Raw genomic sequence first — 57,671 nt, 5'->3', positions numbered from 1 at the left:
AAATTATGTTTTTGAATTCTTTCAAGTGCATCGGGAATATTTCTTAATCGCATATTAAAATAGATAACTATTTTTAATTATTTTTTTATGAATGACAATTGATATCATGTTGTCCACGAATTTCAAAGTGCTCATCAACAATTCCGCTCTCAATTTCTTCAATGGTAAATGTAGTGTGATGAATGTGTTTTAAATTGTGTAAGTCAACAGGAATTTCCATTTCGTGAACAATGTTTAATTGACTTGCTTGAACTTGTTCAACATTAATAATTTCAATTTGTCTTGCAATATCAAGATTTTCTTCTAAATTAACAACAGGTTCTGGTTGTATTTCCATTTGTTGTTCAACATAAACTGGTTCTTCAACCGGTGCTTCGTAGTAAGTTGGCTCAAAAACAGGTTCTTCATAAACTGGCTCTGGCTCAACATAAATTTCAGGCTCAGGCTCTACAAAAACAGGTTCTTCTGGTTCTACATATTCTTCAGTTGTTTGAACTTGTAGATCTAATGGTTCTTCAAAAACAGGTTCTGCTTCCATTGGTGCAACACTTACTGGTTCAGGTTGTTCAACAGGAGGATTGTCAAATTCGTTTTCTAATTCAGGGTTATCTTCAACTTCTGTTCCTCAGTGAACAATTTTAACGCTTTTTCCATCTCGAAGATCAGCGGTGAAAATCATAATTAAAGTGATTATGTTTCAAATTACAGAAAGACCAAGAATTACTCCACCTGTGATTGTCAAAATTTGGACATCTCTTGCAATTTCGTCTTGGGCTGTTGATCCTAAATACATCATTTGGGAAATGAAAATCATTAAAAGACCAACGAGAGTAAAGGTAAATCTAATAATTGCTAGACTTATTCTACCCAAATACCAAAAACCAAATCCAAACAAACCAAGAAAGAGCTCATTGTAAAATGCGTCACTTTGCAATAAGCCATCTTTCCTTTTTTTGTCTAAATATGCCATTTTTACTCCTTTTTTTTAAAAAATTAGGTATTTTATATTTCTTGAAAGAATCTAAAAATTAATTTTATCTATCGATTTAAAATTATACATGAAAATAAAAAAAACCAATAAAAAAATAAAATTTTTTTAATAAACTATCTTACTTTTTTTGAAAGTCAACTAGAGTATAATATAAAACATTTCCGCCAAGATTTTCTTCAAAAATTAGCTTTTCAACAAGAGGAACGCTAACACCTGCAACGCCGCTTCGGTAGTTTGTAGTAATTCTTGCATATTCTTGTAGTGGGAATTTTTCAGTTTTTTGGCCGATAAATTTAGGGTAAATTTGAAGTCACGGACTTAAAGTTGCTTCTAAATTAAGCATTTTTTGGTTTTTAAGCTCTTTTTTAATAGTTATATTAAAAATAAAATTATCTTGATTTAAAAGGAAAACTTGATAATTTTTAGTTTCAATATTTGTCTCTGGATCAATTTCGCTCGGCGATTTTACAATCGCAATGTCAATAAATTTATTTGAACTGGGTTGATAAAAACTGTTTTTTAAGGCTTCATTTCTGAGACCGATATTTAGTTCATCATTTTGTTGCTGAAATTGGTCAATTTTTGCCAGCCCACGAACAAAAACAGCAGAATTTAAATTTTTTAAAAGCCAAAGTCAATTGTTTTCAAACAATTCATTAACACTAAATTTAGCTTTTTCAAACAAAACAGGATTTGAATTGCCTCTTCCACCAAAACCACCGATTATTGAATCACTTGGTGAGTTGTTTATTGTGTTATAAAAGCTTAAATTAAAGGCTAAATCGTTCAAATAGTTGTCAGAATCAATCGTTGAAATTCGGTTTATTAGTTGCTCTTTTGAGTCAGCATTTTCATAAATTTTATCTAAAAGTTGATTGATAATACTGTTTTCTAAAAAAGGCTCAGCTTTTTCTTCCTGAAGTACATCATTTTTTGCAAATTTTTCGTATTTAGCTTGATAGTTAGTTGGCTGATTTGATGGCTGAGCACAACTAGCTAAAAAACCAGCTGATAAAAATGTCAATAAGTTAACAGAAAATAGTAATTTTTTATTTTTTTTCATCTTTTTCCTTAAAAAACATTTGCGCAGGCAAATTATAACGGAATTTTTTTACAAAATCATTTTCAAAATCATGATAAGCTTCCTGAGAGGCATGATAAAGTGCTTGGTGGAAAATTTCGGTAAGAACTTTGGCCGAAATTTTATTTTTTGTTTTAGGAAAATGATATACAAAAGGATTTAGACTTACCTTTGGCTCTGAGCCTGAATTATCAACTCTTAAATTTATTAGTGTGTTTTGCTTTAATATATAAAGATCTTTATAATTACTTACAAATCTTGATGTGTCACCTTCAGAAATTGACTCAAGATATTTATTTGCATAATAAAAAGGCTCTGTAAGATCTTCTTGGTCTTTAACAAGTTGTTTAAATTCATCACTATGAGCAACTTTTATACTACCATCTTCGTTAAATTGATCAGGAAATGAGTATCATTTATAAAAATCAAGTCTAAGTTTGTCAAGTCTTTCAAGAATAAAAAGTCAGTTTGTATCAACAAAGTTTTTATATTCTTCAATTGCGGCTTCAAAATCTGGACCATCAGTATTATTTAATTTTTCTTGAATTTTTTTTCATTCAGACTCTAATTTTTCAATGTTTTCTTTTGCATAGTAGCTATTAAAAAATTGGACTTTTTTGTTTTCATTATTTGGTCAAATAGTTTGAAAAATAAACTCAAAAACACGGCGATTATTGAATTCTTCAGCTGTTTCATTTTTTATTTTAATGTCCAATTTTTCATCAATAAATTTAGAATAATTGTCCATAAAAGTTGAGTTTTTCTTTGGTGATTCTTCAGGTTTTGGGCTAATATCACTACCTTTTTCCAAATCTATTGAATATAAACTGTATTTGTGAAATTTATAAGGGGAATTAAATGTAGAAATATCAGTAGTAATATTTGAGAAAAAATTAGAGCTAGTTAGATCATTTTTTTCATTAAATAGCTGATTTTTTACAGTGTTGTCAAGATTTCCAAGATCATTTTTATACTTTTCTTCAAGTTCGGCAAGCTCTAAATTAAGATCGGAAATTTCTTGACTTGATTTATTTTGATCAGAATTAGTATCTAGGTCTTGGAAATTTGTGACACTAACATTTCGTCGCGTTCTAAATGTTCCACGATTTCGATTGTTTTGTATGTTTTGTAGAAAAGCTTTTTGCGAAGGTGTACATAAATCTAAACGTTCAAGACTACAAAAATTCCCTCCTCCATCTTCGTCATCTTCATCTTCAGAATCAAGTGATTGACCGCTTGAGCGTTTAAATCTGGCAATTTTGTCTTCTAATTCGGCCTTTTTTCCTCTAAAATCATCGGTTAGATTTTCGCGCGCGGTTTCGAGTTTATCTTTAAAATACTTTTGTTCTTCAGATTTTACTCAATTTTCAATGGCATTTGCAAAAGAAAAATTATCAGCAATTTGATCTTCAAGCACAAACATATTAAAGTCAAGTTTTGTTTTTAATTCATTATTAGTTTCAAAAACAGTAAATCTAATAAATTTATTTTTGTCAAAAATCAAATAATAAACGCTATTCTTATCAAATTGATCAGCTTCTCTATCAATTTTAATAAAATCGAAATTCTTATTTGAAATTTTGATTTTGGTATCTTTTAGCAAATTTATTTTTTCTTCATTAGCATTTTTAACAAATCGACCGGTATAAGGGTTGAAAATAAAAGATAATTTGTCAATATTTTCAAGTAAAAATAGTCAATTTTTTGATAAATATGAATGAATTGTAAATCGCGAATTTTCGCGTGTTTCGGTGTATTGATCTTTGAAAAATCTAAAATATGGTCTTGAAAAAATAAGAGAATATTTTAATTCGCTAGTTAATTTTGGTAAATTTAGATTAATTTGGTTTGAAATATAGTCATCTTTTTGAAGCTCGTTATTAGAAAAAACTGAATTAACAAATTCCTGAAATTTAAGATTTGTAAGCAATGATTTATTCTCAGGCTTTGGTTGAGATTCATAAAAATTATAAATTCCGCTGCAAGAAATAAACAAAAAAGAGGTTGGCAATGTAGCTAAAAATAGTAATTTTTTCTTTAACATTATTTAGTAGTCCCCGTATTTAGTATATATTTTTGGTACATTTTTTGCAAATTTTCAGTTTTTTGACCACAGTAGTAAATTTTCCCCTTGTTTATTAGTGTTAAACTATCAATTAAAGAATCAATTTCTTGCAAATTATGACTTGAAAGGAAAATTGTTTTTCCCTGTTTGTGTAAAATTCTAATAATTGCTAAAAATTCACTTCGCGCTGAAGGATCTAAGTTTGAAAAAGGCTCGTCAAATATTATTAGTTCTGGATCATGAATTAAAGACTGAACAAGCATAATTTTTCTTTTTTGGCCCGAAGAAAAATTAAATGGCTTTAATTTTGCTAAATCTTCAATTTTTAAAAGTTTTAAATAATAATCAATTTTTTGCTTTACTAACTTAGAGTTCATTTTTGACATTAGTCCAAATTCATACAAAAATTCGTATGAATTTAGCTCAGGCGGAAAAATTGAATTTTCGGGAACATAGCCAATAAATTTTTTTGCCTCTGGCAATTTATTTGAAAAATTATTAATAAGAATTGTTCCTGTAAAATTCTGGTATGCATCGACAATACACTTAATAACAGTTGTTTTTCCCGCTCCGTTTTCGCCAATAAAGGCATGAATTGTGTTTTTTTTAACCTTAAAAGTGACATTTTTTGCACCTTTTTCGGATTTAGGGTAGATTTTTGTTAAATTTTTAACATCCAAAACTCAATTTGACATTATTTATAATCCTTTCTAGTATAAATTCGAAAGATGAAATAAACTAAAACTATTGAAATAAATGCTCAAATTATCGGGTAAAAATTTTTAATTACAACGTGATGATTAGATTTTATTTCCATAATTTGTAAAACTGGTTGGAATAAATAATTGTTGCTTTTTGCTAAATTAAACCTTTTTATCACTCTATTATCAACTAGTCTTTGTTCGGCACTAAATGATGAAAATCCACCGATTTGATAATTTTGTTGGTCAATTTTGACAAAAAATGGCGCTGGATCAAAAGTATTTTTGTCATTTTTTAATAAATTATCAAGAACAAAACTATTTTGTTTATTAAAATAAAGTCAATAAATCAATGAGGTAGCCAAATATATTTTTTTCTGAACTTGGTTTTCAATTTGTGTTATGTCAGGATTTTTTGCAAGAACAACGCTTTGTTCATCAACTAAATCTAAAAGTTCTTTGTCAGTTGAAATTGCCGCAGAAATTTTTTCAAGAATATCTTTTTGGGTATTTTCTTCTGTAAAGCCTTCAAAAAATGTGCGTGCGTATTTGCTAAAAACCTCAGATGAAACAACTTGTTTTATTAAATTTCACTTTAATTTACCAACAAGATCAGATGTAAGTCCAAAAGTTTGGGCGTCCTGAGGAAGCATTTTATCAAAATTGGAAGCATCTTCGTTAGCATAAATTATTTCTCGATTTTCAAGATCTTCAAAATGTGAATCATTTTTAAGAGCCCCAGGAACTAAAATTACTTCTTGGTTATTTGAAAGTTTGTATCTTTGAAGACTTGGAACTGTTGAGAGAAGGTAATTTTTTTCTTTGGATTCTAAATTGTTTGCATAAATGTAATTTTTAAGAAAACTGTCCTGATTTCCGGCAGCATTTTCGATTGCATCACGGTCTTTTGGTTCAAAAATATTAATTAATTGATAAGGAATTAATAAATAAGAAGCCACTTGCCAGATTTGGGCTGCAGCTGAAGAATCATTTCATGCTTGTTGAATGTAATTTATTTGTCGATCGGTAAAATTAGGGTTATCAACTTGTTTTGGAATTATAAAAAAACGGTCTTGTTTGTCGTTTAAGTAAAATTTTTCGACATCAGCAATTGTTTTTGAATCATAACCATTGTGTTCTAAATTAAGAATTTCGGCAAATCTATTAATACTTGAGGTTGAGTTAAAAGCTGTTGTTGAGCCAATTAAAATAAAAGGCGCAAATGAAAAAATAGCGATAGCAAGCGATGATTTTGAACTAAATTTGTGACTAACAATTACAGTAATTCCGCCAAAAATAGTAAATGAAAAAAATGGCGATAAAAAACCAAATAATAAAGGTGTATTAACTTGGTCAAAAAATGAATAATTAATTAAATAAAATCCTATTAATAAAAAGTCAATAAAAACTGACCAAATAAGTCCAAAAAATGTTAAAAACAAGATTTTTGTCGCAATAAAATATTGACGAGAATATGGTTTTGTGAAAGTTATTATATCAAGACTTTGAGTTGCTAAATCTTTAAAAATAGATAAAAACATGTAGGATGATATAATTATTGTTAATGAAAGATTTATAAAAAGTGTAATAAATGAAAAAAGACTAAAATTTGTCTCTGTAGCGTAAAATTTTGTAATTAAGGACAACATTACTGTCGTTAAAAAAGAAAGAATAATAAAAACATATACTGCTTTCTTTTTAAAACTTAATTTAAATAAAAATTTAAAATATTGATTTGATCTAAAAATGTTTGTTCTGACTTGTAGCAAAACGAACCTCTTCTACTTTTCTACTAATTTATAGTATAATAAAATAGTGAAAATTTAAAATTAGAGTCTAAGCTCGACTGTGTTAAATACTAAGTAATTATACCACAAACTGTTAAAAAATATTTTTTTACAAAAGGATAAAATATGATTATAGGACTTATCGGAGTTACAAATACTAGCATAAATTTAATTTATAACTTGATTTTGGCAAAAACAGATGTTGATTTTTTACTAATTGACGAAAATTTTATAAAAACAACTCAAATTATTAAGGAATTAAATCTAATAATAAAACAGGGCGGATACAAAAATAAAGTATTTATGGAAAATTATGACTCTTTAGAAAAAGCCAATATTTTGATAATTGATCCAGCCCAAAATTTAGTTCCTGGAATGAGTCTAGTTGATCTTGCGCTTGAAAATTCGGAGAAAATTTATAAAATTGGTTATTTAGTTCGACATTCTAATTTTAACGGAATTGCTTTTGTCTTAGGTTATAACAATTCAATTTTATGTAAAATTTTTAGTTTTGCTAGCGGACTTATTGGCAAAAAAGTATTTGGAATTGGTCCTAATTTAGAAAACATGCATGCAAATTTATTTGTTAATGATTTAAATTTAAACATTGCAAAAGATAATGAATTTTTAGTATTAGGCGACCATGGTCATTCATTTTTGCTTGACTCAAACATTGAAAAAAATGAGACTACCATTGATAAAATCAGCAAAATTGATGATTATGTGGCCCAAACAAACAATGAAATACTTGAAAATTTAATCAGAAAGACGCCACACAGCAGAGTTTTAGGACTAATTTTGTCCAAAATTTTACTTGATATTTTAAATCAAGGACAAAATTTCCACCTTTTAAATTGTTGAGTTGAGTCTTTTTATAATATTAGGGATGATTTTTTTTCTTTGCCTGTAAAAATTGATATTTTTGGGCAAGTTAAAACAAAGGATATCAAATTAACTCAAGCAGATCGTGAAAAATTAGTTAAATTTATTTGGGAAAAAAATAAACTTTTAGACCTAACAAATAAATTTTTGAGTCAATAAGATTTATTTATTTGTATTTTATGCAAAATATTTTATAATTTAATTAATTTTTTTAAAATCGGAGGTCTATAATGTCAAAATTTCGCTCATATAAATTTAAAGGAATTGGTGCTTCTAGCGGTATATCGATAGCAAAAGTTTTTAAACTTACTGAACAAAAAATTGAAATTAGCGATGCAAAAATAACAGATATTGATGCTGAAATCAAAATTTTTCAAGACGGAGTACGAAAATCTGTCGAACAAATTGAAAAAATTAAAAAATTAGCAACTAAACTTAATCAAGATGAACTTGAAATTCTTGATGCTCATATTTTAATTGCAACTGATCCGGTTTTGGAAGATGATACAATAAATATGATAAAAAGTGGATATTCAGCTGCATATTCCTTAAAAGAAACAGCCAAAAATCATACTAATTTTTTACTTGAAACTGGTGATGAATATTTAATGGGCAGAGCGGTTGATATTAAAGATGCTTCACAAAGAATAATAAAAAACATCCTAAATTTGGAAATAATTGATCTTAGCGCGATTGATGAAGATGTAATTATTGTTGCTGATGATTTAAAACCTTCTGATACTGCTCAATTAAATGAATATGTCAAAGGTTTTGCCACAAATATTGGTTCAAAAACATCTCACTCAGCAATAATGGCCCGAAGTCTGGAAATTCCGGCAATTTTAGGTATTGGTGATATCCTTGAAAAAGCTGAAGCTGGTGATATTTTAGCAATTAACGGTGATCTTGGACAAGGAATTCTTAACCCAAGTGAAAGTGAAATTAAAGAATTTGAAATTTTAAAACAAGAATACGAAAATGAAAAAGCAAAACTTCAAGACTATTTAAATAAAGAATCAAAAAGTGCTGACGGAAAAAAAGTTGTAATTGCTGCAAATATTGGTTCAATTGATGATTCATATGCTGCCAAAAAAGTAAATGCTGATGAAATTGGTCTTTTCCGCTCTGAATTTTTATATATGGATAACCAAAATTGGCCAACTGAAGATGAGCAGTTTTTTAGTTATAAAGCCGTACTTGAAACTCAAAATCCTAAAAAAGTTGTTGTCAGAACGCTTGATATCGGTGGTGATAAAACCTTAAAATACTTTGATTTTGCAAAAGAAATGAATCCTTTTTTAGGATATCGTGCAATTCGATTGTCACTTGACAAAACCGATATTTTTAAAACTCAACTTCGCGCATTAGTTCGGGCATCTGAATTTGGAAATTTAGCAATTATGTTTCCAATGGTTGCAACTCTTGATGAATTTTTTGCCGCAAAAGCAATTTTTGAGCAAGTTTATCAAGAAGTTAGTCAAGAAAATCCAAAAGTTGCAAAACGTGAAGATATAAAAATTGGTATTATGATTGAAATTCCAATTTCAGCAATTCATGCTGATCAATTCGCAAAATATGTTGACTTTTTCTCAATTGGAACTAACGATTTAATCCAATATTCCTTTGCCGCTGATAGAATGAATGAAAAAGTTGCCTATTTATACCAAACTTTAAACCCTGGACTTTTAAAATTAATCAAAATGGCAATTGATGCAGCTCATAAACACGGAAAATGAATTGGAATGTGCGGTGAAATGGCCGGTGATATCAATGCTGTTCCACTTTTATTAGGTCTTGGTCTTGATGAATTTTCAGTTTCAACAAGTAGTGTTTTAAAAGTAAAGAAACTAATTTCCGACCTAAATTACGAACAAATGGTAAAAATTGCAAATGAAGCCTTGCAATTTGATACCGAAGGTGAAGTAGTAAAATATCTTGAATCTTTAAATTTAATAAGACATAAATAATTTCCAATATTATTCAATTAAAATAAAAAGGTGAAATTTCACCTTTTTATTTTAATTTTAAAAAAATTTTTTGCCTTATCTTATGTACTACAAAAAATTAATCAAGAGAATCTTCAATAATTTCTTTTTCTGAGTTTGAAATAAATGATCTAAGCATAATAAGATAAATTATATTAATGAAAGGAATAAAAATTGCAACAATAGAAAGTACGAAAATTCGCTTAAACTTTGAAATAAAGTGAGCGTTTTTTAGGTTCATTCGTGCTGGTAGATCTTTTAATTTAAAAGGGGAAATAATTAATAAAATTCAGAAAGCAAATGATAATATAACCCAAAAAATAAGCATTACAGCTGTAGCCGAGACTGATCCTAAAAGTGTTGAAACTGCTTTTTCAATATTTTTTTGGTCGGTGCTGGCCTGACCTACAGCACCAAAAAATCCAGCAATAAATACAATAAGTGTTATAAGACCTAAAGCAAATTTAACTATACGAATAATTAATAATATTTTTGCTCATGATTTAGTTGATCTTAATAATTGAGCGGCATCATTTTGATAAGCCATCTATATCCTCCTGGAAAAATTGTATATTTTATATGAAATTTTATACTAAAAAATTTATTTTGCACTATAATCATACAAGAAATTATTCTAATTATGAAAAATAATGTACAAATAAATAATTATATAAATTATATTATAAAATGAATTGCCAAGACTAAAAAAACAAATAAAAAAGGCGTGATTTTTGGTATTTCTGGTGAAGTTGACTCTGCACTTGCTGCGTTTTTAGGAAAAAAAGCTTTCCCTAATTCGCATTTAGGTCTTATTATGCCTATTCGCGATATTAGCGGCGACAAAACTGATATTGACCAATTAGTCAAAAAATTTGAAATTTCCACTAAGGAAATTAACTTAAGTTCAACTTTACAAAACTTAAAAGACTTGTTTAGTCTTAAAAACCAACTGGCAAAAATCATAAAAAATACAACTACTATTTAAACTCAATGTAAATAGAAAACTCGTTTTTACTTACATTGAGCCTAAAAAAATATATGAAGTTTTGAAAGAACAATAACTAAAAGCCCTAAATTTGTAGATTTCTAAACGGTTAAATTTAAGGCATTCCATCATATTTAAAAATATAATGGATAATTTGCACTGGCTGATTTTTTTATGGCAAAAACATAACTAATTCCCCCTTAATTCAATACAAAATTTATTAATTTATTCTTAAGTGAATTTTATTATAACATAATTTTATTTTAGACCAAGCATTTTTTTTTTTTTTTATAAAGGGTTAATTTTAAACTAATAAAAATTAAGACTTTGCCTCAAAAAAGACGGATTTACGGGTATTTTTGAATATTTTTATTCACTAAAATGTGAATTTTTGCCATCAAACCGGCAAACTCAGGAGAAATTTTTGTGCTTATAGTTTCAATTTATAACCTAATAAAATATAAGCAAAACAAGACTATTTTAGTTTAAATTTTGTATTTTTTTTGCTTGGATTAGTTAGAATAAAATTCAGACAGGCTAACTAACCTGTCTGAATTTCTAATATTTATTTAACTTTAGAGGGTTTTATGAAACAAGTTTTTTTATATTGATTTTAAATTTACCTATTTTCTAAAAATTTTAAAACTTTTTCAAATAAATAATCAACATTAAAACCTTTTAATTCATAAACAATGTCTCCTGGTGCTGACTCGCCAAAGCCACTAGCAAAATGTCCAGAAAATTTTTGGACAGTAGCTAATTTAAATCATAAAGGATCATTTGAAGCTTCAAGGGCAAAAATAGGCAACTTTTCTAATTCTAATTTTTTAATCAGTAGTGGATTTTCAACTAAATTTTGTAAAATTGGAACTGAAATCAAATTAGCAAAAATTTGATTTTGTGCTAATTTATCAATTAGTTTTTTGGCCAGCTGAACCTCTGAGCCAGAGGCGAGTATATTTATTTTAGCTGATTCAGTTTTGTAAATATAGTAAGCTGAGTCAATTTTTCCAAGATTTTTGTTGTAAGATTCTAAGGGTTGTCTTGTTGAGATAATTGCAGTTGGTTGTTTTTTTGAATTTAGGGCGTAGTTAAAGGCAAAAATTGTTTCAAATTCATCACAAGGGCGAATTACTAAAAAATTTGGAATTGATCTTAGCATTGCCAGTTGCTCAACAGGCTGATGGGTCGGTCCATCGCCGCCGACTTGATATGAGTCATGCGAAAAAATGTAAATTGGCGACAGATTCATTAAGCCCGCAAGACGCAAAGCGGCTTTTGCATAGTCACTAAAAACTAAAAAAGTCGAGCAAATTGTATAAAAATTAGCATAAAGTGAAATTCCGTTGTTAATTGCAGCCATTGCAAACTCACGAATTCCGTAGTTAATTAGTTTTTGGCCGCTAAATTTAGTTTTAGTTGCAACCCCTAGGTCAGCAGACCCACCTAAAATAAGTAAGTCACTTTTGTCAATTTTTTGGATAATTTGCTCAACATAATCCCGAATTGCTAAGTTATTTTTAGCAAAAGTCAGTCCTTCTAGATTAAAAAGTTCTTTGTTTTTAAGGAAGTTTTCAAATCGTTGGCCAAGAAGTGGATATTTTTGTTTGTAAACAGTAAAATTTTTTTCTCACTCAAGATATTTTTTATTTTTTGGCTCTAATAAATCAGCCCCAATTTCATAGGCTTTTTGGTCGTAGTCAAAAGGCTCTAGATTTTCCAGTCCCAAATTAGCCTTAAATTCATAGGTTTTTTTAGCATCAATTGAGCCATGGTGTCCTTTTGTTGAATTGGCAAATTCTGTTCCAAAGGCAATAATAGTTGGAACTTGAATATAAACAGGCCTGTCAGATTTTCTTGCTTTTTCAAGGGCAAAATTGATATTTTCAACTTGATTATCTTTTAAAATAATTGCATCAAAGCCAATTGATTTAAAAAAATTAGCAAAATCAAGATTATTAACTTGACTAGATTTTGTATCAATTTGAATGTTATTAAAATCGTGGATAAGTATTAATTTTGACAGTTTATTTGTTCCGGCAAAACTGAGTGCTTCTAAGGCAACACCTTCTTGAAAATCGCCGTCGCCACATAAGACATAAGTAAAATGGTCAATAATTTTTAAGTCAGGTTGATTAAATTTTTGGGCCAGTCTTGTTTCGGCTAGTGCCATCCCGACAGCCATTGCGACTCCTTGGCCGAGCGGTCCAGTTGAGGCATCAATATATTCTAATTTGTCAACCTCGGGGTGAGAAGGTGTTTTAGAGTGAAGTTGTTTGTGATTTTTAATATCTTCAAGCGAAATTAAGCCCATTAAATGATAAAGTGAGTAAAGTCCCATTGAACCATGTCCAGCTGATAAAACAAAGCGATCGCGATTAATTCACTTTGGATTTAGCGGACTAAAATTTAAATTTTGACCAACTAGGCTATAAAAAATTTCACTTGCACCAAGAGCCATTCCAATGTGACCACCGCCAGCATTATTAATTGCATCAAGGGCGACTGCCCGCATTGTTGCTAAAAAAAGCTTTAAATTAGGCAGTTTTTGCTCGTTTTCCATGGTATTTTTTGATAACTCCGTCGATGATAAAAATCAAATAAACTAAAATGCTAAAGCCTAGAATTACATATTTTCCAACTTTAGGAATTAGTCCAAGAATTCCGGGAATATAGCCAATAAAATAGTCTGTATCGCCTCAGTTTAGACTAATTAAGGATTGTTTTGTGGCTCCGCCAGCGGTAATTAAATCACCAAGTGAGTTAGTCTCGAGCGGTGTTCAATTTCCAAGGGCAAAAAATACCGGAATAAATGTAATAATCAGTCCGCCAACAAAAGGCCCGATAATAGCGCCTCAGATTCCACCTTTTACGTTGCCAAAAACACCAGAAGTTGCCCCTAAAAAGAAATGTGGAACTAGTCCTGGAAGAATTACAGCCGGAATTAGAGCTCCATAGCCAAGTCCTAGCGTAATAAAAAGTCCGATTATTCCTGCTAAAAAAGAGGAAATAAAGCCAATAATAATTGCATTTGGTGCGTAGGGAAAAACTACCGGACAGTCAACAGCGACTTTGGCATTTTTAATCAATTTGTCCGAAAAACCTTTAAACATCGGCACTAATTCGCCAACAAATAATCTAACTCCGGCAAGAATAATTTCAACTCCGGCAGTAAAAGTAAAAGCCGAAATTATCATAGTTACAACTCAGTTTTTTGAAGATAAAATTTCAATTACATTAGCATCGGCAGCTGGATCAAACCTTCCTAATTCATAAAGAATTCCTGCTGGTAAAAAGGCAAAAATGTAAAAAAGAAAAACAGTAAGAGAAATTGAAACTAAGGTGTTTCGAAAAAAATAAAGTGACTGGGGAAATTTAATTTCTTCTGTTGAAAGCAGAGTTTTTTTGGAAATTTTGGCAATTGACTCGCCAATTAGACCTGAAAGAGCATAGCCAAATCCGCCGGTGTGGCCGAGGGCAATTTCATTTGTTCCGGTAATTTGGCGCATATATCTTTGTTGAGCAGCAGGCGAGATTACCATATAAAGGGCTAAAATACTTGCTCCGGCAATTAGTGCCATTGCAAAATCTCCTGAACTATTTTGGAAATCAAAGCCAGAAGTGTACATAATAGCCGCCAGCATTAAAGAAGAATAATAAAGAACATGACCAGAAAGATAGACATATTTTAGTCTTGAAAAAGTTGCAAGAATAATATTTAAAAGCATGGCAATAACCATAATTAGCGATCCTAAAGTTGCAATACTTGGCAAACTCTGGGCGAGGGCGCCTGCAAAAGCATCATTATTTGGAATAACACCGCTTAGATTATAAACTCGTTGGAAAAGTGGTTGGAATGAATTGAGCGAGCTAACTAAAACACCAGCACCGCCACCTAAAATAATAAAGCCAACACTAACTTTAAAAGAACTAACAATAATTTGTGAGACTTTTTTGCGCATTGCAACAGCGCCAATTAGTGTAAAAAGTCCAACAAGCAGTGCTGGTGTGCCGACAAAGTCTTTTAGAAAACCTAAAAGTCAAAGACCGAAATTCATCAGTTATCCTTTCATATTAGTTTAGTTTTAAGGCTATTTTTAATTTAGTCTCAAGTTCTTCTTTTGATAAAATGTTAGTTAAAATTACCATTTTTTCTTTGTCAAAATCAAGACTTGGGGCAACATCAGCACCAATAACTACTAAATCAACCCCGCGAGAATTAAAACTGGAAATATTAGTGTGTTCAACTGAGTCATAATTGACATTTAATTTATCAAGGACAAATTTTACATTCATCTCTAATAACAAAGACGAACCTAATCCTGAGCCACAAACGCATTTAATGTTCATTTTTTATACCTCGGTATTTATTTATAATTTGATAAAATTCTTTAATTGTTCTAGAAGCATAAATTTCTTTTTTGAAATCGGGATTACCAAAAAAGAGGCCAAATTCTTGAATTAAGCCAATATGATCATCAGAATTTGGTGCAGACAAAGTAATAATAATTTTTGCTTTTTTATCTTTTTGGTTATTAAAAGTGATCATTTGATCTAAGACTAAAATTGAAGTTCCAACTTCTAGACAATAATCGCCAACTGGCGCATGCAAAAGTGCGACACCTTCTTCAAGTACATAATAGGCACCGTATTTTGCTGTTTGTTCCATGATTGCTTTTTCAAGATCGTAAGTTGCTTTTTTATTTTCAACTAAGATCCTTACGCCCTCATGAACTGCTTGTTTTCAGTTTGTTATTTTGCAAAATTTAGTCATTTTTTCATTAAAAAGTTCCATTTTTTCCTCCTGTATTAATAAAAGCGAGCGTCATAAACAATGTAAGCGCAAGTAAAAGAACGCCAATAAAGGCAAAAAAGACGATTCACCCTGCTTTTGTTGATGTTTTTGTTTGAATTTCTTTTGGTTTTGGCATTGATTTGATGTAGAAAAATTTATTTGGATTGTTCTTTAAAATAATTGCTTCATTTTTGGACTTTTGCAGTAATTTTTCCAGTTCAATTTCACTTTTGTTTTCAAGCTCCTTCATTTCAAAGTCATATAGCTCAACAAGTTGCTTTTTTAGTTCTTTTTTTCTCATTTATTTCCCCAATGCATTAAATTTGTTAATAAAATTCTGTAATAAAAACGGATAAAACAAAAAATACTTCTTCAAAAATGCTAGTTTTTTATATTTAAAATATGAATTGGCCACTTTAAATTCCTCCTTTTCTAATTTTGTCAGTAAAATTTGCTTTGATTCTTTATATGATTGTGAATAAATTTTTCGATTTAGAAAAAAATCCAAAAATACCACAAAAACAGTTAAAATCAAAAAACACAAACTGACTATTAAATAGCTTAAAAATGCAAATAAAAAACTCAAATGAAAAGTCATAAGAAAACTGGAAAAAAGCAAAATATCAATTTGCAGTGATTTTTTGCTCTTTAGGAGATAAAAATTATAGAAATAAAGCAAATTAACTGTGCCATAAATGTTATTTTCTAAGTAAAAATTAGGAATTTTGATTATTTTTTGAGTAATTCAAATAGGCTTTAAGAAAAAATCTTTAATTAGTAAAATTATGAATTTTTGCTGATATTTATTAATAAAGTCTTGTTTTATGGTTTCAAGATCAAGTTTAATTGGAATTTTTAGCTTAGAATATTTAATTTTTAAATTAACTCTGTAGATGAAAAAAATAAAAAATTGAACAAGCAAAAAAATAATTCAAGCAGCTAAAATGTACCAAGACAGATTTTTAAGCATTATTCTCCTTGTTAAACTTGTTAATTGAGCTAAAATAATCAATTATTTTTTTGGGAACATAAATTTTTTGACTGTTTTGTCTTAGTTTTTTTATAATCTCGCCTTGGCTTCAAATTTCAAATCTAGTTTTGTTGTCAATTTGATTAAAATCAATCCGATCATCAACTAAAATGACAATTTTTGAATTAGAAAATTTCTTATCAAGAAATTTAAAAAGTGACTCAAATTGGCTTTTGGAAAAATAATTTTGCTTTAAAATCTTACCTTTTTTCAAAAAACTAATATTTTCATCAATTATTATTTTGTCAATGCCAACTTGATAACTGATAATATTAGAAACGAAAAAAAGGTTTGATTCATTGACAATAAGACCAGGTAAAACTGAATAATTTAGTTTTGAAAAACGATTTTTTAAGAGCAAATTTGTCATAACTTTTACATCTGCAGAGGCATTTATAATTTCAAGAGCATCAATTGTGAATTTTTCTACCGAAATTAGTTTTTGTTGAGATAGTTTGTCCGGGGTTTTTTCAAATAATCTTTTGAAAATGAAAAAAATCAAAATAAGAAACAACAACCCAACCGTTGAATACAAAACAATATTAATTAAGGGCATTTTTTTGATTTCCTCAAAGTCTAGAGAATTCAGAAAAATTTGCATATGCAAAAATTATGCTACCGCCAATTGCGACATCAACTTTTCATTTTTCAAGCTCAGCTCAATTTTCCTTGCGCAATCCACCGTCAGTGTAAATTTTAATTTTTTTATTTATTGAGCGAATTTGCCCTATTTTTGAAAGAAGTTGCAAATTTAGAGGCTCGCCAACTCCGCCAATTTTATCTATTGTCATTAATAAAATGACGTTTGAACAAGAAATTATTTCGCTAAAGTCTTCAATTTTTTGTTCTGCTTGAATCATTAAGCCAAAATTTATGTTATAAAAAGTCTTATTTAATCTTTCAAAATTAGTTTTTGAAACTTGTTCAGCGGGTAAAAAAATTGTTTTAAAACCTATTTGAGCTAATTTTTCTACTTTTTCAAGCGAATTTTTGCACATTAAATGTGCGTCAAATTCAATATTAGGGAATAACTTTATTAAATAATTTGCAATTTGGTAGTTTAGTCCAAAATTTGGGGCATAAATTTGATCAACAAAATCAATATGAGCGTATTTTAGGCCGTTATTCTGCAATTTTGTTAAAATTTTAATTACTTTAAAAATGTTAAGTGCGCTAATGCTTTGTGAGTATTCCACATTAAACCCCATTCACGATTTTTGTAGTTAATTAAATTCTACTTTTTTTTTTTTTTTTGCAAGCATTTTTAAAATTTTTTTCATTTAAAACGTAAAAAATTAAAAAATCGCTTGTTTTCTACAAAAAACAGGAAATAATGTTTAAATTAGCATATTAATTTTTGGCACTTTCAAAAAAGGTATGACAAAATCAAACAATACAAATTTACGGTGAAAATAAAGGGGTTATAATACAAAAATAGCTAGTAAAAATAAGGATTTTTTTAACTTTTATATTTGTACAATTCTTACATTTCTATGTTACAATTATGTATAATTGGTTAAATTTTTTGGGGGGAAATTATGAAGCAATTTCTTTTACTAAAAAAAGTTAGTTCTAGTTTAGTTTTCCTATCATTATCACCAATAGTTATTATCACGGCTTGTAAAAGTGAAGTGGATAAAAAACCTGATACTTCTAAGAATGAAAATTCTAAGAGTGATTCTGGGAGCGATACTTCTAAGAATGATCCTAAAAACGATACTTCTAAGAGTGAAGATTCTAAAAAAGATCCTAAAAATGAAGCTAAAATTGATGCGGATAATCAAGAACCAATTATTCCAAGCCAGGAAAATAATTCAAATCTAGAAAACACGGAACAAAATATTAATGTTTCTTCTATTTTTGAGGATAAAACCTTTTTAGAAAACAAGCAAGCTAAAATTGATAGTGTTTCTTTAAAAATAGATGGGTCAAAAATTGAATTTAAAAATATAAATTCTGCAAATTTATACCATTTTAACAGTCAAGGTAAATATGTAAAACTACTTTCAGTCGATAATTTAGATTCAGATTTAACAAACTATAAAATCAAATTAGATTCAGAAGATTTGCAAAAAAATGTCTGATTGAATATAAAATCTGTTGAAGATCAAGGCAATTATTATAAATTCATTGGTGAATTTGGCCAAAATTTCATAAATATTTTAAATAACGGTACTGTTAGTTCTACTTTTGATATTTATATTCCTAAAACCAAAAATAATTTAGGTGCAATCACGACTTTTGAACAATTAATTAGTCAAATTCGTGCAAATCCCTCTGGAAATTTTAAATTAGCAAATGATATTTCTGCAGAAAGTACAGAAATAGGTCACAATTCTACATCATATTTAGAAAATGTTTATTTTTCTGGAAGTCTAGAAAGTCTTGAAGGTAAAAATTTTACTATTTACGATTTAGAAAAGCCGCTTTTTGACAATTTAAATAATGCCACAATCCAAAATATTAATTTTAAAGGCCTCAAAGTTAAGTCAATAAATAATTCCCAATTTGCAGTTGGGGCAATTGCAAATTCTTCATCGGGTTCAACAATTAATAACGTTCATCTTTTTGGCGATGTTAAAGGTCCAAAAATCGTAGGCGGAATTGTCGGTGTGCTTGATAATAATTCTATTATTAAAAATTCAAGTTTTCATGGAAATATTTATTCTTCCCAATCTGCAGGTGGTCTTAGCGGTATAGTAACAAGAGGGAGCTCAATTGAGAATTCTTACGGAAATATAAGCATCACCTCTAAACTAATAAATTCCGATAAAATTGGCGGAATTGTTGCTGAATTAGGTGTGAATTCGTCATTAAAAAACATTGTAATTGAAGGAAATGTTTTAAATAGTGGCCTTGACAAATTTGCTAATTCTGGCGGATTAATTGGTTTGGTTTCGACAAACGGGACTCCAGATTCTCCTGATAATGGAAGAGTTGAAAATATTTATGCAAAAATAAATTTTTTTAATGCAAAGCCAATTTTTGGTAACTTTTATAAGTCAAGTTTTTTTGACTATGAAAAAGTGTTTAAAAATATAAACTTTGTTAATAATGCTGATAATGAAAGTTTTGATTGACTCAATATAATTGATGAAAATGCTTTTGATCAGACGGCAAAAAAATGGAAAAATTTAAAAAATTTAAATAATGAAAATATTAAGCTAAAAACTTTAAATTTTTCCTATTTAAACGGATATCAATCTGATTTTAGCATTGCTTATGCAAATTTTGCAAAACTTTTGCCATTTTATGATCGTTATACAATTATGAATTATGCACATAAATTGGATAAAAACTCTAACCTTTACAGAAAAAATTTACTTGGATTTGAATTTTATGACAGTAAAAATTTAGTAAAAAATCTTGCCAGCGAAAAATCAAAGGTAAACAAACTAAGTATTTACTTTGGTGATGGCCAAAAAGAAGATTTCAAAATAGACAGTTTTAAGCAAAATGATAACGGAATCATTGACTTTTCTTTTGAAAATAATGGTGTTAAATTTATTGTTCATCCAAATATTTTAATATCTGATAAAAAAACTGAATTAGTTTCTGGATTGATAAGTCTTTTAAAAAATATCAATTTATCTGATAATTCAATTTTTGATACACAAAATAATTTTGTTGATAGCAGTCCGATAAAAGAACAACTTTTTATTGACCAACATGAGACTAAAGTTAAAAATGACTTGGAAAATATAATTAATTCAGTTTCAAATAATATTGATATTTTTGATCTAAGTGACACTAAATTTACTGAATTTTATAAAAAAGAATTAGAAAAAGAGAAAAATTCTATCTATATTGGTTTAAATTATTTGTACCGTTGATACTCAATTTCGGATTTTAAAGATAAATTATTGTACTCACTAGGAATTTATGGAAAATCAAATGATAGTCTATCTTTATTAAAAGACATTGGAAAATTGGACTTTATTAATCTAAAAGCTAACAAAACTGCAAATGGTTATCGCGATGCTTTTTCAAAATATTTAAAACCAAAATCAGTTGGCGATTTTATTGAATATAACTATAATTTATTTAAGCAAGAAGACCAAACTATCGACAAATATTTTGATTCACTGACAAAAGCTTATATTACAAAAGTCGAAAGTAAATCCGATACATCAGTAAATAAGCCAATGATCGAAAGATTCAAACAAGAAGAACAAGCTAATAAACTTTTGCCACTTTTGACTATAAAAGACCAAAATACTCTTTGATTCATTTTTACAACAAATAGCAATATTTCGGGATTATTTTCCAAATATTTTTCTTCAAGCGAATCATTAAAACCACAAATCAGAGAATTTGCTGAGGCGGCTCAAGGTTACTATGATGTTTTATACCGAATTTTAAATGAAAAATCAAAAAAAACTATGCAAAATCATATAGTTGATGTTTATGATACTTTTGGACCAAAAAATGAACCTGGCGTTAAAGCTTATTCTTTGCCTGTTGGTCATTGATTATCATTAAGAAATAAGGATTATGCTGCTTTTGTTCCGGGTGAAAATAAAAAACTTATGTATTTTGATGGCACAAAAATATTAACAAAATACGCAAAATCGATATTTTCACATGAAAGTACTCATACTTTTGATAATGATATTTTGCTTGACGGATATGGGAAAAGATTTGGTCATCGGGCTGAATCTTTTGCTCGAGGAATGTTTCAGGCACCTTACAGTGACGAACCTGGAGATTTAGCCTTTAATTTTATTGAAAAATACGAAGGTGGTCAGCAACTAGTCCGTAATTCAAGTCCAGAAAGATTTAGCAATTTAGCTGATTTGGAAAAATACTATAAAAATCTTTTTGACATAATTTATCTTTTAGATTTAGCAGAAGCTGAGGCAATAATTGCCAAAAAGCCTTCAAACACTAGTGATTATAGACAAATCAAACTCGGAAGTGGGGGTTTTACAAAAAATGATATTTTATCTTGAGTTGGAAGTTCTGAATTTAATTCGATAAATTCAATTGACGATTTAGTTGACAAAAATATTGTTGGCGCGAATGTTGGAGGAGACTCGGTCAGATCATTTGGACATAATGATTACTATATAGTAAATTTCTTTAGACCATATTTTGGAATACTTGAAAATACAGAAGGAGTCTCTGGTGGACTCAATTTTAGAAGGGTTGCTTTTGAACTTCTTGCTGAAAAAGGTTATTATGATGGAATGATTCCTTATATTTCTGCCAAATCAAATAAACAAACTAATGTGCCAGAAGGACTTGTCAAAGGTAGTGATACTCATGTTTTAAAAATGATTTTCGGTGATAAATACAAATCTTTTAGTGATTTTAAAAAAGATATGTATAGGCAAAGAAAAAATAAACTCAATAAATTAAAGCCATTTAGTTTTGATTTTAGTAATAAAAAGTACGAAATAAATTCTTTTGAAGACTTAAAAACAGTTTTTATTGATAATTTTGATCGAATAACTACAATAAGAGTTGATATTCATGTTCAAATGTATAAGCAAACTGACGAGTATCGCAACTCAATATTTAATGAATAGTTAGAAGTGTTAAACTAAAAGTGATTTATTTTAAATTTGCAATGCAAATTAAAATATTTTTAATAAATTAGTCCCGAGTTTCCCAGTTTGATGTGATAATCTTAAAAAAGTGTCTGATTTTTCGTGCTTTTTAACTTAAAAAGTAAAATTATAAAATATTTAAACTACTTTTTTAGTTAAAACATTGACAAAAATCATAAAAAAACAACTACTATTTAAACTCAATGCAAATAGAAAACTCGTTTTTATTTGCAGCGAGCCTAAAAAACATATGAAGTTTTGAAAGAACAATAACCAAAAGCCCTAAATTTATAGATTTCTAAACGGTCAAATTTAAGGCATACCATCATATTTAAAAATATAATGGATAATTCGCATTTTCTGATTTTATCATGCAAAAAACATAACTAATTGCCCCTTAATTCTGATTTCTAAATTTATTAACTATTCTTAAGTGATGTTTATTATAACATAATTTTATTTTAGGCCAAGCATTTTTTTTTTTTTTTTGCAAGCATTTTTAAAATTTTTTTCATTCTAACTGTAAAAAATTAAAAAATCGCTTGTTTTCTACAAAAAAACAGGAAAATACCCTTTAAATTAGCATATTAATTTTTGGCACTTGCGAAAAAGGTGTGACAAAATGAAACAATGCAAATTTATAGTTGAAAACTAAGGACTTCTAATTCTAAAATAGCTAAAAATAAGGATTTTTTTAAACTTTTCATATTTGTGCAATTCTTATATTTCTATGTTAAAATTATTATAATTATTTAGATTTTTTGGGGGAAAATTATGAAGCAATTTATTTTACTAAAGAAAGTTAGTTCTAGTTTAGTTTTCCTATCATTATCACCAATAGTTATTATCACGGCTTGTAAAAGTGCGGTGGATAAACCTGATACTTCTAAGATTGATGAGGCTAAAAAAGATCCTAAGATTGATACTTCTAAGAGTGAAGATTCTAAAAAAGATCCTAAAAATGAAGGTAAAATTGACGCGGATAATCAAGAGCAAGTTATTCCAAGACAAGAAAATAATTCAAACCAAGAAAACACAGAACAGAATATTAATGTTTCTTCTATTTTTGAGGATAAAACCTTTTTAGAAAACAGGCAAGCTGAAATTGATAGTGTTTCTTTAAAAATAAATGGATCCAAAATTGAATTTAAAAATATAAATTCTGCAAATTTATATCATTTTAACAGTCAAGGCAAATATGTAAAGCTACTTTCAGTTGATAATTTAGATTCTGATTTAAAAAACTATAAAATCAAATTAGACTCAGAAGATTTGCAAAAAAATGTCTGATTGAATGTTAAAACTGTTGAAGATCAAGGCAATTATTATAAATTCGTTGGTGAATTTGGCCAAAATTTCATAAATATTTTAAATAATGGCACTGTTAGTTCTACTTTTGATATTTATATTTCTAAAACCAAAAATGACTTAGGTGCAATCACGACTTTTGAACAATTAATTAGTCAAATTCGTGCAAATCCCTCTGGGAATTTTAAATTAGCAAATGATATTTCTGCAGAAAGTACAGAAATAGGCCACAATTCTAAATCATATTTAGAAAATGTTGATTTTTCTGGGAGGCTAGAAAGTATTGAAGGTAAAAATTTTACTATTTATGATTTAGAAAAACCACTTTTTGACAATTTAAATAACGCTACAATCCAAAATATTAATTTTAAAGATCTCAAAGTCAAGTCAATAAATAATTCCCAATTTGCAGTTGGGGCAATTGCAAATTCTTCATCGGGTTCAACAGTTAATAACGTTCATCTTTTTGGCCATGTTAAAGGCCCAAAAACCGTAGGCGGAATTGTTGGTGTGCTAGATAATAATTCTATTATTAAAAACTCAAGTTTTCATGGAAATATTTATTCTTCCCAATCTGCAGGCGGTCTTAGCGGAATAATAACAAGAGGAAGTTCAATTGAGAATTCTTATGCAAATATAAACATCACCTCTAAACTAATAAATTCCGATAAAATTGGCGGAATTGTTGCTGAATTAGGAGAGAATTCGTCATTAAAAAACATTGTAATTGAAGGAAATGTTTTAAATAGTGGTCTTGATGAATTTGCTAATTCTGGCGGATTAATTGGTTTGGTGTCCACAAACGGAACTCAAAATTCTCCTGATGCCGGAAGTGTAGAAAATATTTATGCAAAGATAAATTTTTTTAATGCGAAGCCAATTTTTGGTAACTTTTATAAGTCAAGTTTTTTTGACTATGAAAAGTCGTTTAAAAATATAAACTTTGTTAATAATGCTGATAATGAAAGTTTTCCTTGACTCAAAATAATTGATGAAAATACTTTTAATCAAGCAGCAAAAAAATGGAAACATTTAAATAATGAAAATATTAAGCTAAAAACTCTAAATTTTTCCTATTTAAAAGGATATCAGTCTGATTTTAGCATAGCTTATGCAAATTTTGCAAAACTTTTACCATTTTATGATCGTTATACAATTATGGATTATGCACATAAAGTTAATAAAAATTCTAGCCTTTACAAAAAAAATTTGCTTGGATTTGAATTTTATGACAATGATAATTTAGTAAAAAATCTTGCCCATGAAAAATCAAAAGTAAACAAACTAAGAATTTACTTTGGCGATGGCCAAAAAGAAGATTACAAAATAGAGAGTTTTAGTGAAAATACTAACGGAATCATTGACTTTTCTTTTGAAGATAACGGTGTTAAATTGATGGTTCATCCAAATATTTTAATATCTGAGAAGAAAAAACAATTAGTCTCTGGTTTAATAGACCTTTTAAAAAATACTGATTTATCTGATAATTCAATTTTTGATACTCAAAATAATTTTGTTGATAGCAGTCCGATAAAAGAACAACTTTTTATTGACAAATATGAGACTGAAGTTAAAAATGATCTCGAAAACATAATTGATTCAATCTCAAATAATATTGATATTTTTGATTTAAATGACAATAAATTTACTGAATTTTATAAAAAAGATTTAGAAAAGGAGAAAAATTCTATCTATATTGGTTTAAATTATTTGTACCGTTGATACTCAATTTCGGATATTAAAGATAAATTATTGTACTCTTTAGGAATTTACGGTAAATCAAATGATAGTCTATCTTTGTTAAAAGACATTGGAAAATTGGACTTTATTAATCTAAAAGCTAACAAAACTGCAAATGGTTATCATGATGCTTTTTCAAAATATTTAAAACCAAAATCAGTTGCCGATTTTATTGAATATAACTATAATTTATTCAAGGAAAAAGACCAAAGTCTCGACAAATATTTTGAATCACTGACAAAAGCATATATAACAAAAGTTGAGAGCAAATCAAATACATCAGTAAATAAGCCAATGATTGAAAGATTTAAACACGAAGATCAAGCTAATAAACTTTTGCCGCTTTTGACTGTAAAAGACGAAAATGCTCTTTGATTTATTTTTACAACAAATAGCAATATTTCAGGACAATTTTCCAAATATGGTTATTCAAATGAATTATTAAAGACACAAGTCAATGAATTTGCCCAGGCAGCTCAGGGCTACTATGATGTTTTATACCGAATTTTAAATGAAAAATCGAAAAAAACTATGGAAAATTACATAGTTGATGTTTATGATAGCTTTGCTTCAAAAAATGATCCTGGTGTTAAGGCTTATTCTCTGCCTCTTGATCATTGATTATCATTAGGAAATAAGAATTATGCCGCTTTTGTTCCTGAAGGAAATAAAAAACTTATGTATTTTGATGGCACAAAAATATTAACAAAAAACGCAAAATCGATATTTTCACATGAAAGTACTCATACTTTTGATAATGATATTTTGCTTGATGGATATGGTAAAAGATTTGGTCATCGCGCTGAATCTTTTGCCCGCGGAATGTTTCAGGCGCCTTACAGTGGCGGTGGTGGAGATTTAGCCTTTAATTTTATTGAAAAATATGAAGGTGGTCAACAATTAGTTCGTAATTCAAGCCCAGAAAGATTTAGTAATTTAGCTGATTTGGAAAAATACTATAGAAATCTTTTTGACTTAATCTATGTTTTAGACTTAGCACAAGCTGAAGCGATAATTGCCAAAAAGTCATTAAACACTAATGATTACAGAAAAATCCAACTTGGAAGTGGCGGTTTTGCAAAAAATGATATTTTGACTAGAGTACAAACTTCTGAATTAAATTCGATAAATTCAATTGATGACTTAGTTGACAAAAATATTGTTGCCGAGGACGTTGGAGGTTCAGGTAGATCATTTGGACATAATAATTACTATACAGTAAATTTCTTTAGACCATATTTTGGAATACTTGAAAATACAGAAGGAGTCTCTGGTGGGCTCAATTTTAGAAGGGTTGCTTTTGAACTTCTTGCCGAAAAAGGTTATTATGGCGGGATGATTCCTTATATTTCTGCCAAATCAAATAAACAAACTAATGTTCCAGAAGGAGTGGTCAAAGGTAGTGATACTCATGTTTTAAAAATGATTTTCGGTGATAAATACAAATCTTTTAGTGATTTTAAAAAAGATATGTATAAACAAAGAAAAGATAAACTCAATAAACTAAAGCCATTTAGTTTTAACCTTAATAGTCAAAAGTACGAAATAAAATCTTTTGATGACTTAAAAAAAGTTTTTATTGATAATTTTGATCTAATAAGTACAATAAGAGTTATTATTCATGTTGAAATGAATAAGCAAACTGATGAGTATCGCCAATCAATATTTGATGAATAATTAGAAGTGTTAAACCAAAACTGATTTATTTTAAATTTGCAGTGCAAATTAAAATATTTTTAATAAATTAGTCCTAAGTTTCCCAGCTTGATGAGATAATCTAAAAAATTGTCCGGTTTTGGGGACTTTTTTAACACTCATGAATGCAAAATCTACTTATTAATCAAATAAAACAAACTAAAAAAGCTAAAATTTTAACCTAAAAGCAAAATTATGAAATTTTTAAACTACTTTTTTAGTTCAAAACACTGACAAAAACATAAAAAAATACAACTACTATTTAAACTAAATGCAAATAGAAAACTCATTTTTATTTACATTGAGCCTAAAAAAATATGTGAAGTTTTGAAAGAGCCATAATTAAAAGCCTTAAATTTATAGATTTCTAAACGGTTAAATTTAAGGCATTGGATCATATTTAAAAATATGACAAAAAATTCGCATTTTCTGATTTTTTAGCCAAAGAACATAAGTAATTCCCCCTTAATTCAATACAAAATTTATTAATTCATTCTTAGTGAGAGTTATTATAACATAATTTTTTCCTAGACCAAACATTTTTTTTTTTTTTTTACAAAAGGTTAATTTAAAATAATAAAATTAAGATTTTAGTCTCAAAAATATCCGTAAATCCGGGTATTTTTGCATATTTACATTGACTAAAAAGTGAATTTTTGCCATCGAGTTGGAGAACTCAGGATTAGTGAATAAATGCTTTTATTTTGTTTGTTTGCTTAGCTTTTTTAATATAAATTCCAAAGCTAGATCAAAAAACTGGTGAAAAATCCCGCCAATTAAGTGTCTAAGTTCCTTATTTTTCTGCTTTTTACATTTTCATTTTGAATGTTGGAACATCTTTTTTAGATTCTTCTTCTTGTTCTTTTTTTAATCTTTCTTTTTCTTTTTTTAATCTTTCAACTAGTAATCTTTTTCGATAAGTTAATTCATCTCTATATGGCTTTTGATTTTGGGTTTGTTTTTGTACTAGTTTGGATATTTCTTCATCAAGTTTATCCTCTAATTTATGATAATAAAAAACTTCAGTTAGGCCATATGCTTGTTGCATTGATTCACGAAATTGCTTAAATGATTCCGTACTTATATCCAAATCATTTTTTTTAAATCAGTCAAGCATAAATTTATAATCAGTGTCTATTAATTGATAAGCTAAATCACGGTTTTCTAACAGCGAATTATAAATAATTATAGCATCTACATTAATAGGAACTATTGGATTTGGAAGTTTTCTATATTCCCGAATAATTTCTAATGAATTTAATCCTTCTTGTATAAATTTATTTTTATTAATTCAATCAAACAAAGGATTATATATTTTTTCTTGGTTATATTTTTTTCGAGCCTTGCTTAAGGCGATTTCAAGATTTTTTAATTCAACAATATCTTTATCTTTTTTTAATTTATCTTTTAGTTCTTCGAATTCTTTAATTTTTTGGGGTTTTTTAGTTTCCTTTCTTGCTCGGTCATAGTCATGTTCTAAATGCCAATCACTAGCATATTCAACTTCAGACTTAGTTTTTCTGGTTTTTGAATCATAAGAGACTTTGGAAATTACAATAAAAGGTTGCTTGTATAATTTTAGGCATTCATAAATGTAGTCAAACATTTTTTTTACTTGATCAAATTGTAGTTCTTTTGAGTCAAGCATTTCTGTCTCTGGGTATTTTTTGGTTAGTTCCTCAAGTTGACTGCCGTGGATATAAAAAATTTGCGAACAGTCTAAATAAAAATCATTTGTAAATAACGCATTAGGTTTGTTTGATTTTGAAATCAAAACTTCACCGTCTATACGTTTTTTTAGTCTTCAATCAGTTAAACGAGCATCACGCGCTTTAATATAATAGTAATAATTGTCTTCGCTATCATGAAAAATAATTACCGGTGTTGAATTGATTCTTTGGCCAAGACTATCAAATACTAGTGTCCTTTTCAATTTAAAAGGAATTAAGTTTGCTCATTTACTATTTTTTATTCGATCTTTAATTGTCATAATTACACCTTTGATTCAAAATTTATTCTTATTAAAAATATATTATAGCAAAAAAGGCTATTTTTTTTCTAAAAATTTTAATTTAACAGAAAAAATTGAGACAAAATTAAAAAACAGTTAGAAATTATTTTCCCTAATCGCTTAAATAATGTAAAATTAGATTAGATTTCTATCTGAGAAAATCCATAAAATTTAAAACACAAAATTATGAACACTCCCGAAAACCACGCCAAAAATGATCAATTAAGAATAAAAATAGATTCATTAGGTTATTTTATGGCTAACATTGGACTGTATTCTGTTTGTTGAAAGAATATTGTCGAAAATGCAATGCAAAAATTGTAATTGGAGATATTATATGAATATTTTATATGATAAAAAGAAGAAAGAATACAAATTAGGAAATAGAAAATTCACAAAAGACGAATTTGTAGAATATATAAAGAATAATATGTTGGAAGCACCCCTTTCAAACGAAGACATATCTTTAGAAATGGATAAACAGAGCCAAGATAAAGAAAACAAAAAAGATATGGAAGATGTGTTTTTGACTTCATATAATAGTTTAATTCCTAGAAATCGTATTATCTTTGGAGCGCCTGGCACTGGTAAAAGTTATACTCTAAATAATGACTTGCAACAGCTCTTAGGAGAAAATAATCAAGATCAATATGAGAGAGTAACTTTTCATCCAGACTATTCATATGCAAACTTTGTTGGCACATATAAGCCTGTAATGGTTGATGATTCTTTCGAAAATCTTACAGTTACTGATAAATATATTCTTTCTGTATTAACAGACACAACTAAGTCAGCTCAAGAAAAGTATGACTTATTGTTTGATAAATTTAAGGTTCGCGGACTTAATAGATTACCGGTATTGTTAGGCTTATACATAGATGGGGACTTTACTATCAGAAGATTAAAAGGTACTGCTGCCACTGATAGTAATGTAGGACGAAATATTGGAATAGATATTAGACAATATGTAAACTTATATAAACCAGAATCTAGAAAAAAAGATATTTCATACCAATACGTTCCTGGTCCATTTATGAGAGTTCTTGTTAAAGCCTTAAAAAATGCGATGACCGATAATCCTAGACCTTTTGTATTGTTAATAGAAGAAATTAATCGAGCAAATGTTGCTGCAGTATTTGGTGATATTTTTCAACTATTGGATAGAGATAGTGATGGTGTAAGTGAATATAAAATTGCAACCACTAATGACATGAGAAGATATTTATCAGAACAACTAGGAGTCGAAGAATCAAAACTCGAGTCTATAAAGATACCAAATAATATGTTTATATGGGCTACTATGAACATTGCTGATCAAGGTGTATTTCCAATGGATACTGCATTTAAAAGAAGATGGGATTTCACATATCTAGGAATTGATGAGAATGATCATGCTCTACATGGAAAATATGTTATGCTTTCTGATAATAAGACACAAAAAGTTGAATGGAACAAATTGAGAAAAGCTATTAATAAATTCCTTGCTGATTGTAAAATAAACGAAGATAAACAATTAGGGCCATATTTTCTTTCTAAAGATATTATAATTCCTGAGCAAGGAGATGAAATTAATAGAGAAAAATTTATTAGTGCATTTAAAAATAAAGTGATTATGTACTTATTTGAGGATGCGGCCAAACAAAAACGGTCAAAACTATTTCAAGGGTGCTCTAATGATAGCACGAGATATTCTCAAATTTGCAAAGAATTTGAACAAAAAGGTGTTGAAATATTCAATACTGATATTGTATCAGGTTGCGATATTGAAAATGTTGAACCTAAAAATGACAACTCAGATAATTAGGGGAGGCTTTTCCTATGATCTCCGAATTTGTAAGGGAGCAAATACGCTATACTCAAAAGGAACTTTATAGCATTTTGAAATGTAATGAAGATGAAGCCATTATATTGATTAGAAAATTAAAAGAATATGGTGTCTTAAAAGCGGTAAAAGCTTCTGATAAACAAAAGAACATGAATGAACTACTAGATGAACATATAGAGATATCTGGTGTTGAAGTAGGCAAGAATGAATATTTTTATGTATTTACTTTTGTTGGAGTTATTGTTATAGCAGGTAGAGTGCTTAAGTGTTATCCAAAGTATCTATTAAGCAATAAGAATCCTACTAATGAGTTAAAACAAATAATAAAAGTTCTTGAAAAATACAATTCTTCCGAACAGATTATAAACATGTTTAATGATAGCAGTGAAAGTAGTTCATTTAATCTTTTGGCAGTAATCTTGTTTTTATTAAATGATTATTATGAAAATGGAATTTACAACAGTACAGAAGAAATTGTTGAATTCAATGGGACAGGAGAAATTCTATGGGATAAAACTATAAATGAATCATTTGCAATTTTATCAAATGAAAAACCATATTATATGGAATTACACACTCGTAAAAGAGTTGCCAATGAATTTGATTATTTTACTCGGCTTCATCAATGCATACTAACAAAGATTTCTAAAGAGTTAAAGAATGCCACTCTTCTTGATTTATTTGAAATCACAGAAGTAGATTTATCTGATGAGAAATTAGATGATTTCGGCGATGAAGATTATATTTTATATAGAATTGAAAAAGAACTAGCTGTGCAGTATAACACGAGAAAACAATTACTTTTAATGACCATATATTCTTATATAGACAAAAAAGGCAGTCTTGATGATATTGATTGCTTATCTTTGTTTGGAACTAATAATTTCAATTTGGTTTGGGAAAAGATTTGTTCACACATTATGAACAATCAATTGGAAAATAGTTTGGGTGCTTTGAATCTTCCAGTGCTTTTAAAAGATGGTTATGATAAAAAGAAAAAATTAATAGATTTAATTGAAAAGCCTTTATGGACTATTACAGGCAAAGAGGCGAAAAATACTTTAATACCAGATTTAGTATCCATCTTTCAAAATGATGGTAATTATGAATTTATTATATTTGACGCAAAGTATTATAACGCACATTTGGAATACGGAATTACACCAAGTGGACAGCCAGGAATAGAATCAATTACAAAACAATATTTATATCAATTAGCTTATCAAAAATTTATAAATGATCATGAGTTTTCAGCAGTTAAGAATTGTTTTCTTCTACCTTCAGAAAATGATTCTATCGAAAATAAAGGTGAAGTAAAACTTGAAATGATGGAAAATATTGGATTGCAAAATGTTCAAGTAAGATTTATTCCTGCAGTAATGGCTTATGATCTATATCTGACAGAAAGAAAAATGGATTTTAATCTTCTAAATCTATAAAAATATGTTAGCAAACTGTAAAATAGAGAATCTGTAAAATTTAAGTGTGTTATGCACGCAAAAGTGCTTGCATTTTGCTTGATTGTAAGTTCAAGCGCAACACAAAATAATGTAAAAATAATTGCGTGGCAGAATTTTTTTGTTTCTATTATTTTTTTAAAATAAAAAAGAAAAAAGCTCCAAATTGGACTAAATAAGTAGAAAAAGTTCAGACAATTAGTTTTTTTCCTATGATTTTGATTGAACCAATTTTGTTAATTTTTTTAACCAGACTTTCAAGTAAAATGATTTTTCATATTGGGTGTAAATCATTATTTGCTCTTTTAGCAAAAATAAAAATACTAGGATATTATTACCCTAGTATTTTAAATTTCTATTAATATTATTAGAAATTTATTAAAAACCATTAACAATTTCTTGATAAACCCCTAGTTTTTTAGTATGCAACCACAGTTCCTTGACAATTATTTTCTCAATTAGAATAACAAACTTTTCAATAAAATTAAAGTCAATTTGCTTTTGCGAATTTATTGGTAAATAAAAAGAAATATTACCAATTTTGCTATTAGAAAAACTTTGATAACTAAAACCACTAACTACTTTTTGAATTATTGCTACAAAAAACAAAAATACTTTTGCTGAAAAATTTTCATAATATTTTGGTTCGAGTAACTTAATATTTTGACTACTAAAAAATTTTTCTTTTTGATAGAAACAGGCAAAATTCACTTGGGAAAAAGTTATTCTATTGCCTAAATTTAAATATTTCTCATTCTCAATTATATACCCCCGCACACCATTATTTGTTGTTTGCCTACCAATATAAGGGGAAGTTCCTTTAATTTGTTCGTCATAAATTTTAACTTTATTTGCGTCCAAACCATAAGCATTTTTAATTTCAAAAATGTCTTTAATTCTAAATTCTTTCCAAACTGTATTGAGGTATAAATTCTCTATTTCCGCTTGAGAAGCGGCTCTCTCTCTCTCTCTCTCTCTCTCGTATCTGTGTAATCAAAATCATTCTGAGCAAATCCCGATGAGATTAAATAGTCTTCAAGTCCTGCTAAGTGAGCGGATTCAAGTTCTTTGATAAATTTTTCTATAAAATCAAAATTAATTTGGTTTTGATGATCAATTGGCAGAAGGAATTTAGTTTCTAAAATACTTTCTTTTGAGGAATTTATTCCCCAACTTAATTTTGCAATGGCTTTTTGAATCGCAATTGCGATAAACATTAATGATTTTTCTTTAATTGTATTTTTTCCTTTGTATTTTAAAACTTTAACATTATTGCCGGTGAAATATTTTTGTTTTTGAAAAAAACTAAAAAAAGTATCTTGAGCAAAACTAATCGTGTTTGCAGGATTTAAGAATTTTAAATTTTCGTGAATATACCCTTTAATTCCATTATTTTTACTTTGTCTTACAACATAAGGATAAGTGTTTGGAATCTGTGTATCATAGATTTTAACCTTATTAGCATGAATGACTTTATTTGAGCTTGAAACTTCAAAAATATCTTTAATTCTAAATTCTCCCCACTGAACTGCTTGTAATTTTTCAATTAGTGGGGAATCTACTTTTTTATTTGGTCTTGTTTTTTAGCTCCAATTTCGGTACCTTTTATAATTTCACTAACTTCTCAAGCTAGAAAATCAGCAATTGAATTTTTAAAATCACTGATTTCTGGTTTTAAATCGGCTTGTCTTGTCTTATTCCAGTCACCACCGTTTAAAGGGTCAATTACATCGGAAAAATAACATTTTTTATCAATTAAATTCAATTTATGATTCCCAAGATGAACTAAATCAACGACTTCTTGATAACGTGCAGCGGCATTATCGCTATCGACTAAATTAACACTCGCTTTCTTTCGATTAGTTCTTTTATAACCATCTTGGCTAAAGTCAATAAATTTAACTAAATGATCTTTATTATGAGTTTTTCCAACTTCAAATACATAAATGTGTGTCTGCACACTTGATTTACCTAAAAATAAATCGATTGGCATTTTAATACTTGCCAGTAGCGTATGGTTTTTTAGAATTTTTTTATTAAAATCTTTTGCTTTACCAGAACCTGCCGAAGATTGAATAATGATAGCAGCATAACCATTTGTCATCATTGAAAGGGCTTTTTCAACAAAATTCATCCCATTTCCAGGTGCAGAATAAGGGGGATTTAAAACAAAAGCATTTGCTGGAAATGCGCCACCGTCATTGTTAAAGTCTTTTAATGAATCTTTATTTAGCAAATTAGAAGAGCCATCGCCCATAATAATCATATTTAATATTGCGAGCATATGAATTTTAGGTAAAATTTCTATTCCTAATAGTTGTTGTGTTTTGATTTGTGCAATTTTTCTTTCTAATTCAGAAGGTGATTTTGCTTTTTTAGTTGCATCAGCTATCATTTCATTCATGGCCGCAACTAAAAGTCCTCCTGATCCGGTAGCAAAATCTCAAACATAAGAGTTTTGGTCAACCCGAGCAAGTTTTGCAAGCAATTTTGCGACATATGGTGGTGTTAAAACAACATCATTATTTGCATCCTCGCTATAACCAAGTCAAGAATACATTTCGTTAAAAAGTTTTCCGGCAAAGTCGATTTCTAAACCGTTTTTGAAAAAATATCCAATATCATCAACAACTTTTCCAAAAATTCTTTTGATTCTTGACTCGCCGTTTTCTGGAGCATTTAGCCTTTCATCTTTCAGGCTCGGTGATAAAATATTAATTAAAGTTTTCTGTTTTTCGGTTGGTATCTGTTTATGTCTTAGGAAATTAATAATTTTATACAGTATTTTGTCCCCATCTTGACTGTTTTCTTCTTTGGATGATTTAAGTTCGGATTTATTAAGTGGGGCAACTTTATAAGGAATTCCTAAACTTGCAATTATACTAGCTACAATTAAATATAGTTTTGTATCAGGTTCGATATTATTTTCATTTTTGTAAATATCATTATTAAGTTTTTTAAGCGCAGCTATCATTTCGGCCTCTGATCTTTGCCTTAATTTATCTCTTTCCTCCTCGCTTAAAAATGATTTTTTTGCTTCTTTAATAAATTCATTAAAGTGTTTTTTGTCTAAAAAACTAAAATCGCTATATTCGCCTATTAATTGACCTTTACCATAATTATCATTTGAGACTCACCAAACCTGAACTTCGCGTTCAAGTTTGCCATTTGTATTTTTCTCGCCAACAGCACCAATTACAATAATATCGGTATAATAAGTTGCTTGCTTTATTCCTGTAGAATAATGAATAGCTCCATTTACTGCATAATTTTTAATGTTATTTCATTGCGTAAGGTCAGGATATCCATTTGAATCTAGTTTTACCATTTTGTTAAGACCAACTTTATATTCGATCAAAATAGGATAACTATTACCTAGTTCATCCTCTAAAAGCATTTTGCAATCAGGGCGATTTCCGCCATTTTTTCCATTTTTGGATAAATATTCCTCAAGTGCAGAATTAATATCTTCATTTAACCATTCATTTTCTAGTCTAAAATCAAGACCCATATTATTAAGTTCAGAATTGAAGCTTCCTGCAATTGTGACTTCTGAAATATTAGATTTCATTATTTGTTCTCCTTTTTTGAAGTTTTTTTAAATTAGAAAAATAAAATTAGTTTTGACACTGAGGTTCGCTTTGAGGCTAAGTTAGTACACTAATTTAGACTTTTAAATGCGCTATTTTTTAGTTTTAATCAATCTTTAAATCTGATGATTCATTCCTTTGATTTAAATTTATTTTTATTAAAGATAAATTATAGTGGAAAAATGGCTAAATTTTCCTAAAATTTTTCCTTTTTTAAAAAAATTTTTAACATGAAATAAAAATTTTTGCCATCTAAGGAAAAAAAACTTTAGTTAATAATTTAAATTTGTACGGTCAAAAACTAGTGAAATTTGTACTTATTTTCTAATATTTATTATTAGAAAATGAAAAAACTTCTAAACACCTCTAGAAGATTTCTATGATTAAATATACAAGCAAAACTCTATTATAAAAAGAGTATAAAATTAATTAGCGCTAAAAAATATTAATATTGATTCAAATTTTATATTTATTTACTATCTTTTAATTGGATTATCAAATTTATCAGGATAAGTTCCATCGTGGATTTGCTGTAAAATTTGGTCTTTTAGTTTAGGTTGACCAGTATCATTATGAAAACGATTTTCTTCTTTATTGTAATAAATCATTGTTAACATATCGTTTAATTTGACATCTCAAGATTTGTAATAAGTATTTGAAAACCAACCTTTACTTTTTACAGGATCGCCAATTACACTATCAATAAAGGTTTTATAATTGTTATTATTAGTTTTATTTTTATTTGATTGCTCACCACTTTGCAATGAAGCACGGATTATTTCAGATGCAGTATAAGAAGACAAAGCACCACCGTAAAACCCTCAAGTTCGAACTAAATAGGTGGCTTCAGAAATTCTTGATTCATATGTATAAAAAAGAAGAATTAACACCAATCTATAAAGCAGTCTTCCTTTTGATGAGTTTTTAAAATTTTGTATGGAAATTTGATTAGATCCATTGTTCTCAGAGTGCCAAATTCTATGAAATAATTTAGAGATTGCCTCAAGTTGAGGGTCTTTTTGACCTGATTTAAAAATTGATTCAAATTGAATTCCGGTGTATTTTATATGATTTAATTCTTTTAAAATTGGCGAAGCATCATTTTGCTTTGTATTATCTCAATCTGGTGAGGCTAAAAATATTAAATCAAAAAAATCAGCAATTGATTTAGTTGAAATTTTTTGATTAGTTGGGGTTTTTATTGTTAATTTTGTTTCATCAATTAAATCTTTTCGATCGGTTCGGGTTTGGTCTGTTGAATCATTTTCACTAATTTTTGGCTCAATTTTAACAACTAAATCAAGATTAATTAATTTTGCTAAATCTAATTTGCTAAAAATAGCACTAAAAAAGCTTGAGCTTTTTTCATCAGGATTTAAGGTTTTGATGGATTGTACAATTTGATCTAAAATTCCTGAAAGTAACGGATTTTCTAACCCTAAATTTATAAAGTCATCGAGAAATTTAGTTATTATGTTTCTCGGGTTTTCTATTTTAAACTTGGTAAGATTTTGATTATTATCTAATTTTAATTTTAAATATACACCAATTATGTCGGCTGCTAAATCTGCAAATTCATTATCTTTTATCAAAAAATCAACCACAGATCATAAATATGATTTTAAAAATGCTGAATTTGATTCATTTTGGGAATTTGTCTGAGTATTATTGGCATTTTTATTGGGTTGATCACTTAAAAATTTAACTAAAAGCCCAGAAAATGTTTTTACTTCTTTGAATAAAGCAGAATTTTTGTTCATATAATCTAAAAGGCGAAAAATTAAAACTTTATTCATTGGTTTAGGTAAAAATTTTACAAGCAATTCTTTAAGTAATGGTTCAATTTTTGCCTTTTTGTCCGCTGATAAACCACTAAAGAGTGAAAAGCTAGACACATCACCAATACTTAACAGATTAATTTTGTCTTTGAAAAATGTTGAATTAAAAATTTTAACGATGATATTTCAGAGATTGTCTCTTTCAGTTGGAGAAATTTGACCATAAACTGACGCAATTTGTTTTATAAGGTCAATAATAAATTCTTCTTTTCCAATTTCGGTCTCTAAAAGTGTTTTAAGATTTGAAAAAGCAACCTTACCGCTTGTTAATTCACTCAAAATTGATATAAATTTTGTTAATAAGGCATTTTCTTTAGAATAATTTGCCGGAATTTGAGATGATTTTGTTTCTTGCGATGAAGAGTTTTGGGTTTGAGGTTGGGTTTGGTCAGTTTCACTAAAAGGTTGAGTACTGACTAATACTTGGGAAAAATCCTCACTTACATTAACAGTGAAAGATTCGTCTGGAATAAGTCCTTTTGGATCAGCTTCTTCTTTGTAAAAATTGTCAAGATTATTTTTTATTATTTCTTTTATTAGTTTGAAAAATGGCTGAAATTCAGTTTTGTCAAATTGAGTATTAAGCATTTTTCCAACTAGTGTTGAAAAATTATCGGTTAACTTGTTGTCTTTTTCATCTAATTCAACAATAAATTCGCCAATAATTTTGTTAAAATATTGCTTTTCAAAAAGTGTCTTAATCAATGAAAGGTTGTTCAGTGGTTGTTTAATGTTGGTTTTTGCAACTATTTTAAAATATGATTTAAACATATCTTTTAGTGCCGGTGATTCTAAAAACCAATTAAAAATTGGCATAACACTGTCAAGATATTCTTTTGGAATATTAGCTAAACCTGCGCGAATCTGTTCAGAAATAGGTTTACTTCTAACAACTTCGGAAATTAAGGTCGCAATATTATCTTGGGAAAGTTTGTTTGAGGCATCGACAGTTGTTTCCTCTGAAGAAGAATAATAAAAATTAGCAATATCAACGCTAAAACTGTCAAATAAAGTCTCAAGAACCGGTTTTTTAGGGGTAGAATTACCTGAAATTGCATCAAGTATAATTGAAATCAGTGCTTTTATTGTCAGTGGTGAATAAGTTTTTGGGTCAGTATCAAAATCTAAAGTTGAGTCTTTTAGTTTTGAAAAAATATCACGAACTAATTGCAAAATTGTATTAACTGAAGTTTCAGACAAATCTAATTTATATTCAGCCAAAATTATTCTTAAAAATTCAGAAATTGAATCTCAAGTTGAAGAATCTCCTAAAAAAAGAGTAAAAACTTCTTCAATTAGTTTAGTGTTTTGTTTGAGAAAATTTTCAACTAGTGAATTAAAGTTTGGGTGTAATTCGAATTGTTTTTTGTCAAAAAAGTACTTAATTAGTTCTGAAAGTAATTGTTCAACTTGCTTTGATTCAAAAAAGTTTGTTAAAATGTTTAAAAGTGATTTTTGGATTTTAGGGTTGCTAAAAAAACTATTTTGATTTAATTTACCAAGAAGTTGGTTCTGTAAAAAAGACTGTCCAAAAAGGTTTTTGAAAAATAAAACCAGGTCGCCATTTGAGATTTTACTTTTAAAATTAAGACTTGCAAGATTTTTTAAGAGACTATAAATTGTATCTTGAGTGAAAAAATTATTTAAAAAGTATGATGAAAAATTTTGAAAGGATAGTTTTTGATCAGTTAAAGAAACTTCGTGAGAATATTTTTCAATTTCTAGCTGATTTTGTTGTTTCTTAGCTTCTTCTAAAAGTAGTTTTGCTGAATTGTGTTCTTCAGAATTTTCTTTATAAAAAGCTTCAAAGTTTTGTAAGGCGGCTTTTACAAATCCAAAAATTAAATTATCAGTTGGAGCATCTTTGTCTTCTTTTCAAGCTTGATATTTAACGCGAAAATCTTGAAAAATTAGCTCAATTATTGATGTAAAAGTCTTAATTGATTTTTCAGTTAAGCCCGATGAGCTTAATGAACTTGAAATTAAACTAGTAAGATTAGTTAAAAATTCCTCTTTTTCAACATTTCTGGCGATAAATTCATAAACATTTTCCTCAAGTTTTGGTAAATTATTAGCTAAAAACTGAAAGCCAAAACGATTTAAGTTGTCAATTTGTTGGTATTTGTTTTTATTTACTAAAAAATCATCGATGGCTTGATTTACAATGTCAGCCAGTGGTTTAAATGAATTTGAAGCTAAAAAATCTTTAGCTGAATCAAAAAAGAATGAAAAACTAGCAAAATTAGGGGTTGACTCATCAATAAAATTAGTTAGGTCAAATTTTGTTAAAATTGGGTAGAATTTATTAAGTAATTTTTTTAGTGAGTCAATTTGGTTTTGGCTCAAATCAAAACTTAAAAGTTCGTGAAATAAATCAAGTAAATTTTTGGAATCTTTAAAAAAAGATGAGTAATTTGTATAAATTTGCTCTGAAAAAATTGAAGCAATATTTTCAGAGATATCAGTAGTATTGATTTTTTTGATAACATCTAGGAAATTTTTGGCTGCTTGATCATTTAGTTTAGCCCAAACATTAGTGCGAACAACAACATCGGCAATTGAAACTAAAAGATTAACAAGCGCATTTTGATCTTCCTCGTTCAAATTGAACTCAAAATTGTCGTTAATAATTGATACTAATAATTTAACAGACTCATGATGTTTTAGAGTTTCTGAGATAAAATTGCGAATGAAAACAACATTATCGCTGTCATTTTCAGGATTTTCTAAATAAGTACGAATTATTTCGTGAAAATTCTGTGAATTTTTATATTCGCTTGAACGAAGATGGTAGTCAGTAATTATTTTAGAAAATAATTTTCTTATTGAGTCAAAGGTAAAGACAACTTTTAAGTCTTCCTTATTTTTAAGGTCAATTTTGATAATGTTATTTATTAGCAAATCTTGGATTATTGTTTGGCCAAAAATGGATGAAAAAATTAATTCTTTAATTTTTTCAGGATTTTTATCTGCAAATTCAGAAGTTACAACCGTATTTAAAACATCAATTATTTGTTTTTCGTCAAAATCAGCAAAAATATAATTAACAAGGCCAGAAATTGTTGCTTTTTCTCAAGTTTTATTATTAGTTACATCTTCAACATAATCCTGGAAACGGTTGATAATTTTGCTAAAAAAGCCACTTGAGTAAATTTTTTGCAAAATTTCGGAAAAAGAAGCGCCTAAATTTTGGTTTTCCTGTCAAAAATCAGTCAAAATTTTTTGCACACTTGAATTATTTTGAACAGCTAACTGGACAAAACGGTTTAAAAACGCGCCAAAATTATTGTTTAGTATTACGTTTAGAAAATTTTCTATCGGTGATTGAGTTGCTTTTTTAACATTTTGAGTGGTTAGCTCTTCAATTTCAGAATTTTCTGAAATAAATTTTTCAGGTGAATTGTCAACGGTTAAAGCCTTCAAAATTTCTGAATTTTCACCTAAATTTAGAATTCGACGGTAAGAATTAGCGTCTTTTTGAACATAATTTTCGTCTCAGTTTAATTTAGTATTTGCATCTTTTTTGAACTCTAAGTCTTGTTCAAAAGCTAATTTGAACAGCAAATCTTGAGCCATTTTTTTATAGCCCTTAGTTGAGGGGTGAATGTCTATGTCATTTGTGCTAAATTCAGAACTTTTTTCTTGTCAAATTGATTCGTTGTATAAATCAACATAGTTTACTTTTTGGCTTTTTGCGGCTTTTTTAATTGTTGAATTCAAACGTTGTATTACTAAATCAGCATAATTTTCTGAAACGCCAATTTCGTTTGTGAGCATTTTTTCAAAGAATTTAATGATTTTTGAAGACAAAGAATTATAGCCAACTAAAACTATTTGTAAATTAGGGTTGATTCTTCGCAAAGTTTGAATTAGTAATTGTAAGTTTCTGTAAATTCTTTGATTTGCAATTTCAATATTTTGGGCAAATTCAAAATTTGCCTCAGCTTTTGAAGCAAGTTTTTGCATCGGTTTAGCGATTGTGCGAAAATCAATAGCTTCCATTAAATCATTTGCACCTAATGAAAGAGTTAGCAAATTAGAATTTTGAATTTTTTGACGTAGTTTTGGGTAGTTATTTGAATTAAAATCACCAAAAATGTCACGAATTTGCTGTCCATATGGTGAGTCTAATTTTTGGTCTAAATGATAATTGAAATTAAAATGGGTCTTATCAGAATGTTTATAGACTGGATTTTCGGGATTAAGTAAATAAAGTCAATCGCTAATTGTTGTTCAAGAAAGGGCTAAATTATCAAAGGATTTAAGTGCATTTGGTTTTATTTTTTGAATAAAACTAGCAAAAAATGCTGGATATGATAGTCCGTTAATTTTGTTATTTGCATCAATTTTTCCGCGGAGATCAATAGAATAATCTCAATTAAAACCAGCAGAAATTGAATCACCAATTGATAAATAGTTAATTTGGTCTAAAAGTTTTTCGGTTTCCTGGGCTGAATGGGTTATTGGTATGTTAAAATGCTCGGTTTTATCGCGATTTTTTATACCAATCAAAGTAATTCCAGAGACGGCCAGAGATAAAGTACCAAAACTTAAAAATATTTTGAATGCTTTAGAAAAATCAGGTTTGGAGATATTTTTTTTCATTATTTTACCCCGCTTCTTTTTGTTATTCCAGATTTTTTTAATACAAATGGATTAGATTGGTCCAATTAGATAAGGAGCAAACTAGAAAAATAAAATAAAAATTAAATTATACTACATTTTTAAATAAAAAAATCTTTTTTAAAAATTTACTAATTTAAAAAAGTTTTTTTAGGGCTAATTCCAGCATGAGTCTTAAAAATTTAGGCGAGATTTTAACTATATATATAATTTAATATTTATATATATGGTCAATTTGTCGAGTTAATTTTTTAATTTTAATTTATTTTTTTGTTTGCTATTTTTATTTTTTAAACTATAATTTTAAGTTTTAAGGTAGGTAGCCTATGAAAAAGATTTTTAAACACATATTTGCAATGTTTTTAAAAACTAAAGTTATTTTTGTTGGGCTAATAACTTTAGTTTTCTTTACCGCCGTAATTTTTACAACTTTATTCACGACAAATCGTGCCTATGAAGACCGATTAGATGAGTATAAAAATTTTTCTGGTCTTCATGATGCAACGATTAATACTGAATTTAATTATTTTGGAAACGCCCAAAACGAAGGATATGATGAACTCAAACCAGATGTTTATCAACCACTCAAGTCCGAAAAAAGTAAAAAACAACTAATAATAAAAGATAATTTTATTAGTTTAGGTTCAATTTCACCTAATTTAAGCAAGGATGAATATGTTCTCTCAAGCGAATTTAGTCGCGAATTTTACTTTAATGCAAAATTAAATGATGACAACACATTTTCATTGTCAAAACAAGCATTTTTGCCAGTTTATACAACAAGTGATGGTAAAAATTTTCAAAAAAAAGTAAAATCATATTCTCTGAGTACAAGTGATCAAATAACCTTAGACAAAACAACTTACAAAGCTAGTGACATTCTTGTTTATTTCAAACAAGGGGATAAAATTATTATCAATTTTGCTAACTCACTTGTCATTAATGGTGTTACAAAACAAGCTACTTTTGATCCAATTTTAGGCTCAAGTTGACAAAGACAAGGAATTGGCTTTGAATTAAAAGGGCAAGATTTGCATGCACTTTTAAATATTAGACAAAAAGTTGATGGTGATTTTGAGATTCAAAATAACAGTGGATCGTTTGTTAGTTTTACTGAAAATTCTAATTCAATTACTGCACGAATTAATTCTAAAACTTTTAAATTAACAAAGGCTATAAACTGAAGCTCTAATGAGTTTAAAATTTTAGATCCAGGTCAAAACTACCAATTATTGCCAAACTGAGTTCGTGATCTAAGATCTAAAGTTGAATATATCAATCACAAATATAAACTTAAAGAAATTGATGCAAATAGTCAAAATTTCACTGGTTTTATTAAAGAATATTTGCTTTATTTAAAAAATAATAACCCTAAACAATTTGAAGAATTACAAAATATTAACTACTGGGAAAAACGGATAATAACTACTGATGGCGATCATGAAACTGTTGTCTCTGCAGATCTTTCAATCGCAGATTTAACCGTTAATTTCCAAAAAAAGGGTGATCCTTCTTTTGTAAGTACAATTGCCCAAATTGAACAATTAAATAGTAATAATTTAGCACTTGTTACAAATGAAGAATTAAATAACTTATCAAATTCTAATATTAAAAATGCAACCTTTTTAAAACTTTCACAAAATGTTCAAGAATATGCAAATGTTTATTTTTATAATTATTTGCAAGACTACACACAAAAAGTTAATGGAAGAGATGTAAAAGTAGTTGACTCAATTGGAACAAGACAAACTTTTACAATTGACGTTCAACAAAAAGGCAAAGATTCAACAACAAACCAAGTAATTCATTTTATTAATTCCGGAATTAGTCCTGAAGTTTTTAATAAAATTAGTTTTGATAATCAAAACTTAGAACAACAGCAACAACTTGGAAGGCTATTTAACGAAATTCAAGACTATAAATCAAAAAGAGAAACTAAACTATTTCCACAAGTAGGAAAAATTTTAGATGATTCAAATACAAAAATTCCGCCAATTTTCCAGGCTAAAATAATTGCTGCTGCTCATGAGAGTTACGGAATTGATCCAAATTTGATTGATTTAAAAGTAACATTTGGTAATGTTGAATTTCAAGATGATCAAAAATTGCTTTACCAAAACATTTTAAATACAAAAATTGTCTTACTTAAAAAAGTTCAGGACGAAAATCCAATTCCGACTACAAACAATTTTGGCAACCTCGATTTCCACGGAATAATTTTGCTGCCAAATTACCAATTTGGTTATGTTTTTAAAAACCTTGGTGAGACTAAATGAACTCTGCTTCCTGAAAATATTATAAAAACTGACTCTTCAGCTCCTGGAAGTCGCGAGCAGAGAACGCAAGCTTTACTTGCAAATTTCTTGGCAAATAAAAACTTTGAAATTGATGCAAAAATTTCGCAAAATGGTTGATTTAGACGGGTAGATAATTTTTCAAATACAGCAACAATTCCGCTGATTTACTATTACTTTTCAACTAATGTTCAAAATGAAATTGACACACAAAAATCAGCCCGTTCATTATTTTTACAAGCTGCTGATGCACTAAATAATTCTGCTTTAGTCGATAATGGCTTTTTCTTAAAACCGGATGTAGATGCAATTTTTGCCGCTCTTGCTAATGCTGCTGATGAAATTAAATTAGTTGATATTCTTTCTTTTCGAACTAAAAATTATAATTTGCTTTCTGAATTACTCGTAAAGGCCGGTCATAATTTAATTAAAAATAACCGCCCAACAATTATTAATGATGTTCTTGCTAATTTTGTTGACCAAATAATTCATAAAACTGAAGAATCTGCCGTTTCTAATTCAGATCGAAGTCTTTATCTTCTTAGACAAATTTTTTCATTAAACTCAGTTTTATCTACTTTTGGCGTTGACATTTTTGATCAAATTCAACGTCTTGGTGGTGTTGAGGCACTCGCTAAGGCAATTAAAAATCCAATTAATTTGTTAAATGGATTTAAAAAAGTCATTTATTCAATTGACTTTGAAAAAATGCTTACTAATTTAAACAATTGATTCGAAGAAGCTAACAAAAACAAAACAAATTTAATTAGTCTTTTTTCAACTTCCGATTTTGTCAAAGAATTTTTAAAGTCAATTGACCAACAAAGGATAAAATCAGGACTAATTGATATTGTTAATGAAATTGATTTTAATGCAATGTTTTCAACTGTTGTTGACCAAAAAACCAAAGGCTTTTTTGGATTTTTAACAAAACCAATTGTTGAAAAATTTGCAAAAGACAAACAAGCTCAGATTATCAAAATTCTTGGAAAATTAAACGGAAAAGGTAGTGACAATCCTTATTCAAACATTAACGAAGGTCTAATTGAATTAATTACTAATTTTGACATTGCAACTTTTGCAAAAAATCTTGATTATCTAACCAAAACTTCTTTTTCAGATGGTTATGATAAATATGTAAATCTGCCAGAAAATTTGAAAAAAGCACAAGAAAACCAAGAGTTTTTCAAGCGAAATCAACTACAAGCTAATGATTATTTAATTTCCCTTGTTGGAACTTTTCTTAAAGATGAAAAAACAAGACAAAATACAATAAATTCATTAATTAAAATAATTAATGCCTCATCAAAAGGACAAGATTCAGGAAGTGGAGAAGTTGGTCTTCGTTATTTCCTTCCTGGAGTTGATGAAGACAAAATTGACATTTATGATTTACAATTTATTAGCGCTAACTGAAATTCAGCTGTAAATACAGATAATTTGCAAAAAAGTAAGCAAATTGATGTTCTTGCAAGTTCTATTCTGACAAAACTTAGCGAAAATCCTGAAATAAAAATTACAAATTTAACACTAAATGAGCGAATTTTCCTAAATAGATATTTAAGAATTGCAAATCTTGATAATATTGAAGATATTAAAAATAGACTCCAAGAAATCAAAGACATTTTTGAAATCTTTAATTTTAAAAATTTTACAAAAACCGGTAATATTATCACAAATATTAAACCGCCAAGTCTTGATGATACAAATATTTTTGCAAGTTCTGAATCTATTGGTGATATTCTTTACTTTTTAACAAATTCAATCAAAATTCCTGCTCCAGTTGAAGATGGCAATTCTGGTGGAAATCCACTAAAACTAAAGCCAATTTATATTTCAGCCTCAGCCGATCAAATTGATAAATTACAAAGCTCAATTATTAGTAATCCGAGTTCAATTATTCCACTTGCAATTCGTAATTATCGTTTTTGAATTCGTTTTGTTGCTGAAAACAACCTTCCAAACTTAGAACTCCAGCAAGCATTTAATAAATTATATTCTTTTGCTAGTTCTTCTTCAACAAATGGAATTTTAAATGATACACAACTTTTTGGTGGAATTAAAAATCTCCAAAACCAAGAAGGACTTTTTGCCGGACTTCCTGCTGCTTCAAGGTCAATTTTGCAACCTTATCTTACAAGTTTGCATTTAAAAAACGATAATACCTTTAGAAATCTTTTAAATGATGCAGTTTTTGACAAACAATATACTGACCAACATGGTAATAAAAAAACTATTAAAAACTGGCTAATTGAAAATCAAACTGAATTGGTTGAAAATTTAGGATATTTGGCTTATTATTCACAAAATTATCCTTTTGATGCTAACTTTAATAAATCTGTTAAATATATAATGGATAATTATTTGCTACAAAATAAATTTTCCGACTCACCTTTTAAAAAACGCTTTTTATCAACACTTGTTGCTCAATATGCGACTTTAAATCCTCTACTTGTTGGGCTAAATTTAGACTCTCTTGGGCTTGGACAATTTTTCTCAGCTCAACTGCCACAAATTCCTTTATGATTTTCAACAAATCCTGATGCCCTAACCGAAACTGAATCAAACAATTTTAATCTTGCCTTTATTTTACAGTCACGAATTCCATCTGTAAGACAAATTCAAGCTGATCCTTCAGCGCAGCAATCACAACTAATTGAGCTCTTATCATCACAAATAAAAAATAGTAGTGAAGAACTTCCGCCATTTATTTATAGCAATTTGGCAAGCAGTGTTTCGCTTGATTATTACAAATTAAAAGATATTTCTACTTCAATTCTGGAAAAATCAAAAGATAATCCTGAATTTTTCGGTGTTAATATTTACAAATTTTACGAGAAATTCTTCGAAAAAATTATTGTTACCCGTCTTGCAAGCAACTCAATTAATATTGATGATAATCGCGCATATGTAATTAAAGTCAATAATACCTATTTAGAACAAAATCAAAAAGAAATCTACCAAGGACAAATTCCTGACAATGCCAGTGATATTGAAAAATTAATTGATCAATTAGATGATAAATACATTTTAAATGCTGGTGGTCTTAAATATATAATTGTTGGTTCTGATTTTAGTGTTGATTATTTATATCCAGTTATTGACGAAAAAAATATTAAACTTGACCCGACAAATCAAGCCTTGGCGTATGTAAATAAATTCGGTTTTGATAAGGCTCGCTTTTCATTCCGTTCAAATCCAGTAAAAAATTACTTACTAATCAAATTAAAACCAGAAGGCGATCTGGAAAAATTCAAGCAAGATACTGATGATTTAATTGCCAAAAATTTTGCCCTAAATCGCCTCCAGCGAACATTTAGTGCTAATGAAATTGACTTTTTAAATCCCGAAAGATCACTGCGGATTTCAGTTGGAACAAATATAATTTCTACTTTCTCATCAATTAATATTTATATAACCTTATTTTTATCAATTCTAGTACTTTTTGCTGTTGCCTTTATTATCAAACGTTATATTTCAACAAACAATAAAGTTCTTGGAATTCTTCGGGCTCAAGGATATACACTCTTTGAAATTGCTTCTTCATTCCTTTCAATTGGCTTACTGATTTCATTTATTGGTGGATTTCTTGGCTATTTAGTTGGATTTTTTGTCAAAATTCCGCTTGTTGGCTTGATTTCACAGTTTTGAGAATTTGATGTAAATCTTTATAGTTTTGAGCCAATTTCATTTGTATTTTCCTTTATAGTTCCATTTTTAGCAATTAGTGGGCTAATTTATTTAGTAATTCTTTGAAACTTAAAACAAAAACCTAACCAATTATTATCAGGAATTAGTGAAATTAACACTTCAAAATTCGCCCAAGGAGTGGCAAAACTATTTCGAAAAACCAAAATTGTCAACAAATTTTCAATTTCTCTTGTTATTAATTCAACTTGAAAAATTATCTCACTAGTAATTGCAATTATTATTGTCCAATTTGCCCTAATTTTTTCACTCTCATCCCATAATATTTTCCAAAACACAATTACAAAAACTTACTCAAATCGTCATTATACATACAAATTAAATCTCTTTAGTCCAACGCGTGAAGGTGGGCCGTTAGTTGTTTATAATCCAAAAAATCTTGAGAAAAACTTATATGTTCCAATTGGATCAGGTTCAGAGATTAACACTAATTCGCCAAATTACTTCCGCCCAGGAAATCCTTCCGTGTTTGGTGATACTAACCAAAATGGTGAGATAAATATTAACTCCAAAAATCCGGTTGTTCTTTCTCGATCAGGACTAAATATTAAAATTAGTGAAACAAATAACCTTTCAATTTTTGATATTGTTCTTTCAAATCTTCCTGAATCATTAAGAAATAATATTTTTTCAATTTCTAACAAAGTTGTCCACCAAATGGAACAATCACAAAATATTGAAGAAAAAATCGCTAACAAACAACCATATTTTAAATATTTAGCCGATCCGGGGAATGTTAATTTAGGTAGATTTTGGTACTTTAAATTCGATCCTGTAAAGAACGACTACCTGGCTCACGAAGTATCAATTTTTGGTCAAGTACAAAATCGTGATGAATACCGGAAATTTTTAGTCGAGTCATATTTGAACCCAAATGTTGAAAAAGACTTTACCGTTTCCTTTGGTGGAATTTCTCTAAGCCCTAATGCTGAAAACACACCGCAAAATCAAGTCTATACTTACATTGACACTTCCTATAATGACGGATCTTCAGTTGAAAATGGTCTTAAAATTTATGGTTATAATACTCAAAGCCAAAATAACCCAATAATTGAAATCAAAGATGAATCAAACCAAGATTTACTCAAAGCCATTAATGATTTCAAAATTGAAAATGATATTTATCCTTTAGTTGTCAACCACGTTTTTGGCAAAAAACACAATTTAGGGATAGATTCAATAATTGAAATGCCAATTATTAACACTGTTGACCGTTATTTAGCAAAAATTCGTGATATTCCACAAAAAACAGCTAAATTTAAAATAATTGGTATTTCTGATACTTATATAAATTCAGAATTAATTACCTCACAGGACGTTGCAAATAAACTTCTTGGTCTTGATATTTTTGATTCAGCCTTAGAATTTTATAATTTAAAACCATTTAACGGATTAATTCTCGCTTCGCCTGATATTGAGCAAATTACTAATTCCTTTACTTTATACTCACCTTCTGGATACTGAGCAGGTAGTTCAGAGATTAAAGTTGATTCACTAAATCAAGATGATACAATTGGTTTTTTTGCTAACATTTTTGGTTTTAGTGAAAACGAACAAGACCAAAACAAAGGTGCCTTACAACTTGCTGGTTACTCAAAAGAAGAAATTTTAAAAATTATTAACCTCAAAAACCAGCAACAAAATGCAACCTGAATTAACCAAAATTCAAACTTAGATTTTGCATCGCTCTCTAACCAAACCTTTGTCAACCAAAACCTTTCTTCAATTAAACAGGCACTCAAAAATTTCAACGAAATTTATGGTAATACAATTTATCAAATCGCCCCCCAAGGTGTTGAGGCTAAAAATATTGAAACAAACTTTATTTCTAACTTTGCTAATCTTTTTGGAGCCGGAATTAATATTGTTGTCATTATTTTCCTAGCGGTTTCCTTAATTATTTTAATAATTATCGCTTCTTCAATCATTAATGAAAATCAAGAAAACATTGCAATTCTAGACGTTCTTGGCTATTCAAATCGAACAAAATTAAGACTTTTCTATAGCATTTATCTCCCAATTTTAATTATAGCAACTCTAATAAGCGTTCCTTTTGCAATGCTCGGAATGGGAATATTTAGCTCATACATTCTTGCTTCAAATTCAATTTTCCTTGCTTTGGCAATATCAGTTCCTGTCTTCTTTATCGCGCTATTAATAATTAGTGTAATTTTCTTTGGTGTGCTTGGAATTCTCTGACGTTTCTTAACAAACCGTAAATCTGTTTATGTAATTAAAGAACAAAATTAATTTTCATTTGTTTACTGATTTGTTTTAATTAAGACATAAGTCAAAGAAATAATCTAAAAACTTGGGGCCTACCCAAGTTTTTTATTTACTCTTTTTTGATAGTTAATTGGAAATTTTCCGTTAAAAATAACTATCAAGGCAAAAACACTGAATTTTAAATCTAAGACTCATAAAAGAAAATCTACTCATTAATCAAATAAAGCAAACTAAAAAAGCTAAAATTTTACCTTAAAAAGCAAAATTATGAAATTTTTAAACTACTTTTTTAGTTCAAAACACTGTCAAAAATCATAAAAAAATACAACTACTATTTAAACTCAATGCAAATAGAAAACTCGTTTTTGTTTGCAGCGAGCCTAAAAAAACATATGAAGTTTTGAAAGAACCATAAATAAAAGCCATAAATTTGAAGATTTCTAAACGGTCAAATTTAAGGCATTCCATCATATTTAAAAATATAATGGATAATTCGCATTTTCTGATTTTTTTATGACAAAAACATCCTTGATTCCACCTCAATCCAATATCAAAATTTATTAATTATTCTTAGTGAGAGTAATTATAACATAATTTTATTTTTGACCAAACTTTTTTTTTTTTTTTTCAGAAGGTTAAATTTAAAATAATAAAAAGCCCCTTCGGTTAAAACTCAAAGGGGTAATTAATTTGTGTTTAAATTGTGCTTAATTTATTTGTTTAATTAAAGTTTATTTAAGATTGTTTTTTTCTGTGAATGTTAAATTCTTTGAAGACATCACCAAAGGCATTATTAGTAAATCCACGGCCACGGGCTTTTTTAAGATCTAAAGGATCAGAGATAATATTACCAAAATAACGGTCATCAACAACATATTCAGTGTCAATAATTGGTAGTCATTTTAGTTTTTTATCTTCTTGTTTAAATATTCCAGCAAATCTAACATTTGTTGAGAAAAAATGTTCAGGTATTACAGTTTCAAATTGAATCCAACCCTTGTCCTTATAGTGAGGATTTTTTGAGCCAGCTTTTAGCATATTAGCTTTGAGCATTGCAATTTGATTATTATCGTTTTGGAAAACAAAACGTCAGTCATCAGTGGGCTTAACATCTTGATAGTAGTCTTGGGTTGGAATTGGTAGATTTGTTGTAAGTGTAAAAGTGCGAGTGTCGCGATTAAATGCAGTTTTTTGAACTTTGAGTGGATAGCCCCCATCATGAATTTGGGTTCAACCTTGCGGTAAAAGGTTGACTTTTTTGTAGGCTTCTTCGTTATGTTTTGTGCGAATTTCGGCAACTTCTGAATTTTGAAAGTTAGGCCATCAGTTAGTAAAATTCGGGGCAATCATTTTGATATTTTTTTCCAGTTCATCTGGATCAACAAACAGTAAGTCATTTAAATTAGCACTTATTATATTTGATTGTTCTTGAATTAGTTTTCTTGGATACCAAAGGTTAAAATAAGCACTTCCTCAGTCAGCAGCATTAGCTCCTACTTTTTCTTTAACATTATCAGTGTATTTGTCATTAATATCTTCTTGTTTTTGATCAGGATCATTAAATAAATCAGTAATAAAATCACTTGCATTATAAAAAGTAACTTTTGTTGGCTGATTTGTAATAATATTTAAATAGTTACTTGGCAAACTAAAATTATTATTAGTAAAACCTAACTGACTTGGGTGTTGGTTAGTTCAACCTTTACGGGTTGATTGTTCTTTTGTTTGATTAAGCCGATAAGAATAAAGATCAACATTTGTTGCTGATTTAGAATATAATTTTTGGTATAAATAACCATCAGGATCAAAAACTTTAAATGACAGACTAGTTAGACTTTGAACCTGAGGTACAGGAAACATATCAACAAGTGGATCAAAAAGAGGTTGGACTTGTAAAGCGGGGATTTCATGATTTTGGCCACTAAATGGAATAGTGAATAATCTCCATCCATAGACAAAAAAGCTAGAGTCTTTAACTTTAGACAGATCTCGTTTTGTTGGATCATTTAAATTTTTCTTAGCAGCAAAAGTTACTTGTGATGTACTTCATGGCACCCCGACAGTCCGCTCAACAATAAATTTTGGTTTAATAAACGTAATTGTTGAAATTTGCTGGTGTGTCTGTGTGTCGGAATCTGAATTATCCTGACTCAAAATATTATGAACTCTCATTGATTCAAGATCAAATTTTTTGTCAGTTAACTCAGAAGCTATTTCAATTGGGGCATTAATTAGCCTTTTAATATTTGAACTTTCTAAGTCAAAGCTAATAGTTTTTTCGTTAATAAGTTTAAGATTTGCAACTTTAACTTCAGAGTTAGTGTTTGTTAAAGCATTTAGCGATAATTTAATTGGTGAATGGTTTGAATTTTGAATATGAGCTAAAGATAAAATATGTGATTTAGTTGTTTGATGACGAACAAACGCATTTTGAATAGGACGTATAAGCTTAGATGTAATATCAGAAACTTTATCTCTGAGACCGTTGATGACTTCAGTTGATTGTTTCTTTTCTTGGATTATTTTTTTAAAAGTTTCTTCAGTAGGAGGGTCAATTAAACTATCGGTGTCTAAACGCGAGAGAATCTCATTTGCTACTGCTTCGTCAAGAACATCGGCCTGAGGAGAAATGTTTATTAAAGCCGGATGAATTGTCAAAGGTACAGAAGATAGTCACTGACTTGTTGGCTGACCATTAGAATCTTTTGGTATTGGGTTTTTAAATTCAAGAGTTATTGTTGTTGAATTTGCCAATGGCTCATCAGGATTATATTGTTTTGCTCAAGAAGTATTTGAAATTTGCGGAGATTTTGTTAGTTCAGGAATGTTAGTTTGTTGCTTTTGTACTACTAGTGTTAGACTTTTATCTGATTTAACTTTGGTTGAGCTCTGACCATTTTGGATTACTTTTGATAAAGCTAAACTTACACTGTAGACATGAGGTGAGACTTCTTTAACTGAATAGATTTCAAAAGTAAGATTTGGATCAAGATTATTAAAATAAGAACTAAAATTTTGACCTAAAAGAATTTCAAGTTTTTGTTTTAAAGTTTGTAAATCTTCGTTTTGGGTTTGAGTTGATGAGTCTGTAGTTTGACTAGTCTGCGAGTCATCCTGGAAAGGGCTAGCAAAATAAGGACTCTCATCGAGACTAGTGAAAGTTGATACTGGAACCGAAACTGGTTTTAGTTTGTCTTTAAAAAATTCATCTTGATTGATCTCAGGTCTTTTTACTTCAGGACGAGGCTGGCCAGGAACTTTGTCATCGATTCAGCGGAATTCTGATTTTTTTTGAGGAACTTCTTCTGGTTTTGGTTTTTTCTTGTCATAAATTGAATTAGCAAGAATTTGTAAATGACCAAATTTTTCAGCATCAAGAATTAAGGACTGACTTGAAAGGGGAGCATCTTCGACCATTTGGTCTAAATTATTTTTTTGTTTTACCTCTGCTTCTGACTGCCCAGAAGTGCGAACAAAAATTGTCTGAGGAGTTGATTGAATTACATCATCAACAAATTTGCCAGCATTATCATCAAAGCCAACAACATATTTAATTTTTAGACCAATTATATTACCTTCTTTAGCGGTTTCAGATGCATCTTCTTCAATTTCAAATTTAATTGAAGGACGTGCTCCTGAGTCTTGATATTCATTTCAATTATTAGCTAAGGCTGCCTGAGTATAAAAGGCAAAAACTAAATCACTAAGACTTGAGATTTTACTAAAATTCTGATTTTTAAAAGGAACTTGAGGATTATTATCAATATCTACAGTATTTCAAAAAGCTGGCTGTTTAGCAATTTTAATTGCCTCTTGGTAATTTTTAAGAATTTTAAATGTTAGTTTTTTATCTTTTTCTTGTTGTTTTTCTTGGCCAATAATTCTGTCTCAAATTGCAAAAGGTAACTGAGCTAACTGGTTTTTATCACTAGCAAGATTTTTAGTAATTTCAGTTTTTCAGTCTATAGTTTGGGTTGAAGTACCTGGGGTTGACTGAGTTGAAGTTGACTGAGTTTGATTAAAATCTAGACTTGCTGGTAAAAATAAAGCCATTCCTTGATTTGGACTTGTAATGTCATTAGCAAAATAACCATTAAAATCAAGAAGTTTAAGACCAAATTTTGTTCCCACGGATTGATCTTGATTTTCTTCAGCATCTTGCTGACTTAGAAAATCTTGGGAGTGCTCGTAGTTATCAAATTTGGTTTTAATTTTTACTTTTGTTAAATCTTCTAAAGTTGGATTTAGTGGTAAGTCGTTATAACCTTCAAATTCAAGACCCATTTGGGTTCCAATATTAACAAGTTTTTTGATCGCCTCTTTAGGATCTAATGATAAAAGATAACGGAAATAAGCAAATAAAGAAGCACGATTTTTAAATGCAGAAGTCGAAACTGAATAAATATCAGCATTTTTTAATGACTGAGCTGAGTCAATTGTTGCATTTAAATTGGTTATTTCCTTGTCGCTAGGGACTTGTATGTTTTGGCTTTGCAGAGTTGAACCTAATTTAAAGTCAATATTATAGCTATTTTGATCGGCTAAAAGACTAATTAATTTTTTATGGTCTCCTTGGTCAATTAATTGTTTAATTTCGTATTTTGAAAGTAAATAAGACTTTGGAACACCTTGGACAAGTTCATAAGGCTTTTCTTTGGTTGCACCAACGGTTAGATTAGCTGTCTGAGACGGAAATGGAGAAATAGCAGCTAATTGTTGGGCAGCATCTTGGGTGGTTTGGGCATCTTTTAATTGTTTTAGCTGCTGGTTAAGTTCAGGATAAAGGCTGGCGAGGGCATCTTCGATACTTTGATCGCGGAAATTATCAAGTTTAAAACTTACAGTTTTTTCCAAAATAGTTTTAATATTTTGGCCGCTGTCGCCAAAAATTGAAGATTTAAGCTTAATTTTGATTGGCAGTTCAATAAATAATTTTCCTGAAACGGAATTTTGACGAATTTTAGCATTTGAAACTAAAAAGTCATAATCAAGATGCTCGCGTAAATTATCAAAAAGTAAATCATATTTACCAAAAGAAAAAGTCAGACCACGTGTTAGGCTGGCATCAATTATATCTTTAATTGCACTAGGTTTACTTACAAGTTCTTGAAGTTGTTTATAAAAATTAATTGCATCATAACGAAACAAAGAAAATTTATCAACTGACCTATCAGAAGATTTTCTTAATACATCACGCTGGAACAAACTAAGTGAAGAAGGGACTAAAACTCCAGTTGTTGAATCAACCTGAGGCTTATCTGGATCAATATAATAATCAGAAGCATCAAGCAAATTAACATCAAGTTGAGCGGCTAGATCTTTGGTGTTAGCAAATAAAGTAGACTTATCACTAGCGACTAAATCAATTGAAGTTAAAAATGACTCATCTTTATTTTTATAATTAGCCAGTGTTGCCTTTGCCTGAGGCCCAAATTCAGTTTTTAAATATAAACGAACTGAGGGAACTTGTTGATTTAGAGTTGTAGCTCACTCACTGGCGTTTTGTGGATTTTTAACAAAACTAAATACAAAAGGTTCTTCTAAGTCACCTTTGGCAAAGCCAAAGCCTTGGGCTTCAAGACGAATTTTTGCCTTAATTGCCTGAATGTCAAAAAATTTGCTTAAATGAGATTCAAATTCCTCTAATGTTTCAAATTGATTCAATGTTTTTGCAAAATCATCAGCGCGAGTTAGGGCTAAAGGCTTAACAGATGTTGATGAAAAATGAGAAAGTGGACTAGGAGTCAAATTAGCAAAATTTGAATCAACAATATCACTAAATTGAGCCAAAGCTGCTTTTGGGGCATCAACTACCGAAAGGTAAATTGATTTTGTTGCAGAGCGAGCAACATTTTTGTCTTCAAGAGTTTCTTCTAAATGAAAGGAAAGGAAAAAACGTTGTTGTTCATCTTGGGCTTCAAATTTTTCAATAACAACTTTGTATTTGTTGGGAATTGCTAAAACACTACGGCCATTATTAGTTAAAAAATTGAATTTTGATGCAAAATCGCTAAATTCAGTGCTGTTGGCATTAAAAGTTTTGTCCCCTAAAACTACTTGTTTAACAGTTTTATAATCACTTGTAAAGTGAGCAACGCTTGGTTTAAAGCTTACTGAATCAATTAGGCCGAGCTGACTAACAACACCTTGGGTAGGATTAACTCCGCGATATTTAGTTTTAGCAGCAAGCCCAGCGACAGTTCCAAAGACCGTCGACATTAGTAAAATTGCAGCGGCACTACCAATTAATATTTTTGTCTTTTTATTTTGCATAAAATCCTCCTGGTTTTTTCCCTTTTTATCATTTTTGCTATTTTCAATAAACAGAATTATACTAAATTTAAAATTTATTTTTACTTAATTTTAAAATTTTTTTTAATTTATTAAAATACAATCAATAAAAGTTTATGACAGTTTTCCCTAATTTCCCAGTTTGATGAGATAATTCTAAAAAAGTGTACGGTTTTGGGACTTCTTTGACTTTTTTGGCAAACTCAGGAAAAATAACTATCAAAACAAAAACACTGAATTTTAAATCTGACACTCACGCACAAAAATCTGCTTATTAATCAAACTAAAAAAGCTAAAATTTTAACTTAAAAAGCAAAATTACAAAATATCTAAACAACCTTTTTTAGCTTAAAAATCTGTCAAAAATCAATTTATAGATAAAACAATAAAAATCATAAAAAATACAACTACTATTTAAGCTCAATGCAAATAGAAAACTCGTTTTTACTTACATTGAGCCTAAAAAAATATATGAAGTTTTGAAAGAACAATAACTAAAAGCCATAAATTTAAAGATTTCTAAACAGGTAAATTTAAGGCATTCCATTATATTTAAAAATATAATGGATAATTCGCACTGTCTGATTTTTTTATGACAAAAAAATAACTAATTCCCCACTTAATTCTAATCTCAAAATTTATTAATTATTCTTAGTGACTCATATTATAACAGAAATTTTTTTTAGACCAAGCATTTTTTTTTTTTTTTTGCAAAGGTTAATTTTAATGCATTCTAATATATTTAAAAACATAATGGAAAAATCGCACTAACTGATTTTTTAGGCAAAAAACATAATAAGTCTCCCTTAATTCAATATCAAATTTATTAATTCATTCTTAGTTACTCTATTATAACATAATTTTTTCTACTAATTTACCTTATTTTGCCACTCCTTTCCAAGACAGCCCTCAGACTAGTCAAGGCTCAGACTCAAGCCAGACTTCAAATCAAGACTTGCAAAGTCTAAAACAAAAACTCGAAATTCTTTTAGGTCAGCAATTTAGTAATTATTTTAATAATCTTGATCCAAATATCACTTTTGAAATTGAATCAGTTAAAGAAATCTCACCGGAGGTCTACAGCGTTAGTCTTTCTTTAGTAAAAAATGTTGTTGACGGAAATACAACTACACGGGTAAAATCAGATAAAAGCTTGAGTCTAATAGTCCACAAACAACAAGACAACATTCCTGAACTAGCAAAGACTCCGG

General features: G+C 28.7%; 31 protein-coding genes and 1 pseudogene (1 of these 32 running past the window's edge). 11 read left to right on the top strand and 21 right to left on the bottom strand.

The window, feature by feature from the left end:
• The 6 genes from trmB to R7X45_RS01085 all read right to left on the bottom strand — a co-directional run.
• A protein-coding gene (gene trmB / locus R7X45_RS01110; RefSeq protein WP_318055602.1) for a tRNA (guanosine(46)-N7)-methyltransferase TrmB crosses the window boundary here: on the bottom strand, window positions 1-53 show its start. 553 nt of this gene lie to the left of the window's left edge; only the first 53 of its 606 coding nucleotides appear in the window; it begins with the start codon at window positions 51-53; its stop codon lies off the left edge, out of view.
• A gap of 32 nt (window positions 54-85) precedes the next feature.
• A complete protein-coding gene (locus R7X45_RS01105; RefSeq protein ID WP_318055601.1) occupies window positions 86-970 on the bottom strand; it encodes a hypothetical protein in 885 nt (294 codons plus the stop codon).
• Window positions 971-1,109: 139 nt separating this feature from the next.
• Window positions 1,110-2,054 (bottom strand): aromatic motif membrane protein, encoded by a 945-nt coding sequence (locus R7X45_RS01100; RefSeq protein ID WP_318055600.1) that lies wholly within the window; start codon window positions 2,052-2,054, stop codon window positions 1,110-1,112.
• Entirely contained in the window at window positions 2,041-4,116 is a 2,076-nt protein-coding gene (locus tag R7X45_RS01095) for an aromatic motif membrane protein (protein WP_318055599.1), read from the bottom strand. Before R7X45_RS01095 ends, R7X45_RS01100 begins: the two co-directional genes overlap by 14 nt.
• The gene (locus tag R7X45_RS01090; protein WP_318055598.1) at window positions 4,116-4,832 is read right to left on the bottom strand and encodes an ABC transporter ATP-binding protein; all 717 of its coding nucleotides are present in this window, start codon (window positions 4,830-4,832) and stop codon (window positions 4,116-4,118) included. Before R7X45_RS01090 ends, R7X45_RS01095 begins: the two co-directional genes overlap by 1 nt.
• A complete protein-coding gene (locus R7X45_RS01085; protein ID WP_318055597.1) occupies window positions 4,832-6,487 on the bottom strand; it encodes an ABC transporter permease in 1,656 nt (551 codons plus the stop codon). Before R7X45_RS01085 ends, R7X45_RS01090 begins: the two co-directional genes overlap by 1 nt.
• Window positions 6,488-6,751: 264 nt before the next feature.
• Here R7X45_RS01085 and R7X45_RS01080 point away from each other — a divergent pair, with 264 nt between their 5' ends.
• Window positions 6,752-7,666, top strand: coding sequence for a hypothetical protein (locus R7X45_RS01080; protein ID WP_318055596.1), 915 nt, complete (start codon window positions 6,752-6,754; stop codon window positions 7,664-7,666).
• A 71-nt stretch (window positions 7,667-7,737) separates the two neighbouring features.
• Window positions 7,738-9,474: a phosphoenolpyruvate--protein phosphotransferase gene (ptsP, locus tag R7X45_RS01075; protein WP_318055595.1), complete on the top strand. Its 1,737-nt coding sequence runs from the start codon at window positions 7,738-7,740 to the stop codon at window positions 9,472-9,474.
• Between the two features lie 97 nt (window positions 9,475-9,571).
• Here the strand turns inward: ptsP and R7X45_RS01070 are convergent, their stop codons facing one another.
• Window positions 9,572-10,039: a hypothetical protein gene (locus R7X45_RS01070; RefSeq protein ID WP_069099187.1), complete on the bottom strand. Its 468-nt coding sequence runs from the start codon at window positions 10,037-10,039 to the stop codon at window positions 9,572-9,574.
• A gap of 93 nt (window positions 10,040-10,132) precedes the next feature.
• Between R7X45_RS01070 and R7X45_RS01065 the strand changes: the two genes are divergently transcribed.
• Window positions 10,133-10,477: a hypothetical protein gene (locus R7X45_RS01065; protein WP_318055594.1), complete on the top strand. Its 345-nt coding sequence runs from the start codon at window positions 10,133-10,135 to the stop codon at window positions 10,475-10,477.
• A 619-nt stretch (window positions 10,478-11,096) separates the two neighbouring features.
• Here the strand turns inward: R7X45_RS01065 and R7X45_RS01060 are convergent.
• From R7X45_RS01060 to R7X45_RS01025, 8 genes are read right to left on the bottom strand one after another with little or no spacing between them, the layout of a single operon-like run.
• Window positions 11,097-13,040, bottom strand: coding sequence for a transketolase (locus R7X45_RS01060; protein WP_318055593.1), 1,944 nt, complete (start codon window positions 13,038-13,040; stop codon window positions 11,097-11,099).
• Window positions 13,015-14,535, bottom strand: coding sequence for a PTS ascorbate transporter subunit IIC (locus R7X45_RS01055; RefSeq protein WP_318055592.1), 1,521 nt, complete (start codon window positions 14,533-14,535; stop codon window positions 13,015-13,017). Before R7X45_RS01055 ends, R7X45_RS01060 begins: the two co-directional genes overlap by 26 nt.
• 16 nt (window positions 14,536-14,551) lie before the next feature.
• A complete protein-coding gene (locus R7X45_RS01050; RefSeq protein ID WP_303438301.1) occupies window positions 14,552-14,827 on the bottom strand; it encodes a PTS sugar transporter subunit IIB in 276 nt (91 codons plus the stop codon).
• A complete protein-coding gene (locus tag R7X45_RS01045) occupies window positions 14,817-15,272 on the bottom strand; it encodes a PTS sugar transporter subunit IIA (RefSeq protein ID WP_318055591.1) in 456 nt (151 codons plus the stop codon). The genes R7X45_RS01050 and R7X45_RS01045 overlap by 11 nt, the downstream gene beginning before the upstream one ends.
• Window positions 15,259-15,573: a hypothetical protein gene (locus R7X45_RS01040; RefSeq protein WP_044285932.1), complete on the bottom strand. Its 315-nt coding sequence runs from the start codon at window positions 15,571-15,573 to the stop codon at window positions 15,259-15,261. Before R7X45_RS01040 ends, R7X45_RS01045 begins: the two co-directional genes overlap by 14 nt.
• Complete coding sequence (locus tag R7X45_RS01035; RefSeq protein ID WP_318055590.1) at window positions 15,574-16,242, bottom strand: hypothetical protein; 669 nt, start codon at window positions 16,240-16,242, stop codon at window positions 15,574-15,576. It abuts the gene before it with no gap.
• Window positions 16,235-16,858: a hypothetical protein gene (locus R7X45_RS01030; RefSeq protein ID WP_318055589.1), complete on the bottom strand. Its 624-nt coding sequence runs from the start codon at window positions 16,856-16,858 to the stop codon at window positions 16,235-16,237. Before R7X45_RS01030 ends, R7X45_RS01035 begins: the two co-directional genes overlap by 8 nt.
• Window positions 16,845-17,510, bottom strand: coding sequence for a ribulose phosphate epimerase (locus tag R7X45_RS01025; RefSeq protein WP_334308808.1), 666 nt, complete (start codon window positions 17,508-17,510; stop codon window positions 16,845-16,847). Before R7X45_RS01025 ends, R7X45_RS01030 begins: the two co-directional genes overlap by 14 nt.
• 330 nt (window positions 17,511-17,840) lie before the next feature.
• Here R7X45_RS01025 and R7X45_RS01020 point away from each other — a divergent pair, with 330 nt between their 5' ends.
• Both R7X45_RS01020 and R7X45_RS01015 read left to right on the top strand, forming a co-directional pair.
• A complete protein-coding gene (locus tag R7X45_RS01020; RefSeq protein ID WP_318055587.1) occupies window positions 17,841-21,833 on the top strand; it encodes a ZmpA/ZmpB/ZmpC family metallo-endopeptidase in 3,993 nt (1,330 codons plus the stop codon).
• A gap of 795 nt (window positions 21,834-22,628) precedes the next feature.
• Window positions 22,629-26,579 carry a ZmpA/ZmpB/ZmpC family metallo-endopeptidase gene (locus R7X45_RS01015; RefSeq protein ID WP_318055586.1) on the top strand — a complete coding sequence of 1,317 codons (3,951 nt, stop codon included), beginning with the start codon at window positions 22,629-22,631 and terminating at the stop codon, window positions 26,577-26,579.
• Window positions 26,580-27,405: 826 nt separating this feature from the next.
• Here the strand turns inward: R7X45_RS01015 and R7X45_RS01010 are convergent.
• Window positions 27,406-28,587: an Mbov_0400 family ICE element protein gene (locus R7X45_RS01010; RefSeq protein ID WP_318055585.1), complete on the bottom strand. Its 1,182-nt coding sequence runs from the start codon at window positions 28,585-28,587 to the stop codon at window positions 27,406-27,408.
• Window positions 28,588-28,677: 90 nt separating this feature from the next.
• Here R7X45_RS01010 and R7X45_RS03750 point away from each other — a divergent pair.
• The 3 genes and pseudogenes from R7X45_RS03750 to R7X45_RS01000 form a co-directional block, all read left to right on the top strand.
• Window positions 28,678-28,752: pseudogene (locus R7X45_RS03750) on the top strand (transposase); the annotation flags it as partial.
• 193 nt (window positions 28,753-28,945) lie between these two features.
• Entirely contained in the window at window positions 28,946-30,412 is a 1,467-nt protein-coding gene (locus R7X45_RS01005) for a hypothetical protein (RefSeq protein WP_318055584.1), read from the top strand.
• A 14-nt stretch (window positions 30,413-30,426) separates the two neighbouring features.
• A complete protein-coding gene (locus R7X45_RS01000; protein WP_318055583.1) occupies window positions 30,427-31,872 on the top strand; it encodes an LlaJI family restriction endonuclease in 1,446 nt (481 codons plus the stop codon).
• Between the two features lie 396 nt (window positions 31,873-32,268).
• On the opposite strand, the gene R7X45_RS00995 is transcribed toward R7X45_RS01000, so the two are convergent.
• From R7X45_RS00995 to R7X45_RS00980, 4 genes are all read right to left on the bottom strand, one after another.
• On the bottom strand, window positions 32,269-32,820 hold the full coding sequence (locus R7X45_RS00995; protein WP_318055261.1) for a restriction endonuclease subunit S: 552 nt from the start codon (window positions 32,818-32,820) through the stop codon (window positions 32,269-32,271).
• Between the two features lie 5 nt (window positions 32,821-32,825).
• The gene (locus R7X45_RS00990; RefSeq protein WP_318055623.1) at window positions 32,826-33,428 is read right to left on the bottom strand and encodes a restriction endonuclease subunit S; all 603 of its coding nucleotides are present in this window, start codon (window positions 33,426-33,428) and stop codon (window positions 32,826-32,828) included.
• Between the two features lie 20 nt (window positions 33,429-33,448).
• Window positions 33,449-35,461: an HsdM family class I SAM-dependent methyltransferase gene (locus R7X45_RS00985; RefSeq protein ID WP_318055582.1), complete on the bottom strand. Its 2,013-nt coding sequence runs from the start codon at window positions 35,459-35,461 to the stop codon at window positions 33,449-33,451.
• A gap of 495 nt (window positions 35,462-35,956) precedes the next feature.
• Window positions 35,957-41,923 (bottom strand): SGNH/GDSL hydrolase family protein, encoded by a 5,967-nt coding sequence (locus R7X45_RS00980; protein WP_318055581.1) that lies wholly within the window; start codon window positions 41,921-41,923, stop codon window positions 35,957-35,959.
• A gap of 344 nt (window positions 41,924-42,267) precedes the next feature.
• On the opposite strand from R7X45_RS00980, the gene R7X45_RS00975 reads away from it, so the two are divergent.
• On the top strand, window positions 42,268-50,193 hold the full coding sequence (locus R7X45_RS00975; protein ID WP_318055580.1) for an ABC transporter permease: 7,926 nt from the start codon (window positions 42,268-42,270) through the stop codon (window positions 50,191-50,193).
• Between the two features lie 711 nt (window positions 50,194-50,904).
• Here the strand turns inward: R7X45_RS00975 and R7X45_RS00970 are convergent.
• Window positions 50,905-56,442 carry a P97 family adhesin gene (locus tag R7X45_RS00970; RefSeq protein ID WP_318055579.1) on the bottom strand — a complete coding sequence of 1,846 codons (5,538 nt, stop codon included), beginning with the start codon at window positions 56,440-56,442 and terminating at the stop codon, window positions 50,905-50,907.
• Between the two features lie 134 nt (window positions 56,443-56,576).
• On the opposite strand from R7X45_RS00970, the gene R7X45_RS00965 reads away from it, so the two are divergent.
• Both R7X45_RS00965 and R7X45_RS00960 read left to right on the top strand, forming a co-directional pair.
• A complete protein-coding gene (locus R7X45_RS00965) occupies window positions 56,577-56,738 on the top strand; it encodes a hypothetical protein (protein WP_303438330.1) in 162 nt (53 codons plus the stop codon).
• A 677-nt stretch (window positions 56,739-57,415) separates the two neighbouring features.
• Window positions 57,416-57,671 (top strand): hypothetical protein (locus R7X45_RS00960; RefSeq protein ID WP_318055578.1); only part of this gene is annotated, 256 nt, incomplete at its 3' end.

This window comes from Mesomycoplasma ovipneumoniae (genome assembly GCF_033343935.1).
GTDB lineage: Bacteria > Bacillota_I > Bacilli_A > Mycoplasmatales > Metamycoplasmataceae > Mesomycoplasma > Mesomycoplasma ovipneumoniae_G.
This window is presented reverse-complemented; position numbering and strand designations above follow the sequence as displayed.